General features: G+C 33.4%; 60 protein-coding genes (2 of these 60 running past the window's edge). 30 read left to right on the top strand and 30 right to left on the bottom strand.

The features are described 5' to 3' along the window. From CIGNP85_RS02875 to CIGNP85_RS02845, 7 genes are all read right to left on the bottom strand, one after another. Nucleotides 1–817, bottom strand: the 5' portion of a protein-coding gene (locus CIGNP85_RS02875; RefSeq protein ID WP_236845562.1) for a GGDEF domain-containing protein. The gene continues 155 nt to the left of window position 1, outside the view; only the first 817 of its 972 coding nucleotides appear in the window; the start codon lies at nt 815–817; the stop codon falls past the left edge of the window. Between the two features lie 89 nt (nt 818–906). Further along, the gene (kdsB, locus tag CIGNP85_RS02870; protein ID WP_086224431.1) at nt 907–1,635 is read right to left on the bottom strand and encodes a 3-deoxy-manno-octulosonate cytidylyltransferase; all 729 of its coding nucleotides are present in this window, start codon (nt 1,633–1,635) and stop codon (nt 907–909) included. Continuing rightward, a complete protein-coding gene (gene thrC, locus CIGNP85_RS02865) occupies nt 1,632–3,068 on the bottom strand; it encodes a threonine synthase (protein ID WP_236845580.1) in 1,437 nt (478 codons plus the stop codon). The genes kdsB and thrC overlap by 4 nt, the downstream gene beginning before the upstream one ends. Nucleotides 3,069–3,358: 290 nt before the next feature. Further along, entirely contained in the window at nt 3,359–4,201 is an 843-nt protein-coding gene (gene argB / locus CIGNP85_RS02860) for an acetylglutamate kinase (RefSeq protein WP_086286867.1), read from the bottom strand. Next, nucleotides 4,195–5,169, bottom strand: coding sequence for a tetraacyldisaccharide 4'-kinase (locus CIGNP85_RS02855; RefSeq protein ID WP_086286865.1), 975 nt, complete (start codon nt 5,167–5,169; stop codon nt 4,195–4,197). The genes argB and CIGNP85_RS02855 overlap by 7 nt, the downstream gene beginning before the upstream one ends. After that, nucleotides 5,162–6,295, bottom strand: coding sequence for a DegT/DnrJ/EryC1/StrS family aminotransferase (locus CIGNP85_RS02850; RefSeq protein WP_086227081.1), 1,134 nt, complete (start codon nt 6,293–6,295; stop codon nt 5,162–5,164). The genes CIGNP85_RS02855 and CIGNP85_RS02850 overlap by 8 nt, the downstream gene beginning before the upstream one ends. A 14-nt stretch (nt 6,296–6,309) precedes the next feature. Beyond that, complete coding sequence (locus CIGNP85_RS02845; protein WP_179187303.1) at nt 6,310–7,050, bottom strand: NAD+ synthase; 741 nt, start codon at nt 7,048–7,050, stop codon at nt 6,310–6,312. A gap of 87 nt (nt 7,051–7,137) precedes the next feature. Here CIGNP85_RS02845 and CIGNP85_RS02840 point away from each other — a divergent pair, with 87 nt between their 5' ends. After that, the gene (locus CIGNP85_RS02840; RefSeq protein ID WP_086286863.1) at nt 7,138–7,728 is read left to right on the top strand and encodes an MBL fold metallo-hydrolase; all 591 of its coding nucleotides are present in this window, start codon (nt 7,138–7,140) and stop codon (nt 7,726–7,728) included. A gap of 63 nt (nt 7,729–7,791) precedes the next feature. On the opposite strand, the gene CIGNP85_RS02835 is transcribed toward CIGNP85_RS02840, so the two are convergent. From CIGNP85_RS02835 to CIGNP85_RS02825, 3 genes are read right to left on the bottom strand one after another with little or no spacing between them, the layout of a single operon-like run. Then, nucleotides 7,792–8,277 (bottom strand): PaaI family thioesterase, encoded by a 486-nt coding sequence (locus tag CIGNP85_RS02835; protein ID WP_086227078.1) that lies wholly within the window; start codon nt 8,275–8,277, stop codon nt 7,792–7,794. A gap of 9 nt (nt 8,278–8,286) precedes the next feature. Then, a complete protein-coding gene (cmoB, locus tag CIGNP85_RS02830; RefSeq protein ID WP_086286861.1) occupies nt 8,287–9,129 on the bottom strand; it encodes a tRNA 5-methoxyuridine(34)/uridine 5-oxyacetic acid(34) synthase CmoB in 843 nt (280 codons plus the stop codon). Next, nucleotides 9,122–9,301, bottom strand: coding sequence for a hypothetical protein (locus CIGNP85_RS02825; RefSeq protein WP_086234455.1), 180 nt, complete (start codon nt 9,299–9,301; stop codon nt 9,122–9,124). Before CIGNP85_RS02825 ends, cmoB begins: the two co-directional genes overlap by 8 nt. 64 nt (nt 9,302–9,365) lie before the next feature. Between CIGNP85_RS02825 and CIGNP85_RS02820 the strand changes: the two genes are divergently transcribed. Next, nucleotides 9,366–10,634 carry a M20/M25/M40 family metallo-hydrolase gene (locus tag CIGNP85_RS02820; protein WP_086286859.1) on the top strand — a complete coding sequence of 423 codons (1,269 nt, stop codon included), beginning with the start codon at nt 9,366–9,368 and terminating at the stop codon, nt 10,632–10,634. A gap of 457 nt (nt 10,635–11,091) precedes the next feature. Here the strand turns inward: CIGNP85_RS02820 and CIGNP85_RS02815 are convergent, their stop codons facing one another. The 7 genes from CIGNP85_RS02815 to fliW form a co-directional block, all read right to left on the bottom strand. Beyond that, on the bottom strand, nt 11,092–11,541 hold the full coding sequence (locus tag CIGNP85_RS02815; protein WP_086238789.1) for a hypothetical protein: 450 nt from the start codon (nt 11,539–11,541) through the stop codon (nt 11,092–11,094). Nucleotides 11,542–11,603: 62 nt separating this feature from the next. Further along, on the bottom strand, nt 11,604–12,260 hold the full coding sequence (locus tag CIGNP85_RS02810; protein WP_086241270.1) for a hypothetical protein: 657 nt from the start codon (nt 12,258–12,260) through the stop codon (nt 11,604–11,606). A gap of 84 nt (nt 12,261–12,344) precedes the next feature. Next, entirely contained in the window at nt 12,345–12,872 is a 528-nt protein-coding gene (hpf, locus tag CIGNP85_RS02805) for a ribosome hibernation-promoting factor, HPF/YfiA family (RefSeq protein WP_086227074.1), read from the bottom strand. Nucleotides 12,873–12,920: 48 nt separating this feature from the next. Continuing rightward, on the bottom strand, nt 12,921–13,388 hold the full coding sequence (locus tag CIGNP85_RS02800; protein WP_086229046.1) for a type IV pilus modification PilV family protein: 468 nt from the start codon (nt 13,386–13,388) through the stop codon (nt 12,921–12,923). Continuing rightward, on the bottom strand, nt 13,385–14,230 hold the full coding sequence (locus CIGNP85_RS02795) for a type II secretion system protein (RefSeq protein ID WP_086224454.1): 846 nt from the start codon (nt 14,228–14,230) through the stop codon (nt 13,385–13,387). Before CIGNP85_RS02795 ends, CIGNP85_RS02800 begins: the two co-directional genes overlap by 4 nt. Continuing rightward, nucleotides 14,227–14,784 carry a hypothetical protein gene (locus tag CIGNP85_RS02790; protein ID WP_086242871.1) on the bottom strand — a complete coding sequence of 186 codons (558 nt, stop codon included), beginning with the start codon at nt 14,782–14,784 and terminating at the stop codon, nt 14,227–14,229. Before CIGNP85_RS02790 ends, CIGNP85_RS02795 begins: the two co-directional genes overlap by 4 nt. A 34-nt stretch (nt 14,785–14,818) precedes the next feature. Beyond that, a complete protein-coding gene (gene fliW / locus CIGNP85_RS02785) occupies nt 14,819–15,208 on the bottom strand; it encodes a flagellar assembly protein FliW (RefSeq protein ID WP_086286856.1) in 390 nt (129 codons plus the stop codon). Nucleotides 15,209–15,364: 156 nt separating this feature from the next. Here fliW and CIGNP85_RS02780 point away from each other — a divergent pair, with 156 nt between their 5' ends. The 3 genes from CIGNP85_RS02780 (at nt 15,365) to fliP (ending at nt 19,296) form a co-directional block, all read left to right on the top strand. Beyond that, nucleotides 15,365–16,012 carry an outer membrane protein assembly factor BamD gene (locus CIGNP85_RS02780; RefSeq protein WP_086227070.1) on the top strand — a complete coding sequence of 216 codons (648 nt, stop codon included), beginning with the start codon at nt 15,365–15,367 and terminating at the stop codon, nt 16,010–16,012. An 8-nt stretch (nt 16,013–16,020) separates the two neighbouring features. Next, entirely contained in the window at nt 16,021–18,390 is a 2,370-nt protein-coding gene (gene lon, locus CIGNP85_RS02775; protein WP_086286854.1) for an endopeptidase La, read from the top strand. A gap of 180 nt (nt 18,391–18,570) precedes the next feature. Further along, the gene (fliP, locus tag CIGNP85_RS02770) at nt 18,571–19,296 is read left to right on the top strand and encodes a flagellar type III secretion system pore protein FliP (RefSeq protein ID WP_236845578.1); all 726 of its coding nucleotides are present in this window, start codon (nt 18,571–18,573) and stop codon (nt 19,294–19,296) included. Here fliP and CIGNP85_RS02765 read toward each other — a convergent pair. The 8 genes from CIGNP85_RS02765 to CIGNP85_RS02730 are packed head-to-tail and all read right to left on the bottom strand — an operon-like array spanning nt 19,289 to nt 25,537. Beyond that, the gene (locus tag CIGNP85_RS02765; protein WP_086268426.1) at nt 19,289–20,194 is read right to left on the bottom strand and encodes an AEC family transporter; all 906 of its coding nucleotides are present in this window, start codon (nt 20,192–20,194) and stop codon (nt 19,289–19,291) included. The two genes, fliP and CIGNP85_RS02765, sit on opposite strands and share 8 nt — an antisense overlap. After that, nucleotides 20,191–20,793, bottom strand: coding sequence for a DedA family protein (locus CIGNP85_RS02760; RefSeq protein ID WP_086235312.1), 603 nt, complete (start codon nt 20,791–20,793; stop codon nt 20,191–20,193). Before CIGNP85_RS02760 ends, CIGNP85_RS02765 begins: the two co-directional genes overlap by 4 nt. A 7-nt stretch (nt 20,794–20,800) precedes the next feature. After that, nucleotides 20,801–21,484, bottom strand: coding sequence for a lysophospholipid acyltransferase family protein (locus CIGNP85_RS02755; RefSeq protein ID WP_086286843.1), 684 nt, complete (start codon nt 21,482–21,484; stop codon nt 20,801–20,803). Beyond that, nucleotides 21,468–22,622 (bottom strand): hypothetical protein, encoded by a 1,155-nt coding sequence (locus tag CIGNP85_RS02750; protein ID WP_086241277.1) that lies wholly within the window; start codon nt 22,620–22,622, stop codon nt 21,468–21,470. The genes CIGNP85_RS02755 and CIGNP85_RS02750 overlap by 17 nt, the downstream gene beginning before the upstream one ends. Continuing rightward, nucleotides 22,616–23,281, bottom strand: coding sequence for a phosphoribosylformylglycinamidine synthase subunit PurQ (purQ, locus tag CIGNP85_RS02745; protein WP_086241278.1), 666 nt, complete (start codon nt 23,279–23,281; stop codon nt 22,616–22,618). Before purQ ends, CIGNP85_RS02750 begins: the two co-directional genes overlap by 7 nt. 2 nt (nt 23,282–23,283) lie before the next feature. Continuing rightward, on the bottom strand, nt 23,284–23,514 hold the full coding sequence (purS, locus tag CIGNP85_RS02740) for a phosphoribosylformylglycinamidine synthase subunit PurS (RefSeq protein ID WP_086227970.1): 231 nt from the start codon (nt 23,512–23,514) through the stop codon (nt 23,284–23,286). A gap of 20 nt (nt 23,515–23,534) precedes the next feature. Further along, the gene (gene purC / locus CIGNP85_RS02735) at nt 23,535–24,248 is read right to left on the bottom strand and encodes a phosphoribosylaminoimidazolesuccinocarboxamide synthase (protein ID WP_086227971.1); all 714 of its coding nucleotides are present in this window, start codon (nt 24,246–24,248) and stop codon (nt 23,535–23,537) included. A gap of 11 nt (nt 24,249–24,259) precedes the next feature. Beyond that, nucleotides 24,260–25,537 carry a S41 family peptidase gene (locus CIGNP85_RS02730; RefSeq protein ID WP_086229038.1) on the bottom strand — a complete coding sequence of 426 codons (1,278 nt, stop codon included), beginning with the start codon at nt 25,535–25,537 and terminating at the stop codon, nt 24,260–24,262. Between the two features lie 165 nt (nt 25,538–25,702). On the opposite strand from CIGNP85_RS02730, the gene CIGNP85_RS02725 reads away from it, so the two are divergent. Then, nucleotides 25,703–28,276 carry an ATP-dependent Clp protease ATP-binding subunit gene (locus tag CIGNP85_RS02725; RefSeq protein ID WP_086268424.1) on the top strand — a complete coding sequence of 858 codons (2,574 nt, stop codon included), beginning with the start codon at nt 25,703–25,705 and terminating at the stop codon, nt 28,274–28,276. A 50-nt stretch (nt 28,277–28,326) separates the two neighbouring features. Here the strand turns inward: CIGNP85_RS02725 and CIGNP85_RS02720 are convergent, their stop codons facing one another. Then, the gene (locus CIGNP85_RS02720; protein WP_086286840.1) at nt 28,327–28,947 is read right to left on the bottom strand and encodes a YggS family pyridoxal phosphate-dependent enzyme; all 621 of its coding nucleotides are present in this window, start codon (nt 28,945–28,947) and stop codon (nt 28,327–28,329) included. Nucleotide 28,948: 1 nt separating this feature from the next. After that, nucleotides 28,949–30,055 carry an RIP metalloprotease RseP gene (rseP, locus tag CIGNP85_RS02715; protein WP_086286838.1) on the bottom strand — a complete coding sequence of 369 codons (1,107 nt, stop codon included), beginning with the start codon at nt 30,053–30,055 and terminating at the stop codon, nt 28,949–28,951. A 129-nt stretch (nt 30,056–30,184) separates the two neighbouring features. Here rseP and rpe point away from each other — a divergent pair, with 129 nt between their 5' ends. The 19 genes from rpe to CIGNP85_RS02620 all read left to right on the top strand — a co-directional run bounded on the left by rpe (nt 30,185) and on the right by CIGNP85_RS02620 (nt 45,137). Then, entirely contained in the window at nt 30,185–30,826 is a 642-nt protein-coding gene (gene rpe / locus CIGNP85_RS02710) for a ribulose-phosphate 3-epimerase (protein WP_086286836.1), read from the top strand. 15 nt (nt 30,827–30,841) lie between these two features. Beyond that, on the top strand, nt 30,842–31,654 hold the full coding sequence (locus tag CIGNP85_RS02705) for a 3'-5' exonuclease (RefSeq protein WP_086229034.1): 813 nt from the start codon (nt 30,842–30,844) through the stop codon (nt 31,652–31,654). Nucleotide 31,655: 1 nt separating this feature from the next. Then, nucleotides 31,656–32,276, top strand: coding sequence for an NlpC/P60 family protein (locus CIGNP85_RS02700; protein WP_086286834.1), 621 nt, complete (start codon nt 31,656–31,658; stop codon nt 32,274–32,276). 9 nt (nt 32,277–32,285) lie between these two features. Beyond that, nucleotides 32,286–32,813 (top strand): rhomboid family intramembrane serine protease, encoded by a 528-nt coding sequence (locus tag CIGNP85_RS02695; RefSeq protein ID WP_086286833.1) that lies wholly within the window; start codon nt 32,286–32,288, stop codon nt 32,811–32,813. Then, a complete protein-coding gene (locus CIGNP85_RS02690) occupies nt 32,810–33,598 on the top strand; it encodes a ferritin-like domain-containing protein (RefSeq protein ID WP_086286831.1) in 789 nt (262 codons plus the stop codon). The genes CIGNP85_RS02695 and CIGNP85_RS02690 overlap by 4 nt, the downstream gene beginning before the upstream one ends. Then, a complete protein-coding gene (locus tag CIGNP85_RS02685) occupies nt 33,595–34,080 on the top strand; it encodes a SixA phosphatase family protein (protein WP_086286829.1) in 486 nt (161 codons plus the stop codon). The genes CIGNP85_RS02690 and CIGNP85_RS02685 overlap by 4 nt, the downstream gene beginning before the upstream one ends. A 98-nt stretch (nt 34,081–34,178) precedes the next feature. Further along, a complete protein-coding gene (locus tag CIGNP85_RS02680) occupies nt 34,179–36,371 on the top strand; it encodes an NADP-dependent isocitrate dehydrogenase (protein ID WP_086286827.1) in 2,193 nt (730 codons plus the stop codon). A 3-nt stretch (nt 36,372–36,374) separates the two neighbouring features. Continuing rightward, complete coding sequence (locus tag CIGNP85_RS02675) at nt 36,375–37,274, top strand: lactate/malate family dehydrogenase (protein WP_086286825.1); 900 nt, start codon at nt 36,375–36,377, stop codon at nt 37,272–37,274. Nucleotides 37,275–37,471: 197 nt separating this feature from the next. Continuing rightward, on the top strand, nt 37,472–37,777 hold the full coding sequence (locus CIGNP85_RS02670; protein WP_086224495.1) for a 4Fe-4S dicluster domain-containing protein: 306 nt from the start codon (nt 37,472–37,474) through the stop codon (nt 37,775–37,777). Between the two features lie 9 nt (nt 37,778–37,786). Further along, complete coding sequence (locus tag CIGNP85_RS02665) at nt 37,787–38,908, top strand: 2-oxoglutarate synthase subunit alpha (RefSeq protein WP_086227051.1); 1,122 nt, start codon at nt 37,787–37,789, stop codon at nt 38,906–38,908. A 2-nt stretch (nt 38,909–38,910) separates the two neighbouring features. Next, the gene (locus CIGNP85_RS02660; RefSeq protein WP_086227050.1) at nt 38,911–39,756 is read left to right on the top strand and encodes a 2-oxoglutarate ferredoxin oxidoreductase subunit beta; all 846 of its coding nucleotides are present in this window, start codon (nt 38,911–38,913) and stop codon (nt 39,754–39,756) included. Further along, nucleotides 39,753–40,307, top strand: coding sequence for a 2-oxoacid:acceptor oxidoreductase family protein (locus tag CIGNP85_RS02655; RefSeq protein ID WP_086229027.1), 555 nt, complete (start codon nt 39,753–39,755; stop codon nt 40,305–40,307). The genes CIGNP85_RS02660 and CIGNP85_RS02655 overlap by 4 nt, the downstream gene beginning before the upstream one ends. 120 nt (nt 40,308–40,427) lie before the next feature. Further along, complete coding sequence (locus CIGNP85_RS02650; protein WP_086286823.1) at nt 40,428–40,913, top strand: flavodoxin domain-containing protein; 486 nt, start codon at nt 40,428–40,430, stop codon at nt 40,911–40,913. 24 nt (nt 40,914–40,937) lie between these two features. Next, the gene (locus tag CIGNP85_RS02645; protein ID WP_086244631.1) at nt 40,938–41,561 is read left to right on the top strand and encodes a trimeric intracellular cation channel family protein; all 624 of its coding nucleotides are present in this window, start codon (nt 40,938–40,940) and stop codon (nt 41,559–41,561) included. 3 nt (nt 41,562–41,564) lie between these two features. Further along, on the top strand, nt 41,565–42,719 hold the full coding sequence (locus CIGNP85_RS02640; protein WP_086286822.1) for an aminotransferase class III-fold pyridoxal phosphate-dependent enzyme: 1,155 nt from the start codon (nt 41,565–41,567) through the stop codon (nt 42,717–42,719). Then, a complete protein-coding gene (locus CIGNP85_RS02635; protein WP_086286820.1) occupies nt 42,716–43,585 on the top strand; it encodes a fumarylacetoacetate hydrolase family protein in 870 nt (289 codons plus the stop codon). The genes CIGNP85_RS02640 and CIGNP85_RS02635 overlap by 4 nt, the downstream gene beginning before the upstream one ends. 54 nt (nt 43,586–43,639) lie before the next feature. Continuing rightward, a complete protein-coding gene (gene fliL / locus CIGNP85_RS02630) occupies nt 43,640–44,155 on the top strand; it encodes a flagellar basal body-associated protein FliL (RefSeq protein ID WP_086252467.1) in 516 nt (171 codons plus the stop codon). Further along, complete coding sequence (gene acpS, locus CIGNP85_RS02625; protein ID WP_086234479.1) at nt 44,152–44,502, top strand: holo-ACP synthase; 351 nt, start codon at nt 44,152–44,154, stop codon at nt 44,500–44,502. Before fliL ends, acpS begins: the two co-directional genes overlap by 4 nt. A gap of 230 nt (nt 44,503–44,732) precedes the next feature. Next, nucleotides 44,733–45,137: a hypothetical protein gene (locus tag CIGNP85_RS02620; RefSeq protein ID WP_086286819.1), complete on the top strand. Its 405-nt coding sequence runs from the start codon at nt 44,733–44,735 to the stop codon at nt 45,135–45,137. Nucleotides 45,138–46,052: 915 nt separating this feature from the next. Here the strand turns inward: CIGNP85_RS02620 and trmA are convergent. The 3 genes from trmA to CIGNP85_RS02605 are packed head-to-tail and all read right to left on the bottom strand — an operon-like array spanning nt 46,053 to nt 49,337. Beyond that, a complete protein-coding gene (trmA, locus tag CIGNP85_RS02615) occupies nt 46,053–47,150 on the bottom strand; it encodes a tRNA (uridine(54)-C5)-methyltransferase TrmA (RefSeq protein ID WP_086286817.1) in 1,098 nt (365 codons plus the stop codon). Between the two features lie 9 nt (nt 47,151–47,159). Beyond that, nucleotides 47,160–47,906, bottom strand: coding sequence for an SDR family NAD(P)-dependent oxidoreductase (locus CIGNP85_RS02610; RefSeq protein WP_086286815.1), 747 nt, complete (start codon nt 47,904–47,906; stop codon nt 47,160–47,162). Between the two features lie 9 nt (nt 47,907–47,915). Then, on the bottom strand, nt 47,916–49,337 hold the full coding sequence (locus CIGNP85_RS02605) for a COG3400 family protein (RefSeq protein WP_086286814.1): 1,422 nt from the start codon (nt 49,335–49,337) through the stop codon (nt 47,916–47,918). Between the two features lie 257 nt (nt 49,338–49,594). On the opposite strand from CIGNP85_RS02605, the gene hsdR reads away from it, so the two are divergent. From hsdR to tgt, 5 genes are all read left to right on the top strand, one after another. Beyond that, nucleotides 49,595–52,081 (top strand): EcoAI/FtnUII family type I restriction enzme subunit R, encoded by a 2,487-nt coding sequence (gene hsdR, locus CIGNP85_RS02600; protein ID WP_086286812.1) that lies wholly within the window; start codon nt 49,595–49,597, stop codon nt 52,079–52,081. An 87-nt stretch (nt 52,082–52,168) separates the two neighbouring features. Then, nucleotides 52,169–53,659 (top strand): type I restriction-modification system subunit M, encoded by a 1,491-nt coding sequence (locus CIGNP85_RS02595; RefSeq protein WP_086286810.1) that lies wholly within the window; start codon nt 52,169–52,171, stop codon nt 53,657–53,659. Between the two features lie 8 nt (nt 53,660–53,667). Then, the gene (locus tag CIGNP85_RS02590; RefSeq protein WP_086286808.1) at nt 53,668–54,798 is read left to right on the top strand and encodes a Fic family protein; all 1,131 of its coding nucleotides are present in this window, start codon (nt 53,668–53,670) and stop codon (nt 54,796–54,798) included. Nucleotides 54,799–54,929: 131 nt separating this feature from the next. After that, a complete protein-coding gene (locus tag CIGNP85_RS02585; RefSeq protein WP_179187353.1) occupies nt 54,930–56,489 on the top strand; it encodes a restriction endonuclease subunit S in 1,560 nt (519 codons plus the stop codon). 292 nt (nt 56,490–56,781) lie between these two features. Further along, on the top strand, nt 56,782–57,671 hold the 5' portion of the coding sequence (tgt, locus tag CIGNP85_RS02580; RefSeq protein ID WP_086286804.1) for a tRNA guanosine(34) transglycosylase Tgt. Its footprint extends 238 nt past the window's final position; only the first 890 of its 1,128 coding nucleotides appear in the window; its start codon is at nt 56,782–56,784; its stop codon lies off the right edge, out of view.

Genomic DNA, 57,671 nt, shown 5'->3' with positions numbered 1-57,671 from the left:
TATCAGGATTAGCGCTATGGATAGCAATTCTGGCTGATTCTGCGATTTGGATACACTTTTTGAAGTTTTGTGCTGGAATAATAGCTAAAAACTCTTCACCACCCCAACGGCAAATTTTACCAAATTTAGATATTTTAATATTTAAAATCTCAGCAACTTTTGATAAAACAATATCTCCAAAGATATGTCCATAAGTATCATTTACATTTTTAAAGTTGTCTATATCACATAAAATGATAGCTAAAGAACGAATTTGATGATTTGAGAGCATTTTAAAATGCTTAGAGATAATTTCATTCATTGGTGCTCTATTATAAAGACCAGTTAGATAGTCAATCTCAGCAATGTTTTTATAGCTGATATTTTGCTTTTGTGTAGCAATTATATCAAGAGTCGAGATGGTGTTAGTGTTATCTTGTAATACAAAAAATTTCACCGCAATCATACAAAAACAAAAGATAAAACTAATATGTTTAATAGTCTCAGAGCCATAGTTTACATCAAGTCCGCTAAAGGTAAAATATAAAATAATAAATAGCGTAAGCTGCAATAGTGGAAGCGTAATTTTTAAGATTAAATTCTTAAGAGGCGAGGCGTAGTTAATAGCTATAAGTTCAAGTAAAAATAGCTCAAATCCATAACCCCACCCTAAAACCAAAATAGATGATACCATGATATACGTAGCACTAAGCTGTATCCATAATTTTATAATTTTTTCAAATTTAGGTTCGTTAAAATCTATATAAAGCGCCATTGATACAAAGAAACATATGGCAAAATTTATAAATAAAAAAAATATTCCTGAGTATGCAAACATTGAGCCATATACGGCTAAGATGATAATGTATAATAATAGTAGCTTATGATAGATCTTAGGATATGATCTTAGCTCTTTGGCAATGACACTCATAGCAGGGTAGATTTAAATCCAAATTTATTAGCAGCGACTCGTAAATCATCAATAGTATCTATGCCGATGCTTTGGCTATTTATCTCTAGCATTGCAATTTTTTTAGCACTTGAGATAGCACGAAGCTGTTCGAGCTTTTCTATATTTTCTAGTTCTTTAGTTGTAAGTGCGCAAAACTGTGCTAATGTGCTAACGCTATAACCATAGATTCCAATATGCGCTTTATACAGATCACAGCGACTTCTTGGATATGGAATTAATGAGCGTGAAAAGTATATAGCATAATCATTTATATCTGTGATTACCTTGACTAAATTTGGATTTTGAGCCTCTTCTGAGCTAGCAAATTTTAAGCAACTCGTCATAAATGCACCATCATTTATTCTTTGAGAGGTAAAATCTTTAAATTTGCTTAGATTTTTCTCCTCAAAGAATGGCTCATCTGCTTGTAAATTTATTACAATCTCATCATCTTTTAATCCAAGCTTTTTGACCGCCTCATTAATTCTATCAGTGCCACTATCATGAGCTTTACTAGTCATTATCGCTTTTATTCCAAATTTTTGTGCAATTTGCAGGATATCTTCATCATCACAAGCCACGACAACATCATCGCATTTATTTGCTAACTGAGCAGTTTTAACAAACATAGGAACCCCGCCGATATCAGCAAGGATCTTATTGACAAATCTAGTAGAGGCTAGTCGTGCAGGTATTACTATCATTGTTTTATCCACTCTATAATATTTGATTTTATCTGATTTTTTTTGACTATATCAGTATGGATAGCCTCTTCTTTAAATAGTTTGATTATACTTTTTGGAAGCTTTACATGATATTTGCTAGCTAGTAATTGCATATCAGCAAGTTCATCGGTGCTGGTTCTATTTTTTAGCGCTTTGATCATACTTGGAGTAAATTTAACCCATTGAGCAGTTGAAGTTATCACGGTTATATTTTCATCATTAACTAAATTTAGACAAGTCGCAGTATGCGGGTCAATTAATATACCTGATTTTGCCATTTTAGAGATATTTTCTATACACTCATCATCAGTGCAAAATGCCGCATCAAAGTCAGCTTTTAGTACATTTAACTCATCGTTTGTTAGTTCGTATTTTTTGTTTGTTGCTAGGCTATCCATCAGCTCTTTGGTTCTAACTGCACCAAATTTATCAAATAACAATCTCTCAACATTTGAACTAACTAAAATATCCATTGCTGGGCTGATTGTTGAAATTAACTCTTTATTATTTAAATCATAAATACCAGTAGTAAAAAGTTGAGTTAAGATATTATTTTGATTTGAAGCAATTTTTATTCTGCCAATATTTGCACCCATTTTTTTAGCATAGTAAGCGCCAAGTGCATTACCAAAATTACCACTTGGAACAATTATATCAATTGGTTCTTTATTATTGTTTATACTTATGCAGACATAGATATGGTAGATAATTTGAAATAAAATTCTACCAAAATTGACCGAATTTGCAGCACTAAGATTGTAGCCTAATTCAGCTAAAACTGCTTTAAATTCATTATCATTTAATAATTCTTTAAGTGCTTGCTGAGCATCATCAAAGTTGCCCTCAATTCCGATTACTTTTAAATTTGGTGCTTTTTGATTTACCATTTGAAGTCTTTGAACCTCGCTGGTACCATTTTTTGGATATAGGCAGACAACTTTTATATCTTTAGCATTTTCAAATGAGCTTAGTGTAGCTGGGCCAGTATCGCCGCTAGTAGCACACATTATTAGCTGTTTTTGACCATGAGAAATAGAGCTTAAAAGCTCTCCAAAAGGCTGAAGTGCCATATCTTTAAAGGCTCTTGTAGGCCCATGCCAAAGCTCGTTAATATATAGATCTTTATGAACTCTTTTAATCTCAACAGCGCTTTTATCAAACTTCTCATATCTACTAAGTGCTTTTTTGAATTTATTCAAACTAATATTAAAGTTAAATTTTTTAATAATCTCTAGCGCAAAATCTTCATAATTTAATCTAGCTAATTTTTTAAACTCTTTTTTACTAATTAGTGGTAAATTTATTGGTGCATATAATCCGCCATATTTGGCTGCTGGATTTAGCAATGCAGTATCTAAATTTACTGATTCGTTTAATTCATCACCACTTTGAAGTCTAGTGCCTACTAGCATTGGGGCAGTTAGTGCTTGGAGAGTTTCTAGGTGTTTTGAATTTATCTCGCTTAACTTTTCAATGGAGAGATATTCGCATATTTTTGGGTCTAATTCACCTAAAATAGCCTTGATTTTTTTAAATTTACCGACAACAACTAGCATTGCTTGATTAGCAGCTAGTTCTTTATTTGCCCACGATTTTGCATTTATTGGGTTTAGATTGTGAATTTGGCTTACGCATTTATGATTTGCTAGCTCCTTGGCTAAATTTGTTACTTCGAATTGATTTAAAATTATGCTTAAAAGTTTCATTTGATTATACTCCCTATACCTTCATCTGTGAAAATTTCTAATAATAATGAGTGTGGAATTTTGCCATCTATTATGTGGGCTGCACCTACGCCATTTTGAATACACTCTAAGCAAGCATCAACTTTTGGAATCATTCCACCGCTGATTGTACCATCTTTTTTAAGTGTTTCAATACTATCTTTATCTAGTTTGCCGATTAAATTTGATTCTTTATCTAACACGCCTCTAATATCGCTTAAAAATATAACCTTACTAGCTTTTAATTTACTAGCAATTGCGCTAGCACACAAATCAGCGTTGATATTGTATGATTCGTAATTTTCACCAATAGCAATTGGTGCAATAACTGGTATCAACCCATCATTTAAAAGAGAATTAATAAGCCTATCATCTACACTAGTGATGTCACCTACAAAGCCGTATTTGCCATTCTCCATTACCTTAGCTCTTAGCATATTATCATCTTTTCCGCTAACGCCTATGGCTCTTGCGCCATGCTTATTTAGCATACTAGTGATCTCTTTATTTACTAGGCCGCTAAGTGCCATCTCTACAACTTCCATAGTGTTAGCATCTGTAACCCTAAGCCCATCAATAAATTCGCTCTTAATATCAAGCCGATCTAAAAATGAGTTAATAGTTTTGCCACCACCATGAACCAAAACAACCTTAATACCAACAATCTGTAAAAGTACAATATCCCTAGCGAAGTTATTTTTTAACTTCTCATCTATTTGAGCTGCTCCGCCATATTTGATAACAAAAATTTTATCTCTAAATTTTTGGATATATGGCAAAGCACTAAGGATGACTTCAGCCGTTCTACTGCTTTTTAACATATCTTTCCTTCTTGATTTGTTTGATATATTTTATCTGAATTTTGGTAGCTTTTGATAAATAATTTGATTTTATTTGCAAAATTTGGAGAAATCGTTGTTTTTAAGTCTAAAATTGAAACACTTAATCCAAAATCTTTTATTTTTACATAGTCTTTTTGTGTTACTAAAAGGGAGTTAGCATTATATTTTTTTAGTATATTTTCACACTCAAATTTATTAAATTTATGATGATCACCAAAAAACTCATATCCAATACATTTTTTAAATATAAACTCTAATCTTGAAGGGTTAGCAATAGCAGTCATTAAAACCATTTTTGGCTGCGGATTTATGATAGTCGTTTTTTTGATTATATCGCTACTGTTTGGGATGAAATCAGCTAAACCATAAAAGCTACTTGGATAGCGATAAACTCCGCTTGGGATGGTGAAATTTAGTCGTGGGGTTTTGGCTGGACGTAGTAAAATATTAAATTTAAAAATATTAGCCTTTCCAAATCCATCATCTAAAATAATAAGCTTAGCCCCTAAATTAATGGCTTCATTAATAGCGATTTTGCGATCGTTTGAGACTATTATATTGGCATTTTTTAAATTTGTAGCATATTCCATTGCCTCATCACCACTAGTTGCTACATCACATTTTATATCACCATTTAGTGCTACAATTTGCATACCTTTTGACTCTCTTTTATAGCCTCTTAGGATTATAAAGGTTTTAAATTCACTATTAAACTCATTAAAAATTGCTTTAGTTAATGGAGTTTTGCCGCTTCCGCCTAGGACTAGATTACCAATACTAATTATTGGGATTGGAAATTTTTGCGCCTTAGATAGTTTGAATTTAATCCAAACTATACAATAATAAATTGCTGATAGCGGTAAAAGTAGGGCGCTAACAATAATATCAAAAACGCTTGGCTGGTAAAAATATCTCTCTAGCCAAGCGTGAAATTTGCGTTTAAACACGACTTTGTGCTACTGATTTGACTGCATTGCAGATATAAAGCGCTTCTTCATCACTAAGTGCGGCATATATTGGTAGTGATAAAATTTGTTGATAGGTTTTAAGCGCTTTAGGAAAGTCATTTACCCGTAGGTGATATTTAGTCTTATAGTAGCTTAATAGATGCATAGGGCGGTAGTGCAAGCTAGTGCTAATTCCCATCTCTTTTAGTTCTCTAGCAAAACTATCACGATTTTTATCGATTTTAATAATATATTGGTTATATATGTGATCTCGCTTAGCTAGTGGCGTAGTGATATGTGGGCAATTTTTTAACTCTTCATTATATATTGCTGCAATTGCCTTGCGGCGTGCGATAAACATTCCAAGTTTTTCAAACTGAGCAATTCCATATGCGGCACAGAGTGAATTTAGATCATATTTTTGCCCAATATCAATTACATCATACATATAGCCTAAATTTCCATCTTTATCGAAGCTATCGTTGATTATAGCATGGTTTCGAATTAGTCTAGCACGACTAGCCATCTCATCATCATTTGTAATTATAATACCAGTTGTTGCTACTGCGTGTTGGACTTGGGGATTGATCTGAAAACAAGACATATATGAGCTCATATTGCCTATTAATTTGCCTTTATATGTAGCGCCCATCGCTCTACTAGCATCATCAATAATCTTTATATCATACTCATTAGCAAGGGCGTATATAGCGTCCATATCAGCGCTCTGACCAGCTACATGGGTTATAAATGCGGCTTTTAATTTTTTGTGTTTTTGAGTTTTTAGGATTTTTTCTAGCTCATTTGGGTCTATATTAAAATCATCTTCATTTATATCGACAAAGATCGGCTCAGCATCAAAATGTCTAATGACTTGAGCGATACTAGGAAAGGCATTAACAGAGCAGATAATCTTATCTCCACGCTTTAAATCCATAGCACATAAGCTTAGGTGTATAGCGGCGGTGCCGTTATTTGTGGTGATAGCGTGTTTGGCACCGAAGAAATCTTTTATATTATTTTCTAAATTCTCAACCATATAGTTTGCATTTTTTTCTAAGGTCTCTTTGATAAGTTCATGCTCTCTATCGGTAATTAACGGGCGAAAAAATGGTATATCTCTCATCAAATCTCCTAATTTTATATATTTGGTGTTGCTGGTAGTTTTTGCTTGAAGCTATTTTTGGTGATTCTAGCAGTTATTTTATTTTTAAAGTCGCTATCAAATTTAGATAAATCTTCGCCATTTTCTATAGCTTTTAGCAGTTTATCAATCTCTTTATAGCTATATCCGATATCACTTTCATCGCTTTGATTTTGCCATAGATCAGCACTTGGGGCTTTGGCTATGATTTTGTGATTAACACCAAGGTAGCTCGCAAATTCAAAGAGATCGCTTTTATAGATATTTGCTAGTGGATTTAGTGCGCACGCCATATCGCCATAAATCGTACCATATCCTAGCATTTTCTCACTTTTATTTGTTGTACCAACAACAAGTGCATTAAGCAAACTAGAGTGATCGTAGAGTAAAATCATACGGATTCTAGCAGCAATATTTCCAACTCTTAGCTTATCATTTGTATCGCTAAAAGGTAAAAAACTAGCCAAAATATCACTAATATCAATAATTTGGTAATCCAAATTTAGCTTACTAGATAGCTCTAAAGCATCGTTTAAATTTGCTTTATTTGAGCTAGAAGTTGGCATTATGAGTGCTTTTGTAGGAGCGACTTTGGTACAAAGTGTAGCCACAACCGCAGAGTCTAAGCCGCCACTTAGTCCAAGGACAAAACCCTTAGCACCAGAGCTTTTTAGGTAAGAATCAAGAAAATTTAGAAGGTTATTTTCTAATAATTTAAAATTTTCCACTAATATCATCCATTAAAAATAATACAAAATTATATCTAGATTATGGTAAAATCTATCTTAGAATATTAGAAAAAAAACTTAAAAAAGGTAGTAAAAATGCAGATTATTTCAAGAGCTTTTGGGATTTATGGAACCAATTGTTATGTAGTAGTTTTAAGTGATGGAGAGATTATAATCGATCCAGGCGATGGTGCGCTAGAGTGGATTGAGCGTGTGTGCAAAAATCCATTAGCGATATTTTGTACGCATGGACATTTTGACCATGTTTATGATTGTGATGCTATTAAAGCAAAATTTGGTGTGGATATTTATATACCTAAAGATGATGCATTTTTGTGTCAAAATGACCCGTTTGGACTTTTGCAGGCTAAATTTAACCCTGATATTTTAGTAAGCGATGGAGAAGAGTTTGATTTTAGTGGAGTTAAATTTGCCTTTTGCCATTTCCCAGGGCATACTCCAGGATGTAGTGTAATAACGGCTGGTGATGTGATGTTTAGCGGAGATTTTATATTTAAAAATTCAATTGGTCGGTATGATTTTCCTTTTAGTGATGGTAAATTAATGAGGCAGAGTCTAAAACGTGCTGTAGAGTTAAAAAATTATAAAATTTACCCAGGACATGGTGAACCAACAAGCTTAGATGCTGAGAGAAATTCGCTAATTAGATGGGCGCAGGCAATTTAGCCTTTTGCGCCTATATAAGATGGATTAAATTTATTAACAAATCAAGATTTGTTAATACTAGCCTTATTGTTGCGATTCATCGCTTGTCATTTTACGTTGCTGAAGTCTAAATATATGCTCTTCTAGTACAACTATCTGATAAGTGCCTTCAAAGATTTTAATCTCTTTGATTGTGCCTATGACCTTAACCTCACGCTTTTTAGACTCTTCGTAGTAGGCGTGCGCCTCAAATTCTACCATATCGCCAACTTTGGCTGGTGCGTATAGATTTACTTTTGCGCCTATAGTTACAGAGTGGAGCGTATTTATAGCTACATGCGCAGCCCACTCAGCCGCACCAAATATAAATCCACCATGAACTAGCTTTTCATCATCAAAAACCATTTCATTGCTAGTCATTAGCGTAGTTTTAGCATAGTTTGGTTTCATATCTACTATTCCGCCGCATAAAGTGGAGTTTATAGTAGCTGGTATATTTAAAAGCCCTTGAAAAATCTCAGCACTATCAATTAATCCAATATCTTGCAAACTCTCATCATACTCATTCATAATATACCCTTAAGTTAATCTTATATAAATTCTTTTTGGTGCTGGATAACCTTCTATTGTCTTAGAGTCATCATTTGGGTCTAAAAAGTCACTAAGACTTTGCCCATCTATCCACTCTGTTTTGCGCTGTTCAAACAAGTCAGTTTCCTTAGTAGCTAAAATTTCAAAACTTTTAAATTTAGCCCTTTGACACCAGTTTTTAAGAGCTTTAACACTTGGAATAAAGCTAATATTTGGAATTTTAGAGTAGCTACCATTAGGGCTTAGTACCATTTCATCATCACGCTCGATGTACATTGTATCTATAAATACCTCACCGCCTGGATTCATTGCTGATTTTAGCTCTTTTAGGCACTTTATTGGGTCGCTTCTGTGATATAAAACTCCAAGGCAAAATATTGTATCAAATTTACTTCCGCATTCAGGCAAGCTCTCTACACCAGCAATTTTAAACTCAATATCGCTTTTAATAAAGTGATTAATAAAACTAAATTGCAAAAATGCTAGCTCACTAGGGTCAAACCCGGTTATACTTTTTGGATTAAATTCGAGCATTTTAAACATATAATAGCCGTTATTACACCCCACATCTGCGATACTTTTACCTTTTAAATTTAGATATGGTTTTAAAATATTAAACTTAACAAAGCTTCTCCATTCACTATCTATAAAAAGCTCATTTAGATTAAATGGTCCTTTTCGCCACGGCTTAAGCGCAACTGCAATTTCTTTAATCTCTTTAGTGAAATTTGGGATATGAATCCGCACACTTTCATCTAATGTAAGTTCACAATTATCGCTAGGCAGCTGCAAAATTTGCTTTAAAAGCTCATCGTAAGCTTTATTATTCATATATCTCTTTCCAATCTACTAAATTCTCATCACACTTTTTGTGATATATACCAGCTGCATCGTAATACTCCTTACAACTGTTGTAGTATTTGTCTGAAATTCCCCGTTTATTTACCCAAAGGCACCCTTGTAAAAATAGTGCCAAAATCACAAATATAATCAAATTTTTCATAGTGATAATGTTACCATTATTTTGTTTAATTTTGATATAATTTTATAAAAATTTGGAGTAAAATATGGAAATCTTGGATAAATTTAAAGGAATTTGCACTATTCCACATTGTAGTTTTGATGCTTTGCAGCTTAGAGATTATCTAGTTGATTTTGCTAAAAAGAGCGGATTTAGCGTTAGGATTGATGAATTTGATAATATCTACGCTATTAAAGGTGAGCCAAAAATTTGCTTGCAGTCACACTATGATATGGTTTGTGTAGGAGATGCGCCAAATATTGAGTTAATAGATGATGGAAAAATTTTACGAGCTAAAAATTCTAGCTTGGGCGCTGATAATGGAATTGGCATAGCAATTATGATGGATATGATGGAGAAATTTGAAAATCTTGAAGTGTTATTTAGTGCTAATGAAGAGGTTGGCTTGATTGGTGCAAATGGCTTTAATGGGCGCATTATAAGTGGTAGGCTTTTAAATCTTGATAGCGAACATGAAGATGGTGTGTTTATAGGTTGTGCTGCTGGTGAGCTAATACATGCTAGGATTAAAGCTAGTAAAGTGCCGACTAATAATAGGCTTTATGAACTAAGTGTCTTAAATTTACCAGGCGGTCATAGCGGACTAGAGATTATTAAGGATATTCCAAATTCAATTAAAATATTAGCTGAATTTATTGCTAAAAATAATGGCAAAATTGTAGATATTAATGGCGGTGAGCGTAGCAACTCAATTCCTGTAAATGCTAAAGGGATAGTAATTTGTGATGAGATAATACATAGTGATGATAGGGTAGTGGTGCGTGAGCTTGGCGTTGGAGAGGAGGTATTAGAATTTGGAGATAATATCTTAGCATTAATTAATAGCTTTTCTCAAGGAGTACGAAGCTATGATGAGAATCTAAAAATAGTGCGTGATAGTATAAACTTATCAAGGATTAAGAGTAATGATGGCGTTATAGAGTTGGAGTTTTTTGCTCGTTCGATGAGTGAAGATGGGCTAGAGAGGCTTAAATTTGAGACTGCAAGCTTAGCAAAATTAGCAGGATTTGAGGTAAGCTTTTTTGAGAGAAGTGGGGCTTGGACACCAAAAATTGGTGAATTTGCTAATGTTGTTTTGAAATTTATGCAAGAAAATAATCCTAAGGTTAAATTTCAAGCTGTTCATGCCGGGCTTGAGTGCGGCGTATTTGTCGCTAAGCAAAATGGATTAGAAGCTGCATCAATAGGGCCAAATATCTACTCTCCACATAGTATAAATGAACACTTAGAGATTGACTCACTAGAAAAAATAGCTAAAGTGGTAGAAAAAATAGTAGCATATTATCAAAAGTAAATAATTATGTAGCTTAGAGGGATTGCGCTTATGCTTTTGTTGGAAAAAGCTAATAAGCTTTGATAAGAATTGTATAAAAGCAATATAATTACAGTAAATGCAATTTTAACATATATCCTATCTTTTTATGGAGACAAATTTGCCATAGGGAAGCTGGCCTTATGGGCATAATTCCTATTTAATAATTTAAAGTATAAGTAATATAGATAAGAATTATTTTTGGCTTAGATTATGAGATGTTCAATAATTTATTTACAAATATTAAAATAATATCTACATAGAATTTAAATCTACGCTGTATTTTATGTAAAAATTTTGATGCTTGGATTCTTAGGCGTAGATTTTTACGCCATTAAAAAACTAGTTCATCGTGATTATAAATAAATTATCTAAGCCAATCAAAAATTAATAAAAAGATAAAGCAATACAGCCACAATAAAGCTAATATAAAACTATATTAAAATCCAAGTCTATTCATTATATCTTTGATATTATGTTTGTTTTGGATTGGTTCTAGCTCCCAAATTGGGTTTTTAAGCTTCCAGCCATCTTCGCATTGTTCAAACATATCGCCTCTAAATTTTTGGCAATACTCTAACACTTGGCTTGGTGTTAAGTCTAGATAAGAGGCCATCTTTTGCATATAAAATTCACCATATTTGCCATCAAGCTCACGAAGTAGATATTTACCTTCATCTTTAGTGATGTTTTTGCTTCTTAAATCATATGCTACATGGTCGCTGCACTGTCCAAAGCCAAATTTAATATATTTAAAATATTGATTAACAATGGTCATATATGTATCTAATTGAAAACATCTGCGATATGTACCTAGGTCATATGGATTGACATCTTTAGGATATATGCTAAGACCTCGCTCAATAGCAAATTTTGCATTATGTTGCATACTCCATTTGTTTGTATAATAATTTAGCCATACAGCAGTTACGCCCTTTTTGGTGAGTTCATCTACTGGAACTTTGTATAAAATAGATCTTTTAGTTCAGTCTCTTCATCCATATAGATTTCTATTGGATTGTCTTTAAGAGTATTTGAATTTACGATATTTAGAGCGTTTCCACTACTATCTTGTAGGTTATTTTTAGCACCTAGGGTAAGAGCAGCATTCTCACCTTGTAATATCATAGGGATATTAAACATATCAGCAATTATATATGCTGAGGCATAAAGCGTGTATTCAAGAGGTTTTACGGGATTTAGATACTCCCAAAATGCTTTTTTTATCAGCTTTTTTGCTAAATTTCTATTTGGATTTATAGATATTGTCTCAAAACCATGACGCTTTAAATTTTCAAAATTTGCTCTTCCAATTGGCGTGATATCCATCGGCTCGCAATTAACTAGTAAAACTCTAAGCCCTAAAATATCTCTAGCATAAAATGCTTGAAATGTAGAATCCTTGCCGCCACTAACACCAATAACGCAATCATATGCCCCTTTGGATTTAGTCTTAGCATTCTCAGCAATTGATTTTAGTTCATTCTCTCTAGCACTCCAGTTGATTATTTTAGACTCTTCTTCCCATAAACACGCACCGCAAACTCCATTTTTAAAAACTACCCCCGGGCGAGTATTTGTCTGCAGGCATCTGCTGCAATACTCCATTATATACCTCTATAAAATTAAATTAAAATAAAAAAAGGGGGGGGGCAGATGGACTACCTCCCTTTTTTAGAAAGTTTTATATAATTAATATAGGCCGAATTTGCCATCATTTCTTTTGTATAAAACACGCATTTTAGCATCCATATCATTAAATACATAAAATTGCGCACCGCTATCTTTTAATTTAGTTAAAGCTTCTTCAACTTCCATTGGTTTGTATAATTCAAGTTCAGTTGGTACAATCTCATCAGCACCTTCGATTGATACTTCATCTACTATGATTCTAGACTCTTTTAGTTCATCGCTATTTTTGTGAGTTACTAGTTTATCATGATGTCTGCGAAGTACTTTGCTAGCTCTATCAAGCGCTAAATCGATTGCAGCGTATAAATCTTTATCTTTTTGACGGATTACTATTGTATCTTTTTTAGCCAAGTTAATAGCAAACTCTACATCAAAGCCTTTTTTGCCATTTCTTTCATCAGCTGAGATTATGGCTTTAGCTGAGATTATATCTAGATTATACTTGCTAAGTGCATCAAATGCGCTATCACAATAACTTTTGATAGATTCAGTTAATTCAAACTGTCTGCCTACTATACTTGTATTCATAGCATTCTCCTTTAAAAATTTATGTTATTTTAGCATAAATATCCTTATTTAGGGCTTTTGGGTGGTTATTTTGCTTATTTTTATAGGAGTTATAGCTAGATTTGGATTGGTTTGGACTATGGTATGCATTATAGCTGCGTCTATATTTGGAGTGGTAGCATTAATTTCTTTCCAAATTTTATCATTACATGCTGGAGGTATTTTACCGCCTATATAGCGCATAATCACAACTTCAGATTTTAAAATATAATCACTACTATTTGGATAAAATAGACTAAATTTACTTGGACAATTTTGGTTAAAATCATTTCGCTGAATTTGAGCAATGGCGTTTTGGGTAGCTGAAATGGCTATTAATTTAGCTTGAGAGTGAAGGTAGAGATGATTAATACTAATAGTGGCAGTAGAACTAAGCGTGATGGTATTTAGCGCTAAGGCACTTATAGCAATGATAAACGCTACTGCTAAAATCAAGCTAAAACCACTTTTTAAACGATTTATTGTTTGTTTTTTCATAGGCTACTACTTTTGCAAAGTTCTATACCGTTTGACTCTTTTAAGCAAAGTTGAAAGATAATATTTGCGCCACTTTGTTTGATATTAAATGAACTTACATTGCGAGCAATTGGGTTGGAACGAATAGTTTTATTTAAATTATTTAGTTTAAATTCATTTAAATATAATGTGTTATTTTGCAAATTTAACGAGATTAGAGCGTGAGTTAGATAGTAAATTTCACTTATAAAAATAGGGTGATTTGGTCGTTTGATGGTTATTAGTTCATCTTTGGCACTTATGATTTTATGCGTATTTGAGTATATTTCATCACTTCCTTTAAATATAATTCTAATATCATTAAGTTTTAAATTGTTTAACACTTTATCATTTTTACTTGTATCAAATTTGCTTAGTGGCGAGTGCAGAGTGATTGTGTCATTTGTTGTTTGTATATTTAAGATATCAATAAATCCACTCCATTGATGATAGCTAGAGCTATTTTGTAGCGTCTCAAAGCTTTTGCTAAACCAGATAAATTCGCTAGCGCTCGCACTTTTATAGAGTGGCTGAATTTTAGAGCCATTTCTAGTGGAAATGGACTCTTTTATGCTTTGTTGAAGATAATTATTTATGATTAGCATAGTATTTGTAGCAGTAGATTCTAGTCGATTTGTGGCTGATATTTGTAGATAATTAGTATGTAAAGAGCTATAGATTTGTATCATAATTCCAGCTAAAATCCCGCCAATAACAATAACAAAGCTCATCTCAAGTAGGCTAAATGCGCTTTTAAATGTAATAGTATTTGACTTGGCGTAATTAGATATTTTATGGTTAAATTTAATAAAGCTAAATTTCATGGCGATGGGATTATTAAGCTTCTTATTAGCGGTTCGCCAATATTATAGCTATAACTATAAAATATAATAGGCTTAGTATTTGCTTTGGTTGTAAGCTTTATAGCAATAGCATCAGTTGGATTATTTGTAGTATTTGTAGTAAATTTAAAATCATTTATAAATCCAACACTAATAGCATACTCTAAATTTAATAAATTTTTTGAATCTACTCCAGGTTTTAATAGCCCATTATCACCATTAAAGCCATTAATGCTATTTTTGGCAGTGTTGATTTTATTTGGCGTAATTTTAGATATTACTCTACTAGTAAGAGAATTTAATGGTAACTCACTACTATAATAAATCGGCTGAGCTAAACTAGGGCTAATAGCATCATTCCATGGATGGGCAATAATATTTGATAGTTTAGTATAGCTAGCTGTAACCGCCTCAGATAATATAGCATCATTTGTACTTTTAACTGAAATTTGCAAAATTGATGGAAGTGACGATAGTGCAATAGCTACAATAATAATTGATAAAATAAGCTCCAAAGATGAAAAGGCGTAACGCATAGATATCGTGGCTCGTGTGAGCCACTACAAGGATTTATTGTTTTTTGACATAAGCGCTGATTTTTTCTGCTTGACCGAAATTTGGATAGTAGCGATTGTCTAAGACAATTTGTGCTAGCGTAGCAGCAGTTGTGTTACAAAGTACTGGTGCTAAGAAATTCACAGTAGATTCTTCGATAGGACTGCTGATAGCGACAATAGCATAAAGCTCTAATTTAGAGTTATCACCTATTTGAAGTAGATTTTTGTATGGAGTTGGGATATCAAACTCATAATCAGGGCGAAGCGCATATGGATTAATCATAGTAAAAGATGTTTTGCTATCTACATCTTGCATTTTAACAAAGAAATCATCAATTTTAGTTATCTCAACCTCTTTGATGTTTTCAAATCCAGGGATAGGGTTTTTAACAGAAAATTTCACTTTACTCTCCTTAAAAATTGGGTTTGTCGTATTGTAGCATTTTTTGTTCCAAATTCATAGGGTTTGAGCGTAATTTATAAAATTTTTTCTTATAACGCACAAATTTACCAAAATATTGCTATAATCACCAAATTTTAATCAGATGAAGGAAAATTAATGAATATAAAATTCAAATCTGCTATTTTAGCTTTGTCTTTGGCTTTGTTAGCAGGTTGTGGTGCAAAAAAAGATAATGAACTATATAATCTCACTCCAGATCAATGGTATAATCAAATTTTAAATGATATCAAAGATGCAGACCTAGAATCAGCAGATAAGCACTATATATCATTTGCTAGTGAGCATGTAGCAAGCCCGTATTTAGAGCAAGTTTTAGTAATTATGGCAAATGCTCATGTAGATGAAGGAGAGTATAAGATGGCTAACTTTTACCTAGATGAATATATCAAAAAATATGGTACAAAAGATAGCATAGAATATATCCAATATCTAAAGATAAAAGCAAATTTTGATTCATTTAGCAAGCCAAATCGCAATCAAAAGTTGATTCAAGATAGTATTTCGCAGATTAATGAATTCTTAACAAACTATCCAAATACTCAATATAAGCCACTATTAGAGACTATGTTGATTAAATTTAGACTGGCTGAATACTATTTAAATATTGATATTTATGAACTATACAATAGATTAGATAAAGATGATTCAGCAGCAATTTATCAAGATAGAATTGATATTTCACCACTAAATGATATTAATTCAACTAAAGCCAAATTGCCTTGGTATATGACGCCATTTGAGTAGGAGAGAGTATGAGTTTGGCAAATTTACCTATTATAGTTGAAGATGAGCTATTTTTATACCCATTTATGATTACGCCAATATTTTTAAGTGATGAAAAAAATATAAAAGCGTTAGATATGGCAATTAATAATAGTAGTGCGGTTATGGTAGTGTGTTCTAAGCTCGCGCATTCTGGAGAGAGAGATTTTGAATCTATTTATGAATATGGAGTAATTGGCAATGTAATGCGTCGTGTGGCAATGCCTGATGGCAGAGTGAAAATTTTATTTCAAGGATTAAGCCGTGGCAAGATTACACAACATATAAGCAGCGATCCGCTAATTGCTCAAATCCAAAACGTTGGATTAGAAGAGTTTGAATCAAGTAAAATCGAAGCAGGTCTAAATGTGTTAAAAGAGAGCGTAAAAAGCTTAAGCTTGCTAAATCACTTCTTTCCACCTGATCTACTTCGTGCTATTGATGATAGCAATGAAGCTAGTAGGGTTTGTGATTTGGTTTGTAGTGCATTGCATCTTAAAAAGGATATAGCATATGGGTTTTTTACCCAGCTAAATTTAGAACAAAAAATACTAGATATCATAGAATATTTAAATGCGCAAATTGAAACAAATAAACTTCAAAAAGAGATAAAAAGCAAGGTAAGCTCCAAGCTAGATAGGGCAAATAAAGAGTATTTCTTAAAAGAGCAATTAAAAGAAATTCAGCGTGAGCTAGGAATGGATTTAGATAAAGAGGCTCAAATAACACAGTATAGAAATAAGCTTGAGGCTGGGCGTAAATTTATGAGTGATGATGCTTATAAAGAGATAGAAAAAAATATCTCAAAACTAAGTAAAATGCATACTGATAGTGCAGAATCTAGTATGACTAGTAGCTATTTAGACTGGGCGCTTGATATGCCATTTGGTAAATTTAGTACCAAAAAACTCACGGTAAAAGATGTTCAAAAAGAGTTAGATAGCGACCATTTTGGACTTGAAAAGCCAAAAAGCAGAATTGTGGAGTATTTTGGGCTTAAGGAGCTTTTGCATAGTAGGGGACTTGAAGATAATAAAGGAGCAATTTTATGTTTTGTAGGACCTCCTGGAATTGGTAAGACAAGCTTAGCAAACTCAATCTCAAATGCTTTAAAAAGGGAATTAGTGCGAATTGCACTTGGTGGGCTTGAAGATGTTAATGAGTTAAGAGGTCATCGCAGAACATATATAGGGGCAATGCCTGGGCGAATTGTTCAGGGTCTAATCGAAGCTAAAAGTATGAATCCAGTGGTAGTATTAGATGAGATTGACAAGGTAGCACGCTCATATAAGGGTGATCCAACTGCTGTATTACTTGAGATATTAGATCCTGAACAAAATAGTAAATTTAGAGATTATTATCTAAATTTTCATATAGATTTAAGTAAGATAATATTTATAGCAACAGCAAATGATGCTAGTGCTATACCGGCTCCACTTCGTGATAGAATGGAATTTATCTGGCTAAATAGCTATACGCCACAAGAAAAATTTGAGATAGCAAAGAGATATTTATGGCCTAATGAGCTTAAAAAACATGGGTTAAAAAGTAGCGAAGTAGTAATTAAAAAGGATGCTTTAAATCTACTAATTAGCGACTATACCAGAGAGAGCGGGGTAAGAAATTTACGCCATAGAATAGCTGATATTTTGCGTAAATCCGCGCTTGAAATATTGAGCGAACAGACAAAAAAGATATCTATAACTACTAAAAATTTAGAAAATTATCTAGATAAAAAGGTTTTTGAAATCACAGTTATCAGTGGCAAAAATGAGATTGGTATCGCAAATGGATTAGCCTGGACAGCAGTTGGCGGAGATGTGTTAAAAATTGAAGCATTAAAGATAAAAGGCAAGGGCGCTATGCAAATTACAGGTCAGCTTGGTGATGTAATGAAAGAGTCTGCTACGATAGCTTTTAGCCTTGTAAAAAGCCTTATAGATAAGGGTGAAATTTGTATTTCAAAAAATTTAATTCAAAAAGATAAAGATGGCATAGATATGGCAGTTTATGATAGTTATGATTTGCATATTCATGTTCCAGAGGGTGCTACGCCAAAGGATGGACCAAGTGCTGGAATAACAATGACTACTGTAATTGCTTCAATTTTAAGCGATACGCCAATCTATAGCGATGTAGCAATGACTGGTGAGATTACACTAAGTGGTAAGGTATTACCAATTGGCGGCTTAAAAGAGAAACTAATTGCTGCATATAAAGCTGGAGTAAAAAAAGCAATAATACCGCTTAAAAATTATGACCGAGACTTAAAAGATATCCCACAACAAGTAAGAGATAATATGGAGATAATTGGTGTTGAAGATATTACTGAAGTTTTAAAAGTTGCTTTAGTCAAATAAATATTGCTTATACGAAGTTAAGAAGGATAGTATTAAACTATTTTATTTTAAGAGTCATTTTAGGCTCTTAAAACCAATATGTTAGCTATGATTTATAATGATAATTTAATATATTTTATTAGCCTTTAATTAAATTTAATGTAGAATTATCCTTATTTAAAGGGGATTTTTTTGAGATATTTGGCTTTGATATTTTTGATTTTTGCTTTTGCCTTTGGTGCTGATACGGTTACTGTGCCTACTATGAATCTTAATTTGAGCGCACCAGATACACCACAACAACTAGTAACTAGTTTAAATGTTTTAGTAGTCTTAACTATATTAGCTTTGGCACCATCTTTGATATTTATAATGACTAGTTTTTTGCGATTGGTTATTGTATTTTCATTTTTGCGTCAAGCTATGGGTACTCAGCAGATGCCACCTACAAGTGTGCTTATATCTATAGCTTTGATACTTACATTTTTTATTATGGAACCAGTGGCTAAGCAGAGTTATGAGCAAGGCATAAAGCCATATTTAGATGAGCAAATCAGCTATCAAGAGGCCTTTGATAAAGGGGCAAAGCCATTTAAGGAATTTATGATACGAAACACTAGAGAGAAAGATTTGGCCTTATTTTATCGTATTCGCCAGCTTCCTAATCCAACAACTATAGATGATGTCCCTTTGACTATAGCAGCACCCGCTTTTATAATTAGTGAGCTTAAAACCGCATTTGAGATAGGATTTTTGTTGTATTTGCCATTTTTAGTTATCGATATGGTAGTAAGCTCTGTATTGATGGCTATGGGTATGATGATGTTACCACCTGTTATGATATCTTTGCCATTTAAATTGCTGATTTTTGTCTTAGTAGATGGATGGAATTTGCTAGTAGGTAATCTAGTCCAAAGCTTCAAGTAGCTACAAAGTATAAAATAGGCATTGTAATAAAGATAGTTATCATACCTATAGCCACACTTGAGATAGCCAAATTTGAATCTAGATTGGCTTTTAATATCATAGCACTTGCTAATACCATCGGTGGAGTGGCGACTTCTATCAATCCTATTATCCACTCTTTGCTAAGCTCTATACCAAATATCTTAGTGATTGATAGAAATATAATTGGCGCTAATATCATCTTAGCAAAGATCACCACAGAACAGGCCTTATAAGAGCTTTTAATACTATTAAATCCAAGTCTAAGTCCGACAGCAAATAGAGCCACCGGCACCATACTATTAGATAGCATTTTTAAAGGCTCAAATATAATTTCAGGTAGATTAAAATTTTTAAGTATCACAGCCAAAGCCAGTGCGATAAATGGCGGAAATTTGATAATTTTAAGGCTATTTTGGATTATTGAGCTTTTCTTAGATGTCCCAAAACCCAAAATCAATGGCCCAAAAATGCTAATAGGCAGAGCCGTAACTACTTGATCAAATAAAATAACAATACTCAAAGCACTCTGGCCATATAATCCTTGAACAATAGGAATTCCGATAAATAAGGTATTGCCAAACATACTAAGGAGCGCTACACTAGCCAAAGTTGCGGTTGAAAATTTAAGCATAAATCCCATTGCTACAGCTACAAAAGCAGCTATCACTGATGAGATAAGTCCTACAAATACCATACTAATCAAATTTAAATCCACAACCAAATGATAGACTTTATCAAAAATCAAAGATGGCAAAGCAAACCACAAAACAAAATCCAAAAATACAATAGCCTTATTTGCCGAGATGATCCTTAATCTTTTAGCTACATATCCGCTAAATAGTAGTATAAACATCGAAAATAGAGAGTATATTATCATTTTTTAAACCTTTTTTGTATGTATAGATATATAATTGTAATTATAGCTACAGCTATCAATAAACAGATGGTGATTTGAGCTAAATACTCTTTGATAAGCTCTTTTTGATCGCCGATATAATACCCAATAGCGATCAAAATCGCCACCCAAATCCCCGCTCCAAGCGTGGTATAAAGGCTAAAAGTAAAGATATTCATCTTAGCTAGTCCTGCTGGCAAGCTGATATATTGTCTAATTCCTGGGATTAAGCGACAATTAAATGTAGAGATTTCGCCATATTTGTTAAAAAATCTCTCAAATTTCGCCATCTTTTCATCTGTGATTCCTATGTATTTGCCATATTTTAATATAAAGGCTCTACCAAAAAAGTAGCATAAATAGTAGTTGAATATCGCTCCAGCAAGGCTACCTAATGTCCCAGCACCAAATGCTAGATATAAATTCATCTGCCCAGTATATACCAAATATCCAGCCGGTATCATCACAACTTCACTAGGAAAAGGGAAAAAGCTACTCTCCAAAGCCATTAATAAAAATATCCCCAAATATCCCCAATCAGCGACTAAACTCACTAGATAATTAATGATATTTTCTAACATATCTAGCCTATTTATCTAAATTTTGAGCTAATAAAGTTTGCATTTTTGCTCTTGTATTTTCAAGCCAATTTTCATCGCTAGTATCCACAATATCCATATAGATAACCTTAAACGACCCGGAATTTACGCTAATAGTCTTACTATCTATAATCTTTCTTGAGCCAATTATAAGTACTGGTTGAACTACTAAATTTAGCTTATTAGCTATGATATTTGCGCCACTTTTAAATTTTAAAATTTTATCACCATTACTACGAGTGCCTTCAGGAAATATAGCTATGACTCTACCTTCACTAATTCTCTCTTTAGCTAATTTTATGATTTTTGGTAGTGATCTTGGGTCCTTGCGATCTATTGATATCATTTTTGGTACCCGAATGATATTTCCAAAAAATGGTAAATCCTCTATCTCTTTTTTAGCAATCCAACAGATATTAGCTGGATGAATTTCTTCAAGTGCCATTATATCTAGCATACTTTGATGGTTAGCTATTATCATATTTGCACGTGGGTCTGGGCTACCTATTACATCAATTTTATAACCGATTAAAAACCTTTGCATTTTTGTCCATTTTCGCCTTATCCATAGATTGCTAGATGGTGCAATTAAACATATCAGCACCACGATAATTACGCTTATGGTGATTTCTATGGCGTAAAGCCAACTTTTTATCTTATTTAATACTTTCATTTTCTACCCAGCCTATAGTTTCATTTTGTAGGATAATTTTGGTGAAATTTTCATTTTTGGTAATAATTTTGACATTTTGTTCTTTAGCTGCAATAGCAAAAATAGTTGAATTTGGCATAGGCAAGATTCTTATTTTACTATTTGCTTTAAGTTTTGCTTCGCTAAAAGGTTTATTATCATAGATTGCGTAAGCTATAAATGCTACTGCAATAATAAAGGAGTAATAACTCTTTTTCCAGATAAAAAGTAGTAAAAATAATATAATTGCAATATAAATACTAAGTTCTTTATATAGTCGAAACTCACCCTCTTTAGGATTAAGTGGTACTTGAGTACTTAAATCATTATCTTGGACTTTGATATCTAAATTTAACTCTTTAAAAATATTTTGAGTGTAATCGTAGTAACTAAAGTTTATATTAGTTTTATTATTATCACTTATTATAAAATAAATTCCAGTTTGATTTTTATAGTCGCCTTTTAGGCTATCAAAACCTTGCTTTTGAAATTCTCCTGGTATTTGGAATAGACTTAAATTTCCATTTTTACTTGCTAGTTCTATGGTAGTTAAATTTGAGTATTCATTAAATTTTGAACTTTTTACCATCTTTATCTCTAAATTTTCTCCGACAAAATTGGCAAAATCAGTTCGTAATTGAATATTTTTAATCTTTGGAAGATCAGGCTTTATTGTTTTATTTTGAACAAAAATTCCATTTCTTTTTAGCGTGAGCGTTAGAGCATCAATATTAGATTGAGCGCTACTAGCTATTAGATGGATTGTAGTTTCGTAAATTCCAGCGGATTTTTTTTTCCATAGCGGCTTTGGATTTAGCCAAGTTATATCAGTAGAGCGCATAGTAAGATTCATATCAAAATCTAGAACTTTATCTGTATTAGCAGTTAAATTTAAGGTAAAAGGCTGATAGATATATATTGATTTTTCTTTTATTTGGCTTGTGAGAACTAACTCAATTGGATCAATATTTTGATAAATTAACGATGGATCAATATCTATAACCTCATCAGTATCAGCTATACCTTGCATCTGCTCATTAGTGATGCGTTGTCCAATTAGCGTAGGCTCGCTAAAACCTACGCTAATTAGCAAAATAAGCGCAAAAATAGCCCTTAGCAAAGAAATCCTTTAAGCATTTTAGCTCCATCAGCGCTACCTAAAATACTCTCTACAGCTCTTTCTGGATGAGGCATTAGGCCAAATATATTTTTATCTTTATTGCAAATTCCAGCTATATTATCTACTGAACCATTTACGCTAATCTCATTGCCATCTTTATCGCAATATTTTAATAGTACGCAATCATCATCATATAATTTTTTAATTGTATCGCTGTTTGCATAGTAGTTGCCCTCACCATGAGCTAAAGGGATATCTATTAGATCAGAGTTGTTAAAATTTGATAAGAATTTATTGTTATTAGATATTACTTTTAAATGGTTAAATTTGCTAATGAAGCTCATATTTTCATTTCTTCTCATTGCGCCAGGTAAAAGCCCGCTCTCTAAAAGCATCTGAAAACCATTACAAATTCCAAGTAGCAATCCGCCGTTTTTAGCGTGATTTATTACTGTTTGCATTGCTGGGCTAAACTTAGCAATAGCAGCGGTTCTAAGATAATCACCATAACTAAATCCGCCAGGCAATACTATCAAATCAGCCTTAAAATCTGTTTGTTTATGCCAGATAATCTCTGAGTCAAATCCTAGTAAATCAAAAGCGTATTTAGTATCTCTTTCGCAGTTTGTACCAGGGAAATTAATGATAGCTACTCTCATTTTTAGCCTTTTAGAATCTCATAATCTTCTATAACTGTATTTGCTAGTAGCTCTTCGCACATATTTTTAATCTGCTCATTGGTAGTGTTATCACTTAGGTCTAAGATAATTTGTTTGCCAATTCTTACATCATCTACGCCATTAAAACCAAGACTTTCTAAAGCGTGTTTAGTAGCTTTACCTGCTGGGTCTAATACGCCATTTTTTAGATATACATTTACAATTACTTTCATCATTTATCCTTTAAATTTAATTATGATAATATTCTACGCAAAACCTCTTCATAGGCTACTTTTACATTACCTAAATCTTGTCTAAATCTATCTTTATCCATCTTTTCACCAGTATCAACATCCCAAAATCTACAGCTATCAGGACTAATCTCATCAGCTAATAAGATATTTCCATCTTTATCAATACCAAATTCAACTTTAAAATCAACAAGTTTTAACCCTTTTGAAGCAAAAAATGGTTGAAGAACAGAGTTAATTTGTCTACCTAAATGGCGTAAAGTTGCTAAATCTTGTTCGCTTTGTACGATATCAAGTAAAATTGCGTGTTCATCATTAATTAGCGGATCGCCTAGTGCATCATCTTTATAGTAAAACTCAACTAAAGTAAATGGTAATACTGTAGCTTCTTTTATGCCTAGTCTTTTGCTAAGACTACCAGTGGCGATATTTCTTACTACTACTTCTAATGGAATGATTGAGCATTTTTTGACTAGTTGTTCAGTTTCATTTATACTTTCAACAAGTGCAGTTTTTATACCATTTTCTTTTAAAAGTTTAAATAGAGCGGTTGAAATTTTATTATTTAGCGCACCTTTTCCTGCTTCGTTACCCCTTTTTTCAGCGTTAAATGCTGTTAGATCATCTTTAAATTCAGCTATTAATAGCTCATCATTGCCTTTAACACTCCACATTTTTTTACCTTTACCTTCGTAAAGTAATTCTGATTTTTCCATACTTTTTCTCCTTACTTGATGTTTAAAATTTTTATGGAATCTACTGCAGTTTTTAACTGAATATCATCATAAATTTGTTTTTGAGTTATTATGTTTTTGTTATTTGTCTCTTTTTTCTTATTTTTTGGTTCAATTTTATCTAATTCACTCTCTAAATGTTGCTTTAAATCAGCCTCTTTTAGATGAAATTCATTTTCATCATTTGGTACCTTTCCAGGATGAACTATTATATCTGGTGTAACGCCTACAGCCTGAATAGTTCTACCACTTGGGAGATAATATCTTGCTACTGTTAATCTTAAAGCCTCTTTTTTATCTACTGGCATAATGACTTGGACACTTCCTTTGCCAAAGCTATTTTCACCAATTACTACAGCTCTTTTTAGATCTTGTAAGGCACCACTGACTATTTCACTAGCACTAGCACTTCCACCATTTATAAGGACTGCTAATGGAGCGTTTGTTATGAAGTTGCCTTTTTGTGCTGAGTGGATCTCATCTTCATTTTTGTCTCTACCTTTTTGAGAGACTATAACGCCACTTTCAACAAATAAATTTGTAAGCCCAACAGCTTGATTTAATAAACCACCTGGATTATTTCTAAGATCTAGAATAATGCCTTTTGCTTTTGGATATTTTTTGATAAATTCTCTAGCTTTTTTGGTTACATGTTGGTCAAAATTTGTAACTCTTAGATATAGGATATTTTCATCTTCAATCATTTTGGCTTGAACTGATTCTACGGTGATTATATCTCTTATTATATTTAGATCAAATGGCTTTTTTTCGCCTTGTCTTACGATAGTTATTTGTACAGGCGTATTTGGTTTGCCACGCATTTTATTTACAGCTTCATCAATTGTGATATTTATAGTAGATTCGCCATCTATTCTTAAAATTACATCGCCAGATTTCACCCCGGCTTTATAAGCTGGAGTATCGTCTATTGGTGCAATTACAGTTAAAGCTCCATCTTTAATTCCTACAGTAATACCAAGTCCTCCAAATTCGCCTTTAGTTTGAATTTGCATATCTTTAAATGCTTTTTCATCTAAATATCCAGAATGAGCATCTAGGTTTGTTAAGAGTCCAGATATGGTTTTATCTACGATTTGGGTAAAATTTATATCATCTACATAGTATTTTTCTACTACGGCTATTGTTTTGGTTAGCTTTGATAGGGCTTCTATTCTACTATCTTGGGAGGTTTGAGCATTTAGGGCAATAGCACTAGCAGCCATCACGCTTACAAAACCAGATAGTTGTAAAATTTTACTACTTTTCAACATATAACTCCAAAAAATTAAAATCAATAATTTTACCCAAAAATATATTAATTTAAAGTAAAAAATATTAATCAAATTAAATCTAAATTGGATTAAATTTGGCCAAACCTTGACAAATATAGACTAAAGTTATATAATACCACTCATATAAAGTTTAAGGAGAAAAATATGGCAAATATATTTAATGAACTCACATCAATGAGTCAAGATTTAATCGATAGCGCAATATCCTTAGCTATCGGAAACAAAAATCCACAAGTTGTGCCTTTACATATGCTTTGGGCTTTAAGTGCTGATAGCAACTCGCTCTTAAATCAAATTTTAAACAAAGCAAATGTGAGCAAAGAAGCCTTGGTTTTGGATATCAAAAGCCACGCTGATAAATTACCGCAAAGCTCAAATGTATCAAAAAACAATATCCAAATTTCAAATGAATTAATAGATAGCTTTGAGCGTGCTAAGGCTGTAATGATTGGAATGGGGGATAAATTTATAGCTGTTGATAGCTGGATAATTGCGAATTTAGATAGTGAGCCTATGAAGGGAATTTTGTCTAAATATATTGATCTATTAGAGATTAAAAAAGAGTTAGAGTTAATGCGTGGCGGCAAGAGTATCGATACGCAAACTGCTGATGAAAATTTAGACTCTTTAAATAAATTTGGAATTGATTTAACTAAAAAAGCCGCTAGCGGTGAGCTAGATCCAGTAATCGGTAGAGATGAAGAGATTACAAGAATGATGCAAATTTTAATTAGAAAAACTAAGAATAACCCGATATTATTAGGTGAGCCAGGAGTTGGTAAAACCGCTATTGTAGAGGGCTTAGCTCAACTAATTGTCAAAAAGGCAGTCCCTACAACCTTAGCAAATAAAAGAGTAATAGCTCTTGATATGAGCGCTTTAATTGCTGGGGCCAAATATAGAGGTGAGTTTGAAGATAGATTAAAAGCGATAATTGATGAAGTTAAAAAAGCTGGAAATATAATCTTATTTATAGATGAAATTCACACAATAGTAGGCGCTGGAGCTAGCGAAGGCTCTATGGATGCTGCTAATATATTAAAGCCAGCTTTAGCTCGTGGAGAGCTGCACACAGTTGGGGCTACAACGCTAAAAGAGTATAGAAAATATTTTGAAAAAGACGCCGCTTTACAAAGGAGATTTCAACCTGTCAATGTAGCAGAACCAAGTGTAAATGAAGCTTTACAAATCCTTCGTGGGATAAAAGATAGATTAGAAGTCCATCACAATGTAACCATCACAGATAGTGCTTTAGTAGCAGCAGCAAAGCTAAGTCATAGATATATTAGTGGTAGATTTTTGCCTGATAAGGCAATTGACCTTATAGATGAAGCGGCCGCAGAGTTAAAAATGCAAATTGAGAGTGAGCCTTTTGAGCTAGCTAAGACTAAAAGAGAGATTGAGACTTTAATAGTCGAAAAAGAGGCTTTAAAAATGGAGGGTGAAGATAAAAATAGCGATAGATTAAGTGAGATAGAAAAAGAGATAGCAAATTTAAGCGAAAAAAGAAGCTCATTAGAGATGAAATTTAAAAATGAAAAAGATGTATTTGACTCAATTAGCAAGAGTAAAAAATTGATAGATTCTTTATCTATTCAAGCTGATGAGTATCAAAGAAAAGGTGAATTTGAAAAGGTCGCCGAGCTAAGATATAGCCAAATTCCACAAGCTCAAAAAAGCATTGAAGAGCTAGAATTAAAATGGAAAGAGATGAAAAAGGGTGGAGTGCTACTCAAAAATGAAGTAGATGAAGATATGGTAGCTGGAATTTTAAGCAAATGGACAGGAATCCCAGCTGGCAAGATGCTCACAAACGAAAAAGAGAGATATCTAAATATAGAAAAACATCTCAAAGATAGCGTAATAGGTCAAGATGAAGCCTTACACGCACTATCTAGGGCTATTAAGAGAAATAAAGCTGGCCTAAGTAGCCAGAATCGCCCGATCGGTAGCTTTTTATTCCTTGGGCCTACGGGCGTTGGTAAGACTGAGAGTGCGAAGGCGTTGGCGAAATTTCTTTTTGATGATGAAAAAGCGATGATAAGATTTGATATGAGTGAATATATGGAGAAACACGCCGTTAGCAGACTTCTTGGTGCGCCTCCTGGATATGTGGGATTTGAAGAGGGCGGACAGCTCACTGAAGCAGTTAGACGAAAACCATATAGCGTGATTTTGTTTGATGAAGTTGAGAAGGCTCATAAGGATGTATTTAATATTTTGCTTGGAATTTTAGATGATGGTAGGGCTACTGATAGCAAGGGCGTAACTGTGGATTTTAAAAACACAATTATCATTTTAACTAGCAATATCGGCTCATCGGCGATTATGGAATTAAATGGTAAAGAGAGAGATGAAGCGGTTAAACTTGCTTTAAAAGATTATTTTAAACCCGAATTTTTAAATAGATTAGATGATTGCGTGATATTTAATCCACTTGGTCAAGATGAGTTAAGCAAGATTGTAAAAATAATGTTTAAAGAGCTTGAGAGTAAGCTTTTGGCTCGTGGGATAAAATCGCAGCTTAGCAGCGAAGCTATAAATTTAATCTCTCAAGCTGGATTTGACCCTGTATATGGCGCTAGGCCACTTCGCAGAGCCTTATATGAGCTTGTAGAAGACCTTGTGGCTGATATGATCTTAAAAGATGAAATCATAAGTGGCGATAGCATAAAAATTGACGCTAAAGATAATCAAATCATCGTAACCAAAGATTAATATCTTAACTTGTTAGATGATACAAAAATCATCTAACAAAGTCTATAAATTTATCTATACAAAATTGTCCCAAGCCTAACCATATTAGACCCATACTCTATAGCCAGATTAAAGTCCCCACTCATCCCCATTGAGCAGATTAGCGCTCCTTGTGGCTTTAATTTATCAAATATATTTTTAGTTATCTCAAAACTTCTTTTAATCTCATTTTCATCATCGCTATTAGCGCCTATACTCATCACGCCTATTAAATTTAAATTCTCACATCTATTTTGTATATCTTTATAAATTTCTATAGCATCGCTAGGATCGACACCTTGCTTGCTCTCTTCTTTGGCTGAGTTTATCTGAAGCAAGGTATCAAGCTTATAATTTAGCCTTTTATTGACTTCAAGTGCTATTTCTAGACCATCGCAACTCTGCCACAAAGATGGATGAAGTGATATGAGTTGATTTATCTTATTACTTTGTAAGCGACCGATAAAGTGCCATTTGATATCTAAATTTGAGAGAATTTCGCTCTTTCTTTTTAGCTCTTGAACTCTATTTTCACCAAATTCTCTAAGACCTTGATTATATAGCGATATTACCTCATTTTGGGTTACATTTTTGCTTACCGCGATTAATCTTGCCTTGCCATTAATCTGGTTTAAAATAGTATCTAAACTCATCTTATTCTCCTGCTAATCTAACTATATCATTGATAATAGTAAATATCATTAAAGCAAATAGCAAAGCCATAGAAGCATAGCTAAGCCCTACAAAAACACGCTCATTTACCGCTCTTTTAAATATCATCTCATATAGATTAAAAACTATATGCCCACCATCTAAAACTGGAAGCGGAAGCAAATTTAATATACCTAAATTCACAGATATCAAAGCTACTATTATTAAAAGCACAGATATGCTGATTTGGCTAGCTTTTGTAGTGATATCAGCCATTGCGACTATACCGCCCATTTGGTCTATAGGGACTACGCCTGTGATGAGCTTTTCTAATCCTTGATAGATTAGAGTTGAGGCTTTAATCGTCTCATCATAGGCAAATTTAATGCTATCAAAGCCTCTATTATATATAGTTGTTTTCTCGCCACTTGGTGTTATGCCAATTAATGGAGTGGTTATATTCTCGCCAAATATATTTTTGGTTTGAGAAAGTTGCGGGGTTAGTGTTATATGAAGCTCATTTTCACCACGCTTAATAAGTATATCTGTAGGATTAGTTGTGATATGCTTTTTTATATCATCCCACTCCTCAATTTTAACCCCATTTATAGCCAGGATTTTATCATTTTTTTCTATATTAGCACTTTGTGCGGCTGAATTTGATATGGTGCTACCAACAATAGGTGATAATCTCTCAACACCGATAAATCCAAGCATTATATATAGTATAAAAGCTAATAAGATATTAAAAAACGGCCCAGCAAATAAGATTATAATTCTTTTTAATGGGTTTAGTGTGTTATAGCTATCGCTATCGTAATTTTTCTCTTTTGGATTTGTATCATCTTGGCCTTTTAGCTGAACATATCCACCAAGCGGTATAGCGCTTATACAATAGATAGTATTGCCCAATTTTTTGCTATAAATTTTCTCTCCAAAACCAATGCTAAAAGTCTTTACAAAGACACCAAAGTATTTAGCAGCCAAAAAATGCCCAAGCTCATGAAAAAATATTAAAAATGATAGCGACAATATGGTGATACCAAAATGCACCCCCCAATACCAAAAACTAGCTATTAAAAGTATTAAAACAAAGATTAAACTTCTCAAATTCTACCTTTATAAAAAATTGTGTGAAAATTGCGTAAGTATAACAAAAAATCTACAATAATATACAATTATAAAGGTAATTTTATTAAAATTTGAGTAAAATACCCCACTTAAATAAAAAGGTAGAAAATGTATGTAGCTCCAAGTATTTTATCAGCGAATTTTGGAGAGTTAGCTAAAGAGATTAAGGCTGTTTGTGAGGCTGGGGCTGACTTGATACACATAGATGTTATGGATGGCCACTTCGTGCCTAATCTTACAATCGGCCCACTTGTAGTAGAGGCAGCAGCTAAGGCATCTACAAAGCCACTTGATATTCATTTAATGGTAGAAAATGTCCCATTTTTTGTAGATCTATTTTTGCCTTTAAAACCTAAATTTATAAGCTTTCATATAGAAGAAGAGAAGCACCCATTAAGGCTTATCGATCATATCCGTAAAAATGGAGTAAATCCCGCTATAGTTCTTAATCCGCACACACCTGTTAGCTTTTTAAAACATATCATAGATGAAGTTGATATGGTGCTTTTAATGAGTGTTAATCCAGGTTTTGGCGGACAAAAATTCATTCCTTCAGTCTTATCAAAGGCTATGGAATTAAGAGAGTTAATAGACTCAAGAAATGCTAAATGTATGATAGAAGTAGATGGCGGAGTAAATGGTCTAAATGTAGCTGATCTAGATGCTGCTGGCGTGGATATTGTCGTGGCTGGAAGCTTTATTTTTGGTAGCAATGATTATGCTGGGGCGATAAGAGCGTTAAAAATTTAATCACAAAGAGCAAATTTGAAAAATAAATTAGATAATTTTATAGATTTATTAGCCAAAACTAATCTTAATTATCACGATTTTATACAAAAAGCAAATGATATAGATGAATTAGCTGATATCATAGAGCCTAAAAATTTAGCTGATTGGAGGCTTTTGGGTCTTGAGCTAGAGCGTTTGGATAATGGCAAAATCGTTATGCCAACTAGATTTAGAGATTTTAATGAACAGGTGTTTTGTATCGTTGATATCGAGACAAATGGTGGTATAAAAAGCGGTCAAATCATCGAAATAGGTGCGGTTAAAATCCAAGGTGGCAAGGAGATTGATAGGTTTGAGACGCTAGTTTGGGCTAGCGAAATTCCGCAAAATATCAGTGAATTAACTGGAATTTATCAGCTTGATTTAGTAGATGCTCCGCATTTGGCAAATGCTCTTGAGAGCTTTAGGCTATTTTTGGCTGATTCTGTATTTGTAGCGCATAATGTTAAATTTGATTATGATTTTATTAGTATTAGCTTAGCAAAGCTTGGGTTTGGAATGCTCTTAAATCGCAAGATTTGTACCATTGATCTAGCTAGAAGAACGATAGAGTCAAATAGATATGGCCTAGATGCACTCAAACAAATTTTAGGTATTGATAACGCTCATCACAGAGCCTTAAATGACGCAATCGCAGCGTGTGAAATTTTCAAAGAGTGCATCAAAAGGGTGCCGTGGCATGTCCAAAGCGTAGAAGATCTCATACTATTTAGCAAAACAGCAAAGACGCTAAAAACCCCAAATGTAATAGAACAGATAAATCCACCTAAAACAGATTTAAGAGGTTGATATGAGAGTTGCTATTTTATTCGTTTTTGCTATGATTTTTAGTGGATGTAGCTCTAAAATTTTAGAACAAAATACTCCAAATAGCACTCATATTAATAGAGAAAATAGTATTAAAAAGAGTGAATATACTCTAAATTTAAGCAAATATGTAGGCAAAAAATCAGCCGATTGCTCATCATTAGTTACAACCATAAATAGAAAAAATAATAATATCTACTCTCTAAGCGATCTAAGCTCACATTATAGTAAGGATGGTCGTCGCTCTCAAGCTATCTATAATCTTTATAAGAGTAAAAATCAGATAAATTACCAAAACGCATCGCCTGGAGATCTAATATTTTTTAACAACACAACCAAATCCACAAAAAACAAAACTAGCCACAATATTACTCACATAGGAGTTGTAAAAAAGATAAAAGATGATGGAACAATCGTTTTTTTACACAATCTTAAGGGTAAAAACATATTAAGCGTGATGAACTTAAACCACAAAAATTCACATCAAATTGATGGTAAAAAGGTAAATGCATATATAATAGCTAATTGTAAAAATATAAATTGCTTAGTATCAAATAGATTTTCTGGCTTTGGTAAAATCAGCCAAGATATAGCGGTGAAATAGTGAGTTGATATGAGAAATTTAGGATTTACAGCAGCGGTAATAGCGTTAAATTGTGCGATATATTTTTTAGAATATTTTGTCTATAATCCTTATGAATTTAGTATATTTTTTGGTCTTAATGAGCTATTTTTTGCTGGGGCATATTGGCAGATTCTTACATCTATGTTTATCCACGGCTCATTTATGCATATTTTGATGAATATGATAGTGCTTTATCAATTTGGGATGATATTAGAGAGATATTTAGGGTGGATTAAATTTAGCATTTTATATATCTTTGGTGGGATTATAACTGGATTTTTAAGCCTTGGATATCTAGCTTTTGAGAGTGTGAATTTAGTCGGTGCAAGTGGGGCTATATCGGTGTTGCTTGGATTTTTAGCTTGTATTGATAAATTTAATCGTAAAGGGCTTATAATAGTTATATTATTAGTTAGTTTTGCGCCGCTTTTGATGGGGGTTAGTGTAGCGTGGTATGCTCATTTGATAGGATTTGGTGTGGGATATTTGGCTGGATTTTTAAAGGTATTTAGATGAGATTTTTTGACGAGATTTGGGAGTGCTTGAACTCTTGTGATTTGGAGCAAAAATTTTCTAAATTTAGCCAAATTTATAGCAATTTTCATAGTTGTGATATGAACTTTAATAGCGATATTTTTAAGCTTAGTGCGCCTAGTTATTCTAAGATTTGCTCTATAAAATCTATGAAAGAGATAAAGCAAAAGCACACTAATGAGGCTTTTTTACACTCAATTGCTCACATTGAGTATAGTGCGATTGATATTGCTTTGGATGCTTGTTATAGATTTAGAAATTTGCCGATGGAGTATTATCTTGATTGGTTAGAAGTGGCTAATGATGAGATTAGACATTTTAAGATGATATCTGATAAGATGGAGTCTTTAGGGGTAAGATATGGTGATTATATCGTCCATGATGGATTATTTATCGCTCTAATCAAAACCCAAAATTCACTCATAAATCGTATGGCGATTCTACCTAGATATATGGAGGCCAATGGTCTTGATGCTAATCTTTTTATGATGGAAAAATTAGCTTTAAATGGCGATAGAGATGGGATTTTAGAGATATTAAAAGTAATCCATAAAGAGGAGATAGAACATGTCAAAAAGGGTGATAAGTGGTTTAAATTCGCTTGTAAAATAGCAAATGTAGATCCAAATTCATGGATTGAAATAGTACGAAAATGCTATCCAAAGGCATTTGAAGCAAAAAGAGCACTAGATATAGAGCATAGATTATTAGCAGGCTTTAGCAAAGCTGAACTTGATAGAATTCAAAAATTTCAGGAGAGAGCATGAAAATTATATATTTTATTCGCCACGCAAAGGCTAAAAAAGTTGCCGCTACTGACTTTGATAGGGCGTTAAGCTCTAAAGGCAAAGAGGCTGCAAAAGTGATGGCCACTAGGCTAAAAAACAAAAATATCTTACCAGAGCTTATTATCTCTTCACCAGCTAAGAGAACGGCCAAAACGGCTAAAATAGTCGCTAAAAATATAAATTTTAGTGGTAAAATTCAGTTTGAAAACTCACTTTTTGAGGCCACAACGCACGATTATCTAAATATCATAAATCATATTGATAGCTCTTTAAATATCGTATTCATCGTAGGTCACAACGATACTCTAACTCAAATTTGCGAGATTTTAAGCGATAGCCATATCGGCTATATCCCTACTGGCGGAGTTTTTGGTATTGAGTTTGATGTGAATGAGTTTAAAGATATAAGGGCTAAAATTGGGCGAGTTTTGCTCTTTGACTACCCAAAAAAGATAGAATAAACTTAAATTTAGATTAATTATAAAAATTATTTATAGTTTAATGGTTTAATTTAGTTAAAAATTGATAAAATAAGAAAAATTTTAAATAAAGGACATAAATGGCAGATATAATCTACACTTACACAGATGAGGCGCCAGCATTGGCTACTTTTTCACTTTTTCCTGTTATTAAGGAGTTTTTAAGTCGTGGTGGTATCAGTATAGATACTATGGATATTTCATTAGCTGGCAGAATTTTGGCTAATTTCCCTGAAAATTTAAAAGATAATCAAAAAGTTCCAAATTATCTAGAAATCCTAGGTGAAATGACCAAAGAAAAAACAGCAAATATCATCAAACTTCCTAATATTTCAGCATCACTTCCGCAGCTAAATGCAGCTATTGCAGAGCTTCAATCAAAAGGATTTAATGTACCAAACTATCCTGAAAATCCATCTAATGAAAAAGAGATTGATATCAAAGCAAGATATGCTAAAGTTTTAGGAAGTGCGGTAAATCCAGTTTTAAGAGAGGGTAACTCAGATAGAAGATGCGCTAGTGCCGTCAAAGCTTATGCCAAAGAATTCCCACACAAAAATGGTGCTTGGGATAGTAGCATTAAAACAAGAGTAGCATATATGGATAGTGGGGATTTTTATGGCAATGAAAAATCTGTAATAGTCAAAGAACCAACCGAATTTAAAATCGAATTTACAGACAAAAATGGCAACACAAAAGTATTAAAAGATGGTATAAAAGCAGCCTCTGGCGATGTGATTAGTGCTACATTTATGAGTGTTGCTAAACTAGATAAATTCATCGCTACAACCATAGAAGAAGCCAAAAAAGAGTCTTTACTCTACTCAGTCCATCTAAAAGCCACAATGATGAAAGTAAGCGATCCGGTTATGTTTGGCCACTTTGTGAAAGTATTCTTCGCTGAAATATTTGATGAGTTTGAAAGTGAGTTAAATTCAGTTGGCGTGGTGCCAAATAACGGCTTAAAAGATCTATTTGCTAAAATAGAAAACCTACCTATAAAAGACAAAATCATAGCAAAATACAATGAAATTTTAGACAAAAACCCAGATTTAGCGATGGTAGATAGCGATAAAGGAATTACAAATTTACATGTCCCAAGCGATGTGATAATAGACGCTTCAATGCCAGCAATGATAAGAAATAGCGGTAAAATGTGGGATAAAAATGGCAAAACAGCCGACACTCTAGCAGTAATCCCAGATCGCACATATGCGACAATTTATGAAGCGACAATTGATGATTTAAAAGCCAATGGCGCACTAAATCCAGCAACTATCGGTAGCGTATCAAATGTAGGTTTGATGGCGAAAAAAGCAGAAGAGTATGGTAGCCACGATAAGACATTTATAGCTAGCGAAGATGGCAAATTTATAGTGAGTAGCATAAATGGCGATAAAATGGAATTTGAAGTTGAGAGTGGGGATATATTTAGAGCTATGCAAGCAAAAAGTGAGGCGATTAAAGATTGGATTAAACTAGCGATCAATAGAGCCAAAGCCACACACTCAACTGCGATATTCTGGTTAGATAGTGCTAGAGCACACGATGCTAGTATGATCCAAATAGTAAATTCAGAGCTTAAAAACTATGATCTAAATGACCTAGATATCAGTATCGCAGCCCCAACTGAAGCGATCAAAAAATCAATCTCTATTATACGAACTGGCAAAGACGCTATTAGCGTTACAGGTAATGTATTAAGGGATTATTTGACAGATTTATTCCCGATTTTAGAGCTTGGAACGAGTGCGAAAATGCTCTCAATAGTCCCACTTTTAAATGGAGGTGGCTTATTTGAAACTGGTGCTGGTGGAAGTGCGCCTAAAATCGCTCAACAACTAATAGAAGAAAATCACCTTCGCTGGGATAGCTTGGGTGAATTTTTAGCTCTTGGTGCGAGTTTGGAACATTTAGCTAGCGTAAGTGGTAAAAAAGAGGCTACAATACTAGCTGATACTTTAGATAAAGCAATTGTAAGCTACCTTAAAAATGACAACTCACCACGCAAAAATGTAGGTGAAAATGATAACCGAGGTAGCCACTTCTATTTAGCGCTATACTGGGCTAATGAACTAGCAAAAAGCGATCTAGCGCCTAAATTTGCCGGTATAGCAGCTGCTTTAAATGAGAATAAAGCTAAAATTACAGATGAGTTAAACGGCTCTCAAGGAAACAAGGTAGATGTCGGTGGATACTATATCTTTGATGATGCGAAGGTTTCAGCCGTTATGAGACCAAGTAGTATATATAACGAATCTTTAAAGAAATAAGTTGTGAAAATAGCAATAATAGGTGCCGGAAATGTAGGAGCTAGCATAGCTAGTCTTCTCATTTCTAAGCAGATGTGTGATGAGATAGCACTCATTGACATTAATCAAAATTTAGCTAATGCCAAAGCAATTGATCTATCACAAATGTCGATTGCTTTGGGCTTGGATATTATGGTAGTTGGCGGTGATGATTATCAAATTTTAAGCGATTTTGATATTGTTATCATCACAGCCGGAGTAGCTAGAAAAGATGGCCAAAGTAGGGCTGAACTTGCTAAAATTAATGCTAATATAGTAGCTCAAGCATCTAGTCAAATCGCCAAATTTGCCCCAAATTCCACTATAATTGTCGTGACAAATCCGCTTGATATAATGGTATATGTAGCATTTAAAGCTAGTGGATTTAATAGAAAAAATATTATTGGAATGGCTGGAGAGCTTGATAGTGCTAGACTTAAATTTGCTTTAAAAAATCATCTAGGCACGAGTGTAACTGATTCAAAATCTTGCGTAATAGGTATGCACAATGATGATATGATATGCTTGGTTGATGAAAATTTAAGTATAGATGAATATGAAAATATCAGATCTCAAACCATAAATGGTGGAGCGAAAATAGTTAAATTGATGAATACATCTGCATTTTATGCGCCAGCAGCTGGGGTTATAAATATCTGTCAAGCCTTGATAGATGAAGACTCTAAGGTGCTTAGTTGCTCGGTTTTAGATGATAATTTGATAGCTTTTAGTCGTTTGGTTAAAATTTCAAAAGATGGCGTAAAAGAGATTTTAGAGCTGAATTTAAAGCCAAAAGATAGAGAAATTTTAGATAAAAGCATAGAAGAATTTATAATTTGTATTAAAAATCTTAATATAAAAGGTGATAATATTAACTTTAGCTAAATATAAAATTTTAATTTTTCTATTTATCTATTTTATTAACTTTTTTCAGATAAATTTGCGTAAAAAGTTTTTAAATTTAGTTTTGTGTTTGGCAAAATTTAGGTGTTTGGATGCTTGATTTTTCAAGTAATTGAGTCGCTACAATTGTAGCTTGAAATTTGATTTAAGTTAGACTTAAATTTAATTAGGAGATAGTAATGATAGAACAACCGCTTAATACAGCTGTTTGGGTCGATGAGAGTAGGTGTAAAGCTTGCGATATTTGCGTAAGTTATTGTCCTGCTGGTGTTTTAAATATGAAAGAAGATATCCACGCTATTCAAGGAATGATGATAGAAGTTAGCCATCCAGAGTCATGTATTGGCTGTAGGGATTGTGAGCTTCACTGTCCTGATTTTGCTATTTATGTGGCTGAAAAGGGATTTAAATTCGCAAAACTTAGCCCTGAAGCTAAGGAGAGAGCAGCCGCAATCAAGGCAAATCATTTTAGGAAAGTTAATTAAGGATATAAAATGAGAGAGTTAATAACAACAGGAAATGCTTTAGCAGCAAAGGCAGCTATCGAGTGTGGCTGTAATTTTTTTGGTGGTTATCCTATTACCCCATCAAGCGAAATCGCACATGAATTAAGCGTAGCACTACCAAAAAGTGGTGGTAATTTTATCCAAATGGAAGATGAGATTGGTGGTATATCAGTAGCACTTGGTGCTAGTATGACTGGAGCGAAGGCTATGACAGCAAGCTCAGGCCCTGGTATTTCGCTCAAAGCTGAACAAATCGGCCTTGGATTTATCGCTGAAATTCCTTTGGTAATCGCAAATGTAATGCGTGGTGGCCCATCAACTGGCCTTCCAACTCGTGTGGCACAAGGCGATATTTTACAAGCTAAAAGCCCAAGCCATGGGGATTTTTGCTCTATTGCAGTAGCGCCAGGAAATTTAGATGAAATTTACATTGAAACAGTAAGAGCATTTAATCTAGCAAATAGATTTAGCACCCCTGTATTTTTACTACTTGATGAGACTATAGGTCATATGCAAGGCAAGGCTACTATACCAGATGTTAAAGATTTAGTAATCGAGCCTAGACGAGAATTCAAAGGCGATCCAGCAGAGTATAATCCATATGAAGCCAAAGAGGATGAGCCAGCTACGCTAAATCCATTTTTCAAAGGCTATCGCTATCACATCACAGGCCTACATCACGGCCCTACAGGATTCCCTACAGAAGATGGCAAAATAGTTGATTATAATATCAAAAGATTGTTTAATAAAATTCACGCCCACCTAGATGAAGTGATAAAATTTGAAGAGTATAAGCTAGAAGATGCTGATATTTGTATTATTTGTTACGGAAGTGTGAGCTTAGCAGCTAAAGAAGCAGTAGATAAACTTCGAGATGAAGGTATAAAAGTAGGTATATTTAGACCTATTACTATATGGCCAAGCCCAGAAGCTAAAATCAAAGAGATATGCTCTAAATTTAAAAATATTTTAGTAACTGAGTTAAATATGGGGCAATATCTAGGCGAGATACAAAGATGTGCTTTAAGAGATGATTTTAAAACATTATTAAAAGCAAACGGCAGACCGATTAGCCCGAGTGAAATTATTAGCAAAGTCAAGGAGTTTTAATTATGGCTTTTAATTATGATAATTATTTAAGAACAAGCAAAATGCCAACACTTTGGTGCTGGGGTTGTGGTGATGGTGTAATTTTAAAAAGTGTTATCCGTGCTATAGATGCGATGGGATGGAATATGGATGATGTGTGCGTGGTAAGTGGTATCGGATGTAGCGGACGCTTTTCAAGCTATGTTAATTGCAACACAGTTCATACAACTCACGGCCGTGCGATCGCATATGCTACAGGTATCAAACTAGCAAATCCAGATAAGCATGTAATAGTAATAACTGGTGATGGTGATGGCTTAGCAATCGGTGGTAATCATACAATTCATGGATGTCGTAGAAATATAGATATTAATCACATTTTAATTAATAACTTTATTTACGGCCTTACAAACTCACAAACAAGCCCTACAACTCCACAAGGCTTTTGGACTGTTACAGCTCAATGGGGAAATATAGATCCAAATTTTGACGCTGCTAAATTAGCAACAGCAGCTGGAGCGACATTTGTGGGTCGTGAGACTGTAATTAACCCAACTAGAATAGAAAAAATGCTAATCGAAGGGTTTAAACACGAGGGTTATAGCTTTTTTGATATATTCTCTAACTGTCATATAAATTTAGGTAGAAAAAACAAAATGGGCGAAGCTACTCAGATGGTTAAATGGATAGATGGGAGAACTCTACCTAAGGCTAAATTTGAAGCATTAAGCGATGAAGAGAAAAAAGGTAAATTCCCTACTGGTGTACTATTTAAAGATGAAAATCGCATAGAGTATTGTAAAGCATATGCTAAGGTTAAAGAAGCAGCTCAAAATAAGACAAAAGTGAATTTTGAGGAGATAATATGAGTTTAACAGAGTTAAGATTTGTTGGTGTTGGTGGTCAAGGTGTTATATTGGCTGGAGAGATCTTATCAGCGGCTAAAATTGAAGCTGGCGGATATGGAGTCAAGGCCTCAACATATACTTCTCAAGTGCGTGGTGGCCCAACAAAGGTTGATATAATTTTAAGCGATGAAGAGATTAAATATCCATATGCTAATGAGGGCGAAATTTGTTTTATGCTAGCAACTGCTCAAAATAGCTATAACGCATTTAAAGAAGGTGTCAAAGAGGGCGGTATAATCGTAGTAGAGCCAAATTTGGTTAAGCCTAGTGAAGAGGACAAAAAACGCTGGAAAATCTATGAAATTCCTATTATCTCAATTGCTAAAGATGAAGTTGGAAATGTGATTACTCAAAGCGTTGTCGCTCTTGGTGTGGCTGTTAAATTCACAGGCGTTATGGATGAAGAGATCGTAAGAAATAAGATGTTAAGCTCAGTTCCAGATAAGGTAAAAGAAGCAAACAATAAAGCTTATGATCTAGGACTTGCATACGCTGCTAAATGTATGCAATAATCTTCACAAACCAAAGCCTAATTATTGGCTTTGGTTGCTCTTTATGTTGATACAATTAAGCAAATTTTAGAGTTTGCTTTGATATAATCTAGCTTAAATTCAACTCTTAAAGGAAATAAAATGGCAAAAGTTGGTATAGTATATGGCTCAAATGCTGGAGATACTAAAGTTGTAGCAGAGTATATAGGTCAGAGTTTTGATAGTGAAGTAATTGACGCAAAAGATCTTACGATTGATTTTTTAACCAAATATGATAAGTTGATTTTCGCAGCTTCTACACATGGCCATGGAGAACTACAAAAAGATTTTAGAGCCAAATTAAATATCATTAATGAAGCTGATTTTGGTGGTAAAACTCTAGCTTTAGTAGGTGTAGGCGGACAGGTTAAACATCCTACTACATTTCTTGATGGTTTAGTAGAGTTTTTACCATTAATTCGTGGTGTTAAACTTGTTGGTGCTACTGATATTGATGGATATGCGTTTAAAAATTCACTATCATTTATAAATGGCAAATTTATTGGTCTTGCGATTGATTATAAAAATGACAAAGATTGGCAAGCTAGAGCTGATAAATGGGTTGAATCTATTAAATCTGAATTCTAAATCTTATAAAGCTCAAAGTTAGCAATGGAAGCTTTTTTATTTGCAGAATATGTCGGTATAGCCTCAGCATCTTTGAGCGGATTTTTGTTTGGAATACGCAGAGGCTGTGACTGGCTAGGCGTATTCTTAGCAGCATTTTTAACTGCACTTGGCGGAGGATTGATTCGTGATATTATCGTGGGTCGCCCTGCATATTCTTTTACACATTATATTCCTGTTTGTATTGTATTGGCTGTTATGATTTTGGCTTTTTTGCTTAAATTTCACCAAAAAGATAGAAATAATTTAGATAAAAAATTTATATTTATTATGACTGATGCAGTAGATGTAGTAAGCTTTTCTATTGTTGGGGCTATTGTATCTTTGGAATTTGGGCTTAATATTTTTGGCGTGATTATGGTGGCGTTTTTTAATGGTGTTGGTGGCGGAATTATAAGAGATATGCTATTAAATGAGGTTCCGTGGTTTTTAAAAACTGGATTATATGGTACGATTAGTATGGGTGTTGGAGCGATTTATTATCTAATGCATCTAGCAGAACTAACTAATATTTATTGTATTTTTGTGTTATTTACATTTGGTGTTACATGGCGGCTTGTAGCATACTATAGAAATTGGAATTTGCCGCAAATTCACTATAAGGATTAATTTATGCTAATGAATAACTATTCTAGAGCCGATGTGGGCTTTGTGCGTGGAGATGGTGCTATTTTATGGGATGATAGTGGTAAAGATTATATAGATTTTGCTAGTGGGATTGGGGTTTGTGCTTTGGGTCATAGCCACAAAGGCGTAGCGAAAGTGGTCGCAAAACAAGCCAAAACTCTCTTGCACACTTCAAATTTATACAATATCGCCCCGCAAGCCAAACTTGCTAATAAGATATCAAATTTACTTGGTGGTGGATATGAGTTATTTTTTGCTAATAGCGGTGCTGAGGCTAATGAGTGTGCGATAAAATTAGCTAGAAAATTTGGTTTTAACAAGGGCAGAAAAAGCGAGATTATCAGCCTTAAAAACTCATTTCACGGCAGAACAATCGCTACTTTAGCGATGACAGGGCAGGATAAATTTCATCCAGATGAATTTGGTGCTTATCCAGATGGATTTAAATTCTATGATAGCATAGATGATATTATTGCAAATTTAAATGAAAATACCGCAGCTGTGATAATAGAGCTAGTTCAAGGTGAAGGTGGGATAAATCCACTTGATAAGGATAAAGTTCAAAATTTAGCTAAAATTTTAAATCAAAAAGATATCTTACTAATTACTGATGAAGTCCAGTGTGGCGTGTATCGCACAGGGGAGTTTGTCACCTCTAAGCTATATGGTATCACACCTGATATTATCACATTTGCCAAAGGGCTTGGTAATGGTGTGCCAATTAGTGCGTGTGCAACTAGAAAATCTATATTTTCGCCAGGAGATCATGGTAGCACTTTTGGTGGTGGATTTTTGGTTACAAGTGTAGCTGAGTACGTCTTAAGCGAGTTAGAGACACTAAAGAGTAGTGGAAAACTAAATAAAACTATAGCTAAATTTGAAAAAAATTTAGAGAAATTAGTCAGTAAAAATAGTGATATTTTTGAAAAAAGAGTTGGCATTGGCCTTATGCAGGGTATAGTAGTAAAAGATGTTGAATTTCTAGCTAAAATAGTGGCTAAAGCGCTAGAGTGTGGGCTGTTGATTTTAAGATCTGGTAAGGATACATTAAGATTTTTACCACCTTTAAATTTAAGCAAAAAAGAGATGAAAGAGGGCTTTATAAGACTAAATTTAGCTATAAATAAGGCTAAAAAATGAGGCTAATCACCTATAAAAAAGATGAAAGTATAAAGCTTGGTATATTAAGTGCAAATAACCGCATAATTGATATTAGTTATGCTGGAATAAATAAAAAGGATATGAACGAATTAATCATCACACTAAGTCAAGATGAACGTCAAATTTTAGAAGACCTTAGTACAAAAATAGGTGGTGAACCATATGACAGTGTAGAAATTTTAGCACCAATATTATCGCCTCTTCAAGATATTATTTGTCTTGGAATTAACTATATGGAACACGCTAAGGAGTCTTATAGGTTTAAAAAGATTGAATTTGATGGCAAAAGAGAATTTCCTGTATATTTTGGCAAACGAGCAAATTATATTTTAGGTGATAGGGCAATATTCCCAAGCCATAGTCATATTACACAAACTTTAGATTATGAGGTTGAGTTGGCACTAATAATTGGCAAAGACGCAACTAATGTAGCGCAAAATAGGGCGCTAGAATATGTTTTTGGATATACAATTTTAAACGATATCAGCTCACGAGATATCCAAAATCGATATAAGCAGTGGTATTATGGTAAAAGCCTAGATGGCTCAACACTTATGGGGCCATGGATTGAGACTAATCTAGATATATCAAATTTGAAAATAAATTCTAGAGTTAATGGAGAATTGCGTCAAAATGCAAATACTGCTGATATGATTTTTGATGCAGCATATGTAATAAGTGATTTAAGTGCTGGAATGACACTAAAGGCTGGAACGATAATTTCTTTAGGTACACCAAGTGGTGTTGGAATGGGTTTTACTCCACCAAAATATCTCAAAAAAGATGATATTGTAGAGTGCGAAATCGAAGGGATTGGCGTATTAAAAAACATAGTCGGCAAATAAGCAGTTGGGATATTTAAGCAAATTTAAAATATAATACAGAAAAAAGGAGAAAAAATGGCAGCATCAGATGAAGATGTAAAAAATGAAGGTAAAAAGAGTCCAGTGGTACTAATAGCGATTATAGGCGTAGTGGTCTTTTTACTTATCATTGGAATAATTGTTGCAATGCTTTTGATGAGCGGAGGAGATGATAAACAAGTGTCTCAAGCAGCTGATACACCAGCATCACATATGGCTCCAAAACAGAGGTCAAATGACTTTTTTAACATCGGTCCTATGTACCCAATGGATCAGTATGTAGTAAATTTACTTAGCGAGAGTGGTACAAGATATCTAAAAACTACTATGAATTTGGAATTAAGTGAACAGACTTTAAGTCCAGAAATAGATAAAAAACAAGCACTAATTAGAGATATAATCATTAGAACTCTTTCGGCTAAAACTTATGAAGATGTAAGCACAGCTAAAGGCAAAGAGCGTCTCAAAGATGAATTGGTAACTAGAATAAATGAAGTCCTAAGAGATGGATATATCAAAAATGTATTTTTTACTGATTTTATTGTACAATGATAGGTATTGATATTGTCAGTATTAAAAGGATCGCTGCAGCCAAGGCTAGGCACGGCGATCTATTTTTACATAAATTTTTAAATCCTAGTGAAATTGAGCTAGCTAAAAGCGATGAAACTTTAGCTGGTTTTTGGGCTGCTAAAGAGGCTATTAGTAAAGCGCTTGGTTGTGGTATCGGAGCTGAATTTGGATTTGGTGATGCTACAATTTATAAAGATAATAAAGGTGCGCCAAAGATCAAATTTAATACAGAAACACTTTATAAATTTAATATTAAAAATACTTCTCTTAGTATAACTCACGATGGTGGATTTGCAATTGCTGCAGTGATAATTGAGCGATATTAAGCCATATAATTTGTAATATTAAATAATTCAAATTAAATTTTAAATTCTTATTTTATTAAATTAAAATCTGAAAATATATAATAATACAATTACCAAAATCAATATTTGCTTAATAAAATTCAAATTGATTAGTTTACTAAAAAATTTAAATTTATAAATATAATTGATATAAAAATAGATTAGTGATTCATTTTAACGTTATTTGGGAATATTTTTAGCAAAATCAAACTATGAGTTTTTGTTTTTCATTTGCAGTTAAAAACTCTACCTTGATTATAGCTAAAAAGATAGATTTTGGAGTAAGCAATGCGCCAAAATATGAAATAGACACAAAAGAGCTATATAGTCTTGAAATTAATGAAGCTTATAGAAATGTATATCAAAGCGTTGTTTTGCAGTGGCAAGATATTAGCAGTGGGGCTATGCGCCATCTTCGTGCTGGCAGTGGCGAGCCTAGTTATAATATGAGAATAAGCCAGCCTAAAAGCGATGGCGAGGCATGCGCTAAAGCAAATGCAAAGCTAAATGAGCTTAAAAAGGGCGGTATCAGCGGTAGGTCTAATATCATCACTAGCGGCTCTATAGTGTTTAAAAATACAAACTCAAACGATATAGAGCTAAAAAGTTTAGCATAACAAGCATAAGGCATACGCTAAATAGTAGGGGATATAGTATTGAGATTGAGTTTGATGGGTGAATTGTGGTGAGGCTAGTTGTGATCTAAATTGGCTTTTTTGAGGTGTTTATGGGCTAAGTTTTAGTCGGTGATTTGTTTACATATTAAATAAAAATATAATAAAGTAGGGTGGTAAGTAAATTTTATATCTTAGATTTAAATTATTGAAATTTAAAATAGTAAGAGCATATATATCAACTACAATTATTATTGTTTAGTTTTACATCTGTATTATTGCTTCATTAGCCCCCTTAATTACACTACAATTATCATAGATGATAACTCTACATATATTACATGGTTGATTGGTAAAGATTAAATAAAAACATAAAATGATTGAAAACAAACGCCTGACAAACAAAGCTATAATTATTATAAAATAATTAAAAATATATACAAAAAGCACTATTTTATATATTTAGTATTGAAAACTATAATTTTCAAACTAAAATAAATTCACCTATTTTGGGTTTTTTGATACTAAAAAATCCCCATTTTACCACTATTTATAGGATGTATGTATAATAATACATAGTAAAATATGTATTATTTTCATTAGAATAATAAGTAAAATTATTCTTGAAATTTTATGTATTATTTTATGTAAAATTTTACAATATATAAACCAAGAAATCAACTTAAATCAAAATTATATTCTATTTAGTATAAGCAAAAACTGAGCCAAAATTTGAATTAAACTGAAATTTATATTAAAATATAAAAAGATATAAAAGCTAAATAAATCAATATATTTTACCTATACTGCAGTAAATGACAACTAAAAATATATAATTCATCCAAGATAAAAATTACTAATATAATCTAAATTTAATCTTGATTATAAATTTATTTTGTCACTTATTGCAGCTAGTGTTTATTTGATTCTTTTTAAAACTACACCACATTCAATGTGATTAGTATGGACAAATTGGTCAAATATTGCAAATTTTACCACTTTATGTGTTTGACTTAGTATCTCTAAGTTATTTTGCAATGTCAGTGGATTGCATGATATATAAATTATATTATCTATCTTGCTCATAAAATCTAAAACGCTATCTTCACACCCTGCCCTTGGTGGATCGACTAATATATGGCTAAATATATAACTATCTAAATCTACACCACGCAATCTCTCAAACTCTCGCTCCTTAGCTATTGCGCTCATTATCTCAGCAGCACTTAGGCGAGCAAATTTGATATTGTTTACGCTATTTAATTGGCAATTTTTTAAAGCCATATCAATTGAGCTTTTAGATATCTCAGTAGCTAAAACTTTTTGAAATTTAAGACTAATTGGTATAGTAAAATTCCCATGTCCACAATATAACTCTATTAAATCTGCTGCATTTTCTACTGCATTTACAGCCCATGAAATCATTTTTTCATTCATCTTTTTATTTGGCTGGATAAATGCCGTATCGCTCATAATATAGCTAAACTCACGCCCATTTATATTTAAAATCTCATTTATTTTTGTATCGCCAAATTCTAGCTTTACTCCCCTACTCCTAGCTATTAGACCTATTTTTAGCTTAGATTGTATATTGGCTAGATTATCTTTTATACTATTTACATCTTTATGATATAAAAGTGTTACTATAAGACTTTTGGCTGAGCTGATAAACTCTACGCCAAATAATCGCTCTACTAGAGCCTTATCTTCTTTTATTGTTTTTAGAAGTTCTGGCATTATATTTGATATCTTAGTATCTACTATCTGGCAGCTTTGTATCGGTAATTTCGTATTTTGCTGACTACGCATACAGTAGCTTATATCGTTATTTTCATGCCAAATGCCAAATTCAGCTCTAGAGCGAAATCCACTCTCATCTGAGTTAAAAAACTCAAATTCTCCACTCCAAAACTGGCTAAAAAGCTCCCTTATCTTAGCGATTTTAAGCTGCTTTTGCTCACAATAGCTAAGAGTCAAAACACAACTTCCACAATCTCCTAAATACCTACAATCCACGCTTATACCCTACTCTTTTTCAAAGAAAAATCCAGCCCAACTCTGCGTAGTTGGCATAACTTCAAGGCTATTGATATTTACATGTTTTGGTAAATTTATACAATCAAGCACGATTTGAGCGATATCATCTGCCTTTAAATACTCAGTTCCATCATATACAGCATTGCTTCTTTGCTCATCGCCTTTATAGCGAACAAGGCTAAACTCAGTCTTAGCAATTCCAGGAGCTATCTCAGTAACTCTAATATTATCACCCTTAAGGTCATTTCTAAGATTAAAGCTAAACTGCTTTACAAAGGCCTTAGTAGCACCATATACATTTCCGCCAGGATATGGCCACTGACCAGCCACGGAGCCAAGATTAAATATATATCCGCTTTTTCTTTTAGTCATAATAGGCAAAACCGCCTTTGTAGCGTATAAAAGCCCTTTGATATTCGTATCTATCATAGTTTCAAAATCATCCAAGCTCGCCTCATTAACTCTCTCAAGCCCAAGAGCCAGTCCAGCATTATTAATCAAAATTTCAATATCTCTATACTCATTTGGTAGCTCATCAACTGCCTTAAATAGAGCATTTTTGTCCCTAATATCACAAGCGATTATGTGAGAATTCAAAAGTTCATTAGCTAAATTCTCCAATCTATCTTTGCGACGACCAAGCAAAATTAATTTATATCCATCTTTAGATAAAGCCCTAGCCATCGCCTCCCCAAAGCCAGATGTAGCCCCAGTTATAAAAGCTGTATTTTTCATCTTTAATCCTTAAATTTTATCATTTTGCGGGATAAATAGTTGATAGCTATCACCCAAAATATAGTGCAAACGATTAATATCTTTAGAAAAAATCGCTCCAAATTTACCATCCATAATCTTGCTACTAAAGCTTAAAAATTGTAAAATATTCTCATTATTTTTAAGCTTTAGTAGTGGATTTGTGCCATCATTTACGATATTGACCTTTTTATCAAAGATTTTTGATAAGCTCTCAAAATGCTCCCTTAGCTCTTTACTATCATCATCAAATTTGTTATCAAAATGGTAAAAATATATACTAAAATCAAGCTGCTTACAGCAATCCATAATTACGCTAGAGTTGCTCTCAGCATCGGTTTTATCGCCTAAAATTACACCTCTTTTAACACTATTTAATCCACTTGTGCCTATTTTTAATACAGGAACTTTTAGAGCTTCATAGCCCTTTTTATATAGATTAAATGCTGTACCATTAGTAACTACTAGACCGATATCAAGCTCATTCATTTTAGATTTTTGAATCGATATTGTAGTGCTAAAGTAGTCAATTTTGATAAAAATACTATCTGATCTAAGCTCTTTAATATCGCTAAAAATTTTGCTAAGAGTTGGATTTACTACCTTTATATATAGCTTTTTGCTATTTAATTTTTTATGTAGTTCTAATGTATCGCTTAGTAATCTTTCTATATCGTTATTGCTCATTAGCTTCATATCCAAGGCTAAATAGATATTATTGCCAAATGGATTTGGGAATTGACCAGGTTCTTTTTTAATCGCACGGAATACATTTTCTAAAATTCTAGGCTCACCAACTACTAGCAAAGTATCATTTGGCAAGATTAGTGTATTAGAAGTAGCTATTGTATAACTTCCATTGCGATATATCATAGCTATTTTCCAGCGTTTTTTACGGATATTACCTACATGGCGGTAAGCATAGCTACTACCATGTGGGACTTGAACTTCCATAATCTCCCCTAGCCCAAGGCCAATATTATCAGCAATTACTGGCACATCAGGCAAGAAATCCATAAATCTAGAGCTTAGAATCTTTCTAGCATCAATTATAGATATTAGATTATCGCCCTTAAAATGCCTTCCCATACCCCATAAATCCAGCACATCTATCTCTAAATTTGGATAAATTTGACGCAGATTTTCACAAACGCATATTATGTCAAATTCATTTTGCATTATCACCATAGCTTGTTCAAATTCGCTCTTTAAATGTAGTTTAAGCTTGCCAAGGCTAGTTGGGTCAAAGTTATAAAATATAAAATTCTCAAAATTCACATCCCAGCTAGGGATTGTCTCTTCATTATAGGTGATTACTGTGTAGTTGTGTAAGGCGTTATTTTTGCTATTAAATAATCGCTCTAAGAAATTTTTGGCTAAAATTCCATCAGCAATAATCAAGATATTTTTCATCAATTCTCCATAAAAATATGGCCTTATATTATCATAATTGAAATTTAAAATAGATAAAATGTGGATTTTAAATATCTACACCTAACTCATTATTATAAAGCTAAACAAAGTCAAATAAAATTAAAAATATGATAATAACTTAAAAGTATGAAATATTAAACTCTTAAACAGAGATATTATGATTTTTCGTAGTTAGTAAAATTCTTATAAATGTGTTATAATGTTTTTATAATTTTTATTATTGAAAGAATAATTGTATGGAAACTTCCTATATATTACCAAAATCGAAAATGACAGAAGAAGATATTAAACTTCGATATATTACTCCAGCATTATTGGCAAAATGGGATATTAACAAAATAACCATGGAGACAGCTCCTGTAAATAATTTCACGGATGGGAAGGTTCTCATTAAAGGAAATGTTCCAAGTCGTGATAAACGGAAAAGATGTGACTATGTTCTTTGGTATAATAAAGGGACTCCACTCGCAATTGTAGAAGCTAAAGATAATAATCATTCAACATCGTTTGGTATACAACAAGCCATTTCCTATGGAATTATGATGAATGTTCCTTTTGTCTATACATCAAACGGAGATAGCTTTTTTGAACACGATTTTACAACTGGGCTTGAAAAAGAATTTCCCCTTTCGGAGTTTCCCACTGCAGATGAACTTTATGCCCGGTGGAAAGGTGTTGATGCAACAAAAATTCTAGAAGTTGAAAACCGAGAACGATATGCGATGGATGGAGAATCAAAAGCATATGATGTTCCACTTTGTTTTGAAGAAAATCTTTTGAATACGCCTTTCTATTCTGGTTCAAATTGTTATCCCCCTAGGTATTATCAGCGAAATGCGGTAAATAGAACCCTTGCGGCAATTTCACAACAACAAACCCGAATTCTTATTGTAATGGCAACTGGAACAGGAAAAACCTATACGGCTTTTCAGATTGTATGGAGACTCCTTGAGTCTGGAACAAAGAAGAAAGTGCTCTATCTTGCTGATAGAAATAATCTCGTAGATCAGACTATTAACGGTGACTTTAAGCCTTTAGAAAAAGTAATCCACAAAATCAATTTCCAAAAAGAAGATAAATCAAAAATTTCAGCATATCAGGTCTATTTTGCCCTTTATCAACAGTTGGATTCCGCAAAGCACCTAGGAGAGGAAGTTGAAGAAACAGAAGCTGAAATAGAAGCAGAAATTGCCAAATATAAAGAGTTCTTCAAACCAGATTTCTTTGATCTTATTATTGTTGATGAGTGCCATCGTGGGTCTGCAAAGGCTGATTCTCGCTGGCGAAAGATTCTTGATTATTTTAGCAGTGCTACACAGATTGGTATGACGGCTACACCAAAAGAAACAAAATATGTTTCTAACATCGATTATTTTGGAGAACCTGTTTACAGCTACAGTCTTAAACAAGGAATTGAAGATGGATTTCTTGCTCCATTCAAGGTAATACATGTTCGCACTAGTATTGATGATGGCTGGAGACCAAAACTAGGTCAAAAGGATATTAACGGAGTAGAAATCGAAGACCAAGAATATAATCTTTCAGATTATGACTATAATATTGTCATCCAAGATAGAATTGATGAAGTTGCCCAGGAAATTACAAAGTTTTTAAAAGAAACAGACCGTATGTCCAAGACAATTGTATTTTGTCCCACAGAAGATGCCGCAGAACGCATGCGAGTTGCACTGAACAATTTAAATACTGATATGATTCTAAAAGACAATCAGGGCAATGTAAAAGAGCAGTATGTTGTCCGTATCACTGGAAGTGATAAATATGGAAAAGAAAAGCTGGATTATTTCATTTCAGTTTCGCAGCCCTATCCCGTTATTGCAACTACTTCAAAGCTTCTTTCTACTGGAAGCGACTGCAAAATGGTAAAACTCATTGTTTTAGATGAGCTAATCAATTCAATGACAGAGTTTAAGCAGATAATTGGCCGTGGAACTCGTCTGAGATATGATGAGGGAAAAACTCATTTTACAATAATGGATTTTCGCCGTGTAAGCCGTTTGTTTGCCGACCCAGAATGGGATGGAGAGATTGAACAAGATGACGATTATAATCCAAATCCACAGCCAGAAGGCGAATATGAGGGTGATTTTGGAGATGGCAGTGATGATAAGGGGAGCCACAATGGTAGGAAAGAAATTCAGTTTGTTGGAAAAGGCAGCGTTACTGTACAGGTTCTACAGAGACTAGTTTCTATCTACGATACAGATGGCAAACTTCTGAAGCAAGAAAGCATCGAAGATTACACAAAAGAAAGTATTCTTGGAACATATCAAACCCTTGAAAATTTTATCCAGACCTGGAATGAAGAGCAGAAGAAAGAAGTCATCCGCAATATGCTTAAAGAGCGTGGTATAGATTTAGAACTCATTAAAAAAGATCAAAATATGATGGATGTGGATGACTTTGATTTTATCTGCCATATCGCATTTGACCAAAAGCCCTTGACTCGTCGTGAGCGTGCAGAAAAGGTAAAGAAACGAGATCTTTTTGGTAAATATGGAGAAGCTGCAAAAAAAGTGATCAATGCGCTACTAGATAAATATGCCCAACTTGGCATTTACGACATTGAGTCAACCGAAATTCTCAAGCAGAGTCCATTTACAAAGTTTGGGAAACCTTCTCGGATTGCAGCCTTGTTTGGTGGAAATGATAAGTATAGAACAGCTCTTCGTGAATTGGAAAATGAATTATATAAAATAGCGTAAGGTGTGTCACACGGATTGGATTTTGCTAACACAAAATCCAAAAAAGGAAATCAAAAATCCGTGTAACAAAATAAAAGGGATAAATAAATGAGCAACTTAAGTGGTTTTGTAAAAAGAGTCCGTGATGTAATGCGGAACGATGCCGGTATAAATGGTGATGCCCAGAGAATTGAACAGATAACCTGGATGCTTTTCTTAAAAGTTTATGACGCAAAAGAAGAAGACTGGGAATTTGATGATGAACAATTTGAATCTATAATTCCCCCAAAATTACGCTGGAGAAATTGGGCTCATGTAGAAAATCAACATGATGGACTTACCGGAGACCAGCTTTTGAATTTTGTAAACAATGAACTTTTCCCAACATTAAGAAAACTTGAAATAAATTCAGATACCCCAATTCGCCAAAGTATTGTGCGTACAACTTTTGAAGATGCAAACAATTATATGAAAGATGGAGTGCTTCTCCGTCAGATTATCAATATTATTGATGAGCTTGATTTTGGAAGTTATGAAGAAACCCATGCCTTTGGTGAGATTTACGAAACAATATTAAAAGAACTTCAAAGTGCAGGTTCTGCGGGTGAGTTTTACACTCCACGTGCCGTAACAGAGTTTATGGCAAAAATGATTAAACCACAAATTGGCGAAACTATGGCTGATTTTGCCTGTGGAACAGGAGGATTTCTTTCAAGTTGGATAAAAGAACTTGAGGCAATCAAAGACGCAAAAGGATCAATCAGCAATGAAGATTCTGAAAAACTTTACAATTCAATTTACGCAATCGAAAAAAAACAATTCCCTTATATGCTCTGTGTAACAAATATGCTACTTCACGGAATTGACAATCCAAAAGTATTTCACGATAACTCACTTACAAAAAAACTTTTGGACTACACGCAAAAAGATGCATTTGATGTAATTCTTATGAATCCACCTTATGGCGGAAGCGAAAAAGAAGACATCAAGCAAAACTTCCCAGCTGATCTAAAATCAAGCGAAACAGCCGACCTTTTTATAGCTGTTATTTTGTATCGCTTAAAGAAAAATGGTCGTGCCGCTGTCATTATTCCTGATGGATTTTTGTTCGGCAATGATAACGCAAAGGTAAATCTCAAGAAGAAGCTACTGACAGAGTATAATCTGCATACCGTGGTGCGGTTGCCACAAAGTGTCTTTTCTCCTTATACAAGCATTACAACAAATATTCTCTTTTTCAATAATGAAGAACCAACCGGTAAAACATGGTTTTATCGTGTAGATATACCAGATGGAATTAAACACTTTTCTAAAACTAAACCGATGAAACTTTCTGATTTTAATGATTGTGTTGCATGGTGGAATGACCGTAAAGAAATAGCCGATGAAGAAGGAAATCCAAAGGCAAAATGCTTTACTTCTTACGAGCTTATAGAAGGTGGCTATAACCTTGACCTTTGCGGTTATCCTCACAAGGAAGAGGAAATCTTAAGCATAAAAGAGACAATCATAAATTATAAAAAGCATAGTGAAGCTGCAGAAGAAAAAATCAATGTAACACTAGCAAAAATTACTAAAATCCTTGGAATTGAATTGTAGGAGAAAAATTGGCAAAGACTTATACTATTCCTAAATTACCACTTGGAATTGACCTTGAAACAAAAGAAATACTCAAACAAGTTAATCTTGCAAACAAAGCGTTGGCAGAATTAAAAGGAGTTGCTCATACAATTCCAAATGAAGGTGTTTTGATTAATTCTCTTGTTATACAAGAAGCAAAGGAAAGTTCCGAAGTAGAAAATATAGTAACAACCCATGATGAGATTTTTCAAGCAGATCTTTCTGTAAGTAATTATGCAGTTAGCAATGCAGCAAAAGAGGTTATGAATTATAGAGAAGCTATGCTTGAAGGCTTTTCAAGAGTAAAAGAAAATATGCTTCTTACAAATAACATTATTAAAAATATTCAAGAAAAGCTTGAAAAAAATAAAGCTGGGTTTAGAACAAGTGCTGTAACATTACAAAATTCTAAGCAAGAAATTGTTTATGCTCCTCCAAAAACAGGAGATGAAGTTGAACATTATATGTCAAATCTTGAACAATTTATTAACAATTCTGAATTATCTGATTTAGATCCATTGATTAAACTAGCAATAATACATCACCAATTTGAAAGCATACATCCTTTTTATGATGGTAACGGAAGAACTGGGCGTATTATTTCTGTTTTATATTTAGTACAAAATAGACTTTTGGATTTACCAATTTTATATTTGAGTCGTTATATCACTCGTAATAAAGCCGATTATTACAAATTGATTCAAGCTGTCCGTGATAATGATGGAGATATAAAGGATTGGCAGAATTGGGTTATGTTTATTCTTAAAGGAATAGAAGTTACATCTAAAGAAACAATTATTTTAATAAATGGTATTGCACAATTAATGGCACAATATAAAGCAATCTTAAAACCCGTATTTGGAAAAACATATAAACATGAACTTTTGAATAATTTATTTTTCCATCCGTATACAAAGATTGAATTTATTGAACGGGATATGAATGTTCAACGCAAAACGGCAGCAAAATATCTTGATATGATTGTAGATTTAAAACTTTTGACAAAAATGAAAAAAGGATCATCTAATTATTATATTAATAATGCTTTATTTGAATTATTTCTAAATCAAGGAAAAGTTGTATCAGAAGTTGAAATTATTGAATCTGTAAAATCGTAATATGTACCCAATTTAACGATTTTGGGTACATGCTCATTCGTATATGTACCCAAAATATTGTTTTTGGGTACATATTGATGACATTATGTACCCAATTTGATGAATTTGGCAACATAAAAAAGGAAACTAAATTGGCAAAGATAAAAAAAGATACAAATTTAAGAAAATCAATTCTCCAAGCGGCAATAACAGGCCAGTTGATTAGTAATGTAGAAGGGGAAACTAAAACCGGCAAAGAGCTTTTAAACAAAATTATAGAAGAACGCAACGCAAAACTTCTAGTCCAATGGGAAGAAGCAAAAAAGAAAAACCCAAAAGCCAAAAAACCCGCTCCAATTGTCGCAAGTGAGATTACAGAAGATGAAATCCCCTTTGAAATTCCAGAAAACTGGTGTTGGTGTAGATTGGGGGATGTGGGTATTACAAATACTGGTGCGACACCTTCAAAAAATAATCCCGAATATTTTGGAAACTTTATCGATTTCCTATCGCCTGGTGATATTCAAAATTCAATAATTACTTATGGGAAACAGGGACTATCAGAAGCTGGATACAAGGTTGCAAGACCAACCCCTTCTGGCACTATAATACAAGTTTGTATTGGTGGTTCTATTGGGAAATGTGCTGTTGTTGATAGAGAAGTAACTTTTAATCAACAAATAAATTCAATAACAACTATATGTTCTAATACTCAATATATCTATTATGTTCTTTCTTCTGAGTATTTTCAAAAAATAATTATAGAGTACTCAACAGGAACTGCAACCCCTATAATTAATAAATCTAGTTGGGAGAAATTATATATTCCACTCCCACCGCTTGCCGTGCAAAATGCCATTGTTGCAAAACTTGAAGAAGTGCTGCCATTGGTTGATGCTTACGAAAATGCGGTTCTCCAAAAAGAGGAATTAAAAACCGCTCTTCCAGACAAAGTAAAAAAAGCCATTTTACAAGAGGCAATACAAGGCAAACTCACAAAATCTTGGCGAAAAACTGCCACAATAGAAGAAAGTGGCAAACAACTTTTAGATAGAATTATAGAAGAACGCAACGCAAAACTTCTAGCCGATTGGGAAGAAGCAAAGAAGAAAAACCCAAAAGCCAAAAAGCCCGCTCCAATTGCCGCAAGTGAAATTACAGAAGATGAAATCCCCTTTGAAATTCCTAAAAGCTGGTGTTGGTGTAGATTATCAAATCTCTGCAATCTTTATACAGGTAATAGCATTAATGAAACTGAAAAAAAACTTAAATATACAAATATAAAAGATGGTTGGGTTTATATTGGAACAAAAGATGTGGGATTTGATCAAACAATAAACTACGATAATGGTATAAAAATTCCTTTTGAAAAAGACACTTTTCGCATTGCACCTAAAAATACAGTTTTAATGTGTATTGAAGGTGGTAGCGCTGGAAGAAAAATTGCTTTTACAAATCAAGATGTATGTTTTGGAAATAAACTTTGTTGTTTTAATCCATATAAATATGAAGTTGAAAAGTTTTTATTCTATTTTCTGCAAAGTACAGTTTTTATAGATGCATTTAAAGATAATATTAATGGAATAATTGGTGGTGTAAGTATTAATAAAATAAAAGAAATGCTATTCCCACTCCCGCCACTTGCCGAACAAGAAAAGATTGTAGAAATAATTGAACAGATATTGCCTTTGTGTGAGAAGTTGGGTGGATAAAATGAGTTTTGATGAAAGAATAAGAAAAGCAATTTTAGATATTTAAAGAGAATAATATAATCTAAAAGCCTTTTTATAGCTAACTTCTGCTTTAAACTTAAAGTATATTTTATATGAGACTTTTAAACTCAAAACTATAAGAAATTTTGCATATTCTAAATTTATTATATTGATAAAGCAATTTAATATTATATATCTTAATACCTTGTATTTTGCTTTTTAAATCAGTTTAATTATTCTAAATTCTAAGCAAGATTTTGCTAAAATTACGCCGATTTAATAAGGAAGTTTGATGGAATTTAAGATAGATAAAATAAGTCAAAACGCCAGAGCTTGTACTATTAAGATGGCTCACGGAGTTGTACAAACTCCAGTATTTATGCCTGTTGGCACACTTGGAGCGATTAAGAGTCTAGATGCGATTGATATGGGTGAAATTTTAAAAGCTAAGATAATTTTAGCTAATACCTATCATCTCTATTTACGCCCCGGAAGTAAGGTTATAAGGGGATTTGGCGGACTTCATGGATTTAGTAAATTTGGTGGCAATTTCTTAACTGATAGTGGTGGATTTCAGGCGTTTTCACTCTCACACCGCTCTAAACCTGATGAAAATGGGATTAAATTTAAAAGCCATATAGATGGTAGCCTTCACTACTTCACACCAAAAAGTGTGCTAGATACGCAGTATGATTTGGGTAGTGATATTATGATGATTTTAGATGATTTAGTAGCGCTACCAGCGACAAAAGAACGCATAGAGCTAAGCCTAAAACGCACGATAAAATGGGCTAAAGAGGCTGAAATGTATCACAAAAGCCAAAAAAGCAAAGGCATAGGAGTAGATCAAAATCTCTTTGGAATAATTCAAGGTGGGACTGACTATAACGCTAGAAAAGAGTGCGCTATGGCCTTGTGCGATATGGAGTTTGATGGTCTTGCTATCGGTGGGCTAAGCGTGGGGGAATCTAATGAGCAGATGTATGATACAGTAGAGGGTGTAATGCCATATATCGATCCAAATCGCCCAAGATATCTAATGGGCGTTGGTACTCCAGAGGATTTAGTAGAAAATGTTAGTCGTGGCGTGGATATGTTTGATTGTGTAATGCCTACAAGAAATGCTAGAAATGGCACTCTATTTACTAGCTTTGGTAAGTTAAATATCAAAGCAGCAGCATT

This window comes from Campylobacter sp. P0085 (assembly GCF_002139495.1).
Taxonomy (GTDB): Bacteria; Campylobacterota; Campylobacteria; order Campylobacterales; family Campylobacteraceae; genus Campylobacter; species Campylobacter devanensis.
Note: the sequence above shows the minus strand (reverse complement) of the source record. Positions and strands in the feature narration are given on the sequence as shown.

Excerpts from the sequence above, each read along its gene's own strand:
- CIGNP85_RS02725 (WP_086268424.1), top strand. The coding sequence starts at position 25,703 with ATGGCAAATATATTTAATGAACTCACATCAATGAGTCAAGATTTAATC.
- rpe (WP_086286836.1), top strand. The coding sequence starts at position 30,185 with ATGTATGTAGCTCCAAGTATTTTATCAGCGAATTTTGGAGAGTTAGCT.
- CIGNP85_RS02595 (WP_086286810.1), top strand. The coding sequence starts at position 52,169 with ATGAGCAACTTAAGTGGTTTTGTAAAAAGAGTCCGTGATGTAATGCGG.
- CIGNP85_RS02645 (WP_086244631.1), top strand. The coding sequence starts at position 40,938 with ATGGAAGCTTTTTTATTTGCAGAATATGTCGGTATAGCCTCAGCATCT.
- CIGNP85_RS02610 (WP_086286815.1), bottom strand. The coding sequence starts at position 47,906 with ATGAAAAATACAGCTTTTATAACTGGGGCTACATCTGGCTTTGGGGAG.
- CIGNP85_RS02795 (WP_086224454.1), bottom strand. The coding sequence starts at position 14,230 with ATGAAATTTAGCTTTATTAAATTTAACCATAAAATATCTAATTACGCC.
- CIGNP85_RS02655 (WP_086229027.1), top strand. The coding sequence starts at position 39,753 with ATGAGTTTAACAGAGTTAAGATTTGTTGGTGTTGGTGGTCAAGGTGTT.
- CIGNP85_RS02695 (WP_086286833.1), top strand. The coding sequence starts at position 32,286 with ATGAGAAATTTAGGATTTACAGCAGCGGTAATAGCGTTAAATTGTGCG.
- CIGNP85_RS02820 (WP_086286859.1), top strand. The coding sequence starts at position 9,366 with ATGGAAATCTTGGATAAATTTAAAGGAATTTGCACTATTCCACATTGT.
- CIGNP85_RS02620 (WP_086286819.1), top strand. The coding sequence starts at position 44,733 with ATGAGTTTTTGTTTTTCATTTGCAGTTAAAAACTCTACCTTGATTATA.
- CIGNP85_RS02605 (WP_086286814.1), bottom strand. The coding sequence starts at position 49,337 with ATGAAAAATATCTTGATTATTGCTGATGGAATTTTAGCCAAAAATTTC.
- CIGNP85_RS02835 (WP_086227078.1), bottom strand. The coding sequence starts at position 8,277 with ATGAATGAGTATGATGAGAGTTTGCAAGATATTGGATTAATTGATAGT.
- CIGNP85_RS02825 (WP_086234455.1), bottom strand. The coding sequence starts at position 9,301 with ATGAAAAATTTGATTATATTTGTGATTTTGGCACTATTTTTACAAGGG.
- CIGNP85_RS02850 (WP_086227081.1), bottom strand. The coding sequence starts at position 6,295 with ATGAGAGATATACCATTTTTTCGCCCGTTAATTACCGATAGAGAGCAT.
- hsdR (WP_086286812.1), top strand. The coding sequence starts at position 49,595 with ATGGAAACTTCCTATATATTACCAAAATCGAAAATGACAGAAGAAGAT.
- lon (WP_086286854.1), top strand. The coding sequence starts at position 16,021 with ATGAGTTTGGCAAATTTACCTATTATAGTTGAAGATGAGCTATTTTTA.
- purQ (WP_086241278.1), bottom strand. The coding sequence starts at position 23,281 with ATGAGAGTAGCTATCATTAATTTCCCTGGTACAAACTGCGAAAGAGAT.
- CIGNP85_RS02730 (WP_086229038.1), bottom strand. The coding sequence starts at position 25,537 with ATGTTGAAAAGTAGTAAAATTTTACAACTATCTGGTTTTGTAAGCGTG.
- hpf (WP_086227074.1), bottom strand. The coding sequence starts at position 12,872 with ATGAATACAAGTATAGTAGGCAGACAGTTTGAATTAACTGAATCTATC.
- CIGNP85_RS02670 (WP_086224495.1), top strand. The coding sequence starts at position 37,472 with ATGATAGAACAACCGCTTAATACAGCTGTTTGGGTCGATGAGAGTAGG.
- CIGNP85_RS02700 (WP_086286834.1), top strand. The coding sequence starts at position 31,656 with ATGAGAGTTGCTATTTTATTCGTTTTTGCTATGATTTTTAGTGGATGT.
- CIGNP85_RS02800 (WP_086229046.1), bottom strand. The coding sequence starts at position 13,388 with ATGAAAAAACAAACAATAAATCGTTTAAAAAGTGGTTTTAGCTTGATT.
- CIGNP85_RS02790 (WP_086242871.1), bottom strand. The coding sequence starts at position 14,784 with ATGCGTTACGCCTTTTCATCTTTGGAGCTTATTTTATCAATTATTATT.
- cmoB (WP_086286861.1), bottom strand. The coding sequence starts at position 9,129 with ATGAATAATAAAGCTTACGATGAGCTTTTAAAGCAAATTTTGCAGCTG.
- CIGNP85_RS02760 (WP_086235312.1), bottom strand. The coding sequence starts at position 20,793 with ATGTTAGAAAATATCATTAATTATCTAGTGAGTTTAGTCGCTGATTGG.
- CIGNP85_RS02685 (WP_086286829.1), top strand. The coding sequence starts at position 33,595 with ATGAAAATTATATATTTTATTCGCCACGCAAAGGCTAAAAAAGTTGCC.
- CIGNP85_RS02665 (WP_086227051.1), top strand. The coding sequence starts at position 37,787 with ATGAGAGAGTTAATAACAACAGGAAATGCTTTAGCAGCAAAGGCAGCT.
- CIGNP85_RS02640 (WP_086286822.1), top strand. The coding sequence starts at position 41,565 with ATGCTAATGAATAACTATTCTAGAGCCGATGTGGGCTTTGTGCGTGGA.
- CIGNP85_RS02660 (WP_086227050.1), top strand. The coding sequence starts at position 38,911 with ATGGCTTTTAATTATGATAATTATTTAAGAACAAGCAAAATGCCAACA.
- CIGNP85_RS02690 (WP_086286831.1), top strand. The coding sequence starts at position 32,810 with ATGAGATTTTTTGACGAGATTTGGGAGTGCTTGAACTCTTGTGATTTG.
- fliL (WP_086252467.1), top strand. The coding sequence starts at position 43,640 with ATGGCAGCATCAGATGAAGATGTAAAAAATGAAGGTAAAAAGAGTCCA.
- CIGNP85_RS02680 (WP_086286827.1), top strand. The coding sequence starts at position 34,179 with ATGGCAGATATAATCTACACTTACACAGATGAGGCGCCAGCATTGGCT.
- CIGNP85_RS02650 (WP_086286823.1), top strand. The coding sequence starts at position 40,428 with ATGGCAAAAGTTGGTATAGTATATGGCTCAAATGCTGGAGATACTAAA.
- purS (WP_086227970.1), bottom strand. The coding sequence starts at position 23,514 with ATGAAAGTAATTGTAAATGTATATCTAAAAAATGGCGTATTAGACCCA.
- kdsB (WP_086224431.1), bottom strand. The coding sequence starts at position 1,635 with ATGATAGTAATACCTGCACGACTAGCCTCTACTAGATTTGTCAATAAG.
- CIGNP85_RS02765 (WP_086268426.1), bottom strand. The coding sequence starts at position 20,194 with ATGATAATATACTCTCTATTTTCGATGTTTATACTACTATTTAGCGGA.
- CIGNP85_RS02755 (WP_086286843.1), bottom strand. The coding sequence starts at position 21,484 with ATGAAAGTATTAAATAAGATAAAAAGTTGGCTTTACGCCATAGAAATC.
- CIGNP85_RS02840 (WP_086286863.1), top strand. The coding sequence starts at position 7,138 with ATGCAGATTATTTCAAGAGCTTTTGGGATTTATGGAACCAATTGTTAT.
- argB (WP_086286867.1), bottom strand. The coding sequence starts at position 4,201 with ATGTTAAAAAGCAGTAGAACGGCTGAAGTCATCCTTAGTGCTTTGCCA.
- CIGNP85_RS02815 (WP_086238789.1), bottom strand. The coding sequence starts at position 11,541 with ATGCAACATAATGCAAAATTTGCTATTGAGCGAGGTCTTAGCATATAT.
- acpS (WP_086234479.1), top strand. The coding sequence starts at position 44,152 with ATGATAGGTATTGATATTGTCAGTATTAAAAGGATCGCTGCAGCCAAG.
- thrC (WP_236845580.1), bottom strand. The coding sequence starts at position 3,068 with ATGCTAGTAGGCACTAGACTTCAAAGTGGTGATGAATTAAACGAATCA.
- purC (WP_086227971.1), bottom strand. The coding sequence starts at position 24,248 with ATGGAAAAATCAGAATTACTTTACGAAGGTAAAGGTAAAAAAATGTGG.
- CIGNP85_RS02810 (WP_086241270.1), bottom strand. The coding sequence starts at position 12,260 with ATGGAGTATTGCAGCAGATGCCTGCAGACAAATACTCGCCCGGGGGTA.
- CIGNP85_RS02635 (WP_086286820.1), top strand. The coding sequence starts at position 42,716 with ATGAGGCTAATCACCTATAAAAAAGATGAAAGTATAAAGCTTGGTATA.
- CIGNP85_RS02780 (WP_086227070.1), top strand. The coding sequence starts at position 15,365 with ATGAATATAAAATTCAAATCTGCTATTTTAGCTTTGTCTTTGGCTTTG.
- CIGNP85_RS02720 (WP_086286840.1), bottom strand. The coding sequence starts at position 28,947 with ATGAGTTTAGATACTATTTTAAACCAGATTAATGGCAAGGCAAGATTA.
- CIGNP85_RS02845 (WP_179187303.1), bottom strand. The coding sequence starts at position 7,050 with ATGATATTAGTGGAAAATTTTAAATTATTAGAAAATAACCTTCTAAAT.